Annotated in this window: 39 protein-coding genes (1 of these 39 cut by a window edge); 20 read left to right on the plus strand and 19 right to left on the minus strand. The window is 67.7% G+C overall.

The annotated features are described in order from the left end of the window. A protein-coding gene (locus tag F3J15_RS13275) for a nitrate/sulfonate/bicarbonate ABC transporter ATP-binding protein (protein ID WP_011352844.1) crosses the window boundary here: on the minus strand, positions 1-800 show its 5' portion. Its footprint begins 538 nt before the window's first position; 800 of the gene's 1,338 nt are visible here — the first part of the coding sequence; the start codon lies at positions 798-800; its stop codon lies off the left edge, out of view. A 22-nt stretch (positions 801-822) separates the two neighbouring features. Then, positions 823-2,580 (minus strand): ABC transporter permease subunit, encoded by a 1,758-nt coding sequence (locus F3J15_RS13280; protein ID WP_166891571.1) that lies wholly within the window; start codon positions 2,578-2,580, stop codon positions 823-825. Positions 2,581-3,090: 510 nt separating this feature from the next. Here F3J15_RS13280 and F3J15_RS13285 point away from each other — a divergent pair. Next, positions 3,091-3,357 (plus strand): hypothetical protein, encoded by a 267-nt coding sequence (locus F3J15_RS13285; protein ID WP_011545926.1) that lies wholly within the window; start codon positions 3,091-3,093, stop codon positions 3,355-3,357. A 42-nt stretch (positions 3,358-3,399) separates the two neighbouring features. On the opposite strand, the gene F3J15_RS13290 is transcribed toward F3J15_RS13285, so the two are convergent. Further along, positions 3,400-4,716: an ATP-binding protein gene (locus F3J15_RS13290; protein ID WP_166891573.1), complete on the minus strand. Its 1,317-nt coding sequence runs from the start codon at positions 4,714-4,716 to the stop codon at positions 3,400-3,402. Further along, the gene (locus F3J15_RS13295; protein WP_009693256.1) at positions 4,700-5,425 is read right to left on the minus strand and encodes a response regulator; all 726 of its coding nucleotides are present in this window, start codon (positions 5,423-5,425) and stop codon (positions 4,700-4,702) included. The genes F3J15_RS13290 and F3J15_RS13295 overlap by 17 nt, the downstream gene beginning before the upstream one ends. Before the next feature lie 224 nt (positions 5,426-5,649). Between F3J15_RS13295 and F3J15_RS13300 the strand changes: the two genes are divergently transcribed. After that, the gene (locus tag F3J15_RS13300) at positions 5,650-6,201 is read left to right on the plus strand and encodes a periplasmic heavy metal sensor (protein WP_069248580.1); all 552 of its coding nucleotides are present in this window, start codon (positions 5,650-5,652) and stop codon (positions 6,199-6,201) included. A gap of 70 nt (positions 6,202-6,271) precedes the next feature. Here F3J15_RS13300 and F3J15_RS13305 read toward each other — a convergent pair whose 3' ends face one another. Then, positions 6,272-6,967, minus strand: coding sequence for a pirin family protein (locus tag F3J15_RS13305; RefSeq protein ID WP_166891576.1), 696 nt, complete (start codon positions 6,965-6,967; stop codon positions 6,272-6,274). A 368-nt stretch (positions 6,968-7,335) separates the two neighbouring features. Between F3J15_RS13305 and F3J15_RS13310 the strand changes: the two genes are divergently transcribed. The 4 genes from F3J15_RS13310 to F3J15_RS13325 all read left to right on the plus strand — a co-directional run bounded on the left by F3J15_RS13310 (position 7,336) and on the right by F3J15_RS13325 (position 10,548). Next, the gene (locus F3J15_RS13310; RefSeq protein WP_144020652.1) at positions 7,336-8,118 is read left to right on the plus strand and encodes an ABC transporter substrate-binding protein; all 783 of its coding nucleotides are present in this window, start codon (positions 7,336-7,338) and stop codon (positions 8,116-8,118) included. A gap of 232 nt (positions 8,119-8,350) precedes the next feature. Next, positions 8,351-9,040 carry a histidine ABC transporter permease HisQ gene (hisQ, locus tag F3J15_RS13315; protein WP_021158491.1) on the plus strand — a complete coding sequence of 230 codons (690 nt, stop codon included), beginning with the start codon at positions 8,351-8,353 and terminating at the stop codon, positions 9,038-9,040. Further along, a complete protein-coding gene (locus F3J15_RS13320; protein WP_059233487.1) occupies positions 9,037-9,750 on the plus strand; it encodes an ABC transporter permease in 714 nt (237 codons plus the stop codon). The genes hisQ and F3J15_RS13320 overlap by 4 nt, the downstream gene beginning before the upstream one ends. 18 nt (positions 9,751-9,768) lie before the next feature. After that, positions 9,769-10,548, plus strand: a complete 780-nt coding sequence (locus tag F3J15_RS13325) for an ABC transporter ATP-binding protein (RefSeq protein ID WP_089446196.1) — start codon at positions 9,769-9,771, stop codon at positions 10,546-10,548. Positions 10,549-10,602: 54 nt separating this feature from the next. On the opposite strand, the gene F3J15_RS13330 is transcribed toward F3J15_RS13325, so the two are convergent. Continuing rightward, positions 10,603-11,100, minus strand: coding sequence for a GNAT family N-acetyltransferase (locus F3J15_RS13330; protein WP_011352855.1), 498 nt, complete (start codon positions 11,098-11,100; stop codon positions 10,603-10,605). 88 nt (positions 11,101-11,188) lie between these two features. Between F3J15_RS13330 and F3J15_RS13335 the strand changes: the two genes are divergently transcribed. Together F3J15_RS13335 and F3J15_RS13340 are read left to right on the plus strand one after the other, a co-directional pair. Next, the gene (locus F3J15_RS13335; RefSeq protein WP_231937721.1) at positions 11,189-12,160 is read left to right on the plus strand and encodes a LysR family transcriptional regulator; all 972 of its coding nucleotides are present in this window, start codon (positions 11,189-11,191) and stop codon (positions 12,158-12,160) included. A 562-nt stretch (positions 12,161-12,722) separates the two neighbouring features. After that, positions 12,723-13,802, plus strand: a complete 1,080-nt coding sequence (locus F3J15_RS13340) for a porin (protein ID WP_069249348.1) — start codon at positions 12,723-12,725, stop codon at positions 13,800-13,802. A gap of 177 nt (positions 13,803-13,979) precedes the next feature. Here F3J15_RS13340 and F3J15_RS13345 read toward each other — a convergent pair whose 3' ends face one another. Then, positions 13,980-14,318: a P-II family nitrogen regulator gene (locus tag F3J15_RS13345; protein ID WP_006398637.1), complete on the minus strand. Its 339-nt coding sequence runs from the start codon at positions 14,316-14,318 to the stop codon at positions 13,980-13,982. 83 nt (positions 14,319-14,401) lie between these two features. Further along, the gene (locus F3J15_RS13350) at positions 14,402-16,108 is read right to left on the minus strand and encodes an NAD+ synthase (RefSeq protein WP_166891579.1); all 1,707 of its coding nucleotides are present in this window, start codon (positions 16,106-16,108) and stop codon (positions 14,402-14,404) included. A 110-nt stretch (positions 16,109-16,218) separates the two neighbouring features. Here F3J15_RS13350 and F3J15_RS13355 point away from each other — a divergent pair, with 110 nt between their 5' ends. From F3J15_RS13355 to F3J15_RS13365, 3 genes are all read left to right on the plus strand, one after another. After that, positions 16,219-17,397, plus strand: a complete 1,179-nt coding sequence (locus F3J15_RS13355) for a GNAT family N-acetyltransferase (RefSeq protein ID WP_166891582.1) — start codon at positions 16,219-16,221, stop codon at positions 17,395-17,397. A 302-nt stretch (positions 17,398-17,699) separates the two neighbouring features. Further along, positions 17,700-18,734: an AraC family transcriptional regulator gene (locus F3J15_RS13360; RefSeq protein WP_089446200.1), complete on the plus strand. Its 1,035-nt coding sequence runs from the start codon at positions 17,700-17,702 to the stop codon at positions 18,732-18,734. A gap of 49 nt (positions 18,735-18,783) precedes the next feature. Next, positions 18,784-19,593, plus strand: coding sequence for a GIY-YIG nuclease family protein (locus F3J15_RS13365; protein ID WP_166891585.1), 810 nt, complete (start codon positions 18,784-18,786; stop codon positions 19,591-19,593). 54 nt (positions 19,594-19,647) lie between these two features. On the opposite strand, the gene ppa is transcribed toward F3J15_RS13365, so the two are convergent. Next, a complete protein-coding gene (ppa, locus tag F3J15_RS13370) occupies positions 19,648-20,175 on the minus strand; it encodes an inorganic diphosphatase (protein ID WP_034178734.1) in 528 nt (175 codons plus the stop codon). 274 nt (positions 20,176-20,449) lie between these two features. Here ppa and F3J15_RS13375 point away from each other — a divergent pair, with 274 nt between their 5' ends. The 3 genes from F3J15_RS13375 to F3J15_RS13385 all read left to right on the plus strand — a co-directional run bounded on the left by F3J15_RS13375 (position 20,450) and on the right by F3J15_RS13385 (position 24,209). Next, entirely contained in the window at positions 20,450-21,889 is a 1,440-nt protein-coding gene (locus F3J15_RS13375; RefSeq protein ID WP_069248587.1) for an aldehyde dehydrogenase family protein, read from the plus strand. A gap of 92 nt (positions 21,890-21,981) precedes the next feature. Continuing rightward, entirely contained in the window at positions 21,982-22,740 is a 759-nt protein-coding gene (locus tag F3J15_RS13380) for an SDR family oxidoreductase (RefSeq protein WP_069248588.1), read from the plus strand. A 164-nt stretch (positions 22,741-22,904) separates the two neighbouring features. Beyond that, positions 22,905-24,209 (plus strand): MFS transporter, encoded by a 1,305-nt coding sequence (locus tag F3J15_RS13385; RefSeq protein ID WP_166891588.1) that lies wholly within the window; start codon positions 22,905-22,907, stop codon positions 24,207-24,209. A gap of 289 nt (positions 24,210-24,498) precedes the next feature. On the opposite strand, the gene F3J15_RS13390 is transcribed toward F3J15_RS13385, so the two are convergent. Genes F3J15_RS13390 through hemC form a run of 3 tightly spaced genes read right to left on the minus strand, consistent with a single transcriptional unit; the run spans position 24,499 to position 28,663 of the window. Beyond that, positions 24,499-25,686, minus strand: a complete 1,188-nt coding sequence (locus F3J15_RS13390) for a heme biosynthesis protein HemY (RefSeq protein ID WP_069248591.1) — start codon at positions 25,684-25,686, stop codon at positions 24,499-24,501. Between the two features lie 2 nt (positions 25,687-25,688). Next, a complete protein-coding gene (gene hemDX / locus F3J15_RS13395; protein ID WP_166891591.1) occupies positions 25,689-27,659 on the minus strand; it encodes a fused uroporphyrinogen-III synthase HemD/membrane protein HemX in 1,971 nt (656 codons plus the stop codon). Further along, positions 27,659-28,663 carry a hydroxymethylbilane synthase gene (gene hemC, locus F3J15_RS13400; protein ID WP_069248593.1) on the minus strand — a complete coding sequence of 335 codons (1,005 nt, stop codon included), beginning with the start codon at positions 28,661-28,663 and terminating at the stop codon, positions 27,659-27,661. The genes hemDX and hemC overlap by 1 nt, the downstream gene beginning before the upstream one ends. Positions 28,664-28,870: 207 nt before the next feature. Between hemC and ppc the strand changes: the two genes are divergently transcribed. Continuing rightward, the gene (gene ppc, locus F3J15_RS13405) at positions 28,871-31,897 is read left to right on the plus strand and encodes a phosphoenolpyruvate carboxylase (RefSeq protein ID WP_166891594.1); all 3,027 of its coding nucleotides are present in this window, start codon (positions 28,871-28,873) and stop codon (positions 31,895-31,897) included. Positions 31,898-32,015: 118 nt separating this feature from the next. Here ppc and F3J15_RS13410 read toward each other — a convergent pair whose 3' ends face one another. Beyond that, positions 32,016-32,768, minus strand: a complete 753-nt coding sequence (locus tag F3J15_RS13410) for a class I SAM-dependent methyltransferase (protein WP_166891597.1) — start codon at positions 32,766-32,768, stop codon at positions 32,016-32,018. 215 nt (positions 32,769-32,983) lie between these two features. Between F3J15_RS13410 and F3J15_RS13415 the strand changes: the two genes are divergently transcribed. From F3J15_RS13415 to F3J15_RS13425, 3 genes are all read left to right on the plus strand, one after another. After that, positions 32,984-33,793 (plus strand): helix-turn-helix transcriptional regulator, encoded by an 810-nt coding sequence (locus F3J15_RS13415; RefSeq protein ID WP_089446206.1) that lies wholly within the window; start codon positions 32,984-32,986, stop codon positions 33,791-33,793. A 139-nt stretch (positions 33,794-33,932) separates the two neighbouring features. Next, a complete protein-coding gene (gene argH / locus F3J15_RS13420; RefSeq protein ID WP_089431567.1) occupies positions 33,933-35,342 on the plus strand; it encodes an argininosuccinate lyase in 1,410 nt (469 codons plus the stop codon). A gap of 94 nt (positions 35,343-35,436) precedes the next feature. Further along, a complete protein-coding gene (locus F3J15_RS13425) occupies positions 35,437-36,120 on the plus strand; it encodes an HAD family phosphatase (RefSeq protein WP_166891600.1) in 684 nt (227 codons plus the stop codon). Between the two features lie 88 nt (positions 36,121-36,208). Here F3J15_RS13425 and F3J15_RS13430 read toward each other — a convergent pair whose 3' ends face one another. The 5 genes from F3J15_RS13430 to apbC all read right to left on the minus strand — a co-directional run bounded on the left by F3J15_RS13430 (position 36,209) and on the right by apbC (position 41,840). Beyond that, a complete protein-coding gene (locus F3J15_RS13430; protein WP_089484413.1) occupies positions 36,209-37,036 on the minus strand; it encodes a lysozyme inhibitor LprI family protein in 828 nt (275 codons plus the stop codon). After that, positions 37,036-39,315: an arginine/lysine/ornithine decarboxylase gene (locus F3J15_RS13435; protein WP_089484414.1), complete on the minus strand. Its 2,280-nt coding sequence runs from the start codon at positions 39,313-39,315 to the stop codon at positions 37,036-37,038. The genes F3J15_RS13430 and F3J15_RS13435 overlap by 1 nt, the downstream gene beginning before the upstream one ends. Before the next feature lie 81 nt (positions 39,316-39,396). Beyond that, on the minus strand, positions 39,397-39,966 hold the full coding sequence (gene dcd / locus F3J15_RS13440) for a dCTP deaminase (RefSeq protein ID WP_006398615.1): 570 nt from the start codon (positions 39,964-39,966) through the stop codon (positions 39,397-39,399). A gap of 112 nt (positions 39,967-40,078) precedes the next feature. After that, entirely contained in the window at positions 40,079-40,615 is a 537-nt protein-coding gene (sodC, locus tag F3J15_RS13445; protein ID WP_069248600.1) for a superoxide dismutase [Cu-Zn], read from the minus strand. 133 nt (positions 40,616-40,748) lie between these two features. Continuing rightward, on the minus strand, positions 40,749-41,840 hold the full coding sequence (gene apbC, locus F3J15_RS13450) for an iron-sulfur cluster carrier protein ApbC (RefSeq protein ID WP_089446210.1): 1,092 nt from the start codon (positions 41,838-41,840) through the stop codon (positions 40,749-40,751). A gap of 348 nt (positions 41,841-42,188) precedes the next feature. Here apbC and F3J15_RS13455 point away from each other — a divergent pair, with 348 nt between their 5' ends. Both F3J15_RS13455 and metG read left to right on the plus strand, forming a co-directional pair. After that, positions 42,189-42,833, plus strand: coding sequence for an OmpA family protein (locus tag F3J15_RS13455; protein ID WP_043189806.1), 645 nt, complete (start codon positions 42,189-42,191; stop codon positions 42,831-42,833). Positions 42,834-43,209: 376 nt separating this feature from the next. Beyond that, positions 43,210-45,372, plus strand: a complete 2,163-nt coding sequence (gene metG / locus F3J15_RS13460; protein WP_166891603.1) for a methionine--tRNA ligase — start codon at positions 43,210-43,212, stop codon at positions 45,370-45,372. A gap of 57 nt (positions 45,373-45,429) precedes the next feature. Here the strand turns inward: metG and F3J15_RS13465 are convergent. Continuing rightward, positions 45,430-49,310, minus strand: a 3,881-nt coding sequence (locus F3J15_RS13465) for a translocation/assembly module TamB domain-containing protein (protein ID WP_240161516.1), incomplete at its 5' end; no start/stop codon positions are given.

The raw sequence follows: 49,310 nt of genomic DNA on the forward strand, positions 1-49,310 counted from the left end.
TTCGCGTAGATGTCGTCGACGAGCTTGCGGAACGCCGGGTCGAGCCGGTTGCGCGGATGCTTGAACGGCACCTTGATCTCGGCGATCACGCGGCCCGGGTTCGACGACAGCACGAGGATCCGGTCGCACATGAACACCGCTTCCTCGATGTTGTGCGTGACGATCAGCACCGACTTGATCGGCATCCGGCCCTGCGTCCACAGATCGAGCAGGTCGGTACGCAGCGTCTCGGCCGTCAGCACGTCGAGCGCGGAGAACGGTTCATCCATCAGCAGGATCGTCGGGTCGACGACGAGCGCGCGCGCAAAGCCCACGCGCTGGCGCATGCCGCCCGACAGCTCGCGCGGATACGCGTTCTCGAAGCCGTCGAGACCGATCAGGTCGATCGCGGCCAGCGCCCGCTCGCGCCGCTCACGTGCGCCGACGCCGAGCGCCTCGAGGCCGGCTTCCACGTTCTGCAGCACGGTGAGCCACGGGAACAGCGCGAAGGTCTGGAACACCATCGCGACGCCTTCGGCCGGCCCGCGCAGCGGCTGGCCGAGATAGGTCACTTCACCGCCGGTCGGCTCGATCAGCCCGGCGATGATGCGCAGCAGCGTCGACTTGCCCGAGCCGGAACGGCCGAGCAGCCCGACGATCTCGCCTTCGCGCAGCGACAGGTTCGCATCGTCGAGCACGAGCAGTTCGCCTTGCGTCTTGTTGAAGCCGCGACAGACGTGATCGACGCGCAGGATTTCCTCGCCGAGGCGCGGCGGCTGGTTCGTCTGGACGGGGGCGTTTACAGCATTCGGATTGTGCATCGCGTTTCGCTCTCAATCGGTCTCAGTCGAGCCGCAGCTTCGCTTCGGCGAAGGCATACAGCGGACGCCACAGCAGGCGGTTGAACAGGGTAACGAACAGGGACATCACGGCGATGCCCAGGATAATCTTCGGAAAATCGCCGGCGGCGGTGGTCTGCGCGATATAGGCACCGAGGCCGTGCGCCTCGATCTTGGTATTGCCCCACTGGACGGCTTCCGACACGATGCTCGCGTTCCACGCGCCGCCCGATGCGGTGATCGCACCGGTCACGTAGTACGGGAAGATGCCGGGCAGGATCGCCTGCCGCCACCACTGCCAGCCACGGATGCGGAAGTTCGTCGCCGCTTCGCGATAGTCGTTCGGATAGGACGTTGCGCCGGCGATCACGTTGAACAGGATATACCACTGCGTGCCGAGCACGATCAGCGGCGACAGCCAGATATCGGCGTTCAGGTGGAAGCGCGCGATCACGATCACGAACACCGGGAACAGCAGGTTCGCCGGGAACGCCGCGAGAAACTGCGCGAGCGGCTGCAGCTTTTCGGCGAGCTTCGGGCGCAGCCCGACCCACACGCCGATCGGCACCCAGATCACTGACGCGATGGAGATCAGCACGACCACCCGCAGCAGCGTGATGAGCCCCAGCACCAGCACGTGGCCGACCTCGGCCATCGTCACGCCGGTCGACACGAAGCTGATGACGCGCCACACGATATAGGCCGTGCCGAGCAGCACGAGGGTCGCCCACGCGATGTCGACCGTGCGTGACGCCTTCTTCTCGACTTTCGGCAGCGAGAAGCGCATCGCACCCGACAGCGGCAGCCGCAGCGGAATCCGCGCGGCCCTCGCGAAGAACCAGCCGGCCGGCACGAGCAGTTGATGAATCAGGCGCGTGCGACGCACGAGGTCGAGCAGCCACGATTGCGGCGCATCGCCCGACGCGGTGTTCTCCATCCGGAACTTGTCGGCCCACGCGATCAGCGGGCGGAACAGCAGTTGGTCGTACGCGACGATCACGACCGTCATCGTGAGGATCACCCAGCCGATCGCACCGAGGTTCTTGTCCGAGATCGCCTGCGCGAGATACGCGCCGACGCCCGGCAGCGTGATGGTCTGGTTGCCGACGGTGATCGCCTCCGACGCGACGACGAAGAACCAGCCGCCCGACATCGACATCATCATGTTCCAGATCAGGCCCGGCATCGAGAACGGCACTTCGAGCTTCCAGAAGCGCTGCCACGACGTCAGGTGGAAACCCCGCGACACTTCGTCCAGGTCGCGCGGCACCGTACGCAGCGACTGGTAGAAGCTGAACGTCATGTTCCACGCCTGGCTCGTGAAGATCGCGAAGATCGCCGCGAGCTCGGCGCCGAGCACGCGGCTCGGGAACAGCGCGAGGAAGAACGTGACCGTAAACGAGATGAAGCCGAGCACCGGCACCGACTGCAGGATGTCGAGGATCGGGATCAGCACCATGCCGGCACGCCGGCTTTTCGCGGCGAGCGTGCCGTAGATCAGCGTGAACGCAAGCGACGCGACCATCGCGGCGAGCATCCGCAGCGTGGTGCGCAACGCGTATTCGGGCAGGTTCGACGGGTCGAGCGAGATCTTCTGCGTCTGCAGGGTACCGATCGGCGCCATCGTTTCGTGGAAACCGACGATCGCCATCGCGAGCAGGCAGATGATCAGCGGAAACGCGATGAAATCCCACCGGTTCGGCAGGACGCGCCACGCGGACGCGTTGGCGGTCCGGTTCGGATTGAAGAATCCGACGTCCATCAGGCGCCCTCCCCGGTAAGGCCGAACGAAGCCGGCAGTCGATGTTGATTCATGGCAAAGCGCACGGGTGCGGTAATTCGATTGACTGACGATCGCGCGCGAGCGCGGTGCGCCGTGCGTGCACGCGCTGCCGCGCCCCGGACGAGTCGGCCGCGACGGCACGACACTACACCAACCTGTATTTCAGGTACAACCGTCCGGGAACGGCGCAGGCGGCGCACGGATCATGCCTGGCGCGTGGGCGGATGGCGGGTGCGCGGGTCGAGCAGCCCCGGCCGCAGTCTTTCGGCCGGCATGCAGGCCCGAATTATGCCGTGATCCGGCTCGCCCGGGAACCCGCCAGCCGCACGTACGCGACAAACCATGTCGCGCGTCACCAGCCGGATACGACTAAGCGGGTATGATCAGGGCTGGCCCTCGGGATCTGTTACGGACGGTCCGATGGCAACGCATGCGCGTGCCCGATGTCAACAGGCCCCGGGGATCGATCGACGAGCGGGAGGAAAGGGAATGGCAGGAAACTTGGTGATCGTCTGCCGCGATCAGGATGCCGACGCGTTCTACGAACTGATGCAGGAGTACGGGTCGTTCCAGACGCGGCTGTCGTCGACGGCGTGGTACCTGAACATGAACGTCGTGCCTGAATCGCTGCAGGAGGAAATCCTGGAGCGCCTCGGCCGGTACACGACCGTCTACATCTTCGAGGCCACCACCGTGACCTACAACACCATCGACAGCAACGCGGCCGAGACGCTCGGCACGCTGTTCGGCGAATGACGGCACGCGGCGCCAGCCCGGACGGGCCGGCGCCGCAGCCGCTCATGCGGCTTGTGCGTGGGGTTCGTCCTTCGGCACGACCTCGAACGGGAACGTCATCGCGACGCGCAGGCCGCCTTCGGGGCGGTTGCCGATGTCGCACGCCCCGCCCAGCCTGAGTACGAGCCGCTCGACGATCGCGAGCCCGAGCCCGCTGTGGCCGTTGCCACCTCGCGCGGGGTCGAGCCGCACGAACGGCCGCGTGGCCGCCGCGAGGTCTCGCGGTGCGATCCCGCCGCCGCTGTCGCTGACCGACAGCACGTAGCCGGTCGGCGTGCGCGCCGTCTCGATGAGCACGGGCGGCGCACCGTACGCATGCGCGTTGTCCAGCAGGTTCGACAGGATCCGGTCGAGCGTCGCCGTCGGCAGCCGGAAGCCCGGATCGGCGTCGAGCCGGGTCTGGACCGTCGGCGCGTTCGGCGCGACCGCGCGATAGCTGCGCGCGATCCGCTCGCACGCCTGATCGACCGGCACCGGCTCGCTGCGATCGGACCCGCCGTGCGCAAACACCAGGAATTGATCGACGATGTGCGACATCGAATCGACGTCGCGCACGACGCCGTCACGCAGCCGGGCGTCGTCCATCATTTCCGCCCGCAGCCGCATCCGCGCAAGCGGCGTGCGCAGGTCGTGCGCCACGCCCGCGAGCATCACCGCGCGGTCGCTCTCGGCCTGCGACACCTGTTCCACCATCTGGTTGAAGCCATGCGTGAGCTGGCGCAGCTCGCGCGGGCCGCGCTCACGCAGCGGCGGCACCGGCTGGCCGCGACCGAAGCGCGCGACCGCGCGAGCGAGCGAGCGCAGCGGCTGCTGCAGCTGCCAGGCCGCGAACAGCGCGGCGATCACGCCGGCCGAGAAGATCGTGCCGAGCCACAGCAGCATCCGGTCGAGCGAGCGCGGCGGCCGCAGCGGCTGCACGGGCACCACGATCCAGTTGCGGTCGGTCGGCTCCCTCACCCACAGCACGGGCGGATGGCCGGGCGTGCCGATCTCGACCTGCGTGCCGGGCGGCATGCGGTCGCTCACGTCGTCGCGGAACCGCTTCAGCGGCGGCGGCAGCCCTGCATCGCCGCCCTTCGGCACGTCGGCGCTGTCCGGCGACACGAGCCGCACGCGCGACGGCAGCGGCTGGTCGGGCGTGCGCGCGACGTGCTGGCGCACCGCGTCGACGAGGAACGCGGCCTCCTCGACCGCATAACGCGTCTGCATCTGGTTGCGCTCGAGCCGCATCGCGAAGAACCACGCGAAGTGCGACAGGAGCAGGACGCCGACGACGAGCAGCGCCAGCCGCCCGAACAGTGAATCAATGGGTTTGCGCATGGGCCTCGCCGTCGGGCACGAACACGTAGCCGCGCCCGCGAACCGTCTGGATGAAGCGCGGCGTCGACGGATCCGTTTCGAGGATGCGGCGCAGGCGCCACACCTGGACGTCGATGCCGCGGTCGGTGCCGTCGTACTCGGGCCCGTGCAGCAGCTCGAGCAGCCGCTCGCGCGTGAGCGTGCGCAGCGCATGGTTCACGAAGATCTTCAGCAGCGCGAATTCACTGCTCGACAGCGTGGCCGGCTTGCCGTCGACCGACAGCGTGCGCGCCTGGAAGTCGAGCACGAAGCGGCCGAACGCGAACGGCTCGCGCTGTTCGGGCGCCGCGGCCGACGGCGTCGCGCGGCGGCGGCGCAGTACGGCCTGCACGCGCGCGAGCAGCTCGCGCGGGTTGAACGGCTTGCCGAGGTAGTCGTCCGCGCCGAGCTCGAGCCCGACGATGCGGTCGACGTCGTCCGCACGCGCGGTCAGCATGATCACGGGGATGTCGTCGCCGGCCGCGCGCAACTGGCGCAGCGCGGTCAGGCCGTCGACGCCCGGCATCATCAGGTCCAGCACGATCAGGTCGGGCCGCTCGCGCTCGAGGCGCTTCTCGAGCGTCGCCGCGTCGTGCAGCACGGACACTTCCATCCCCTGGCGCACGAGGTAGTCGCGCAGCAGGTCTCGGAGTTCTTGGTCGTCGTCGACGATAAGGATCTGGGTAGTCATGGTTCGAAGTTTACCGCGCGAGGGCGGAGTCGAAGAACGAAACAAAGGGACGAAAGGGTTACTGCGGGTTACCGCGCAAGGGAACTGTAATGCGCGGTAACCCGGCCACCGCCCCACGTAACACCGGTCGCGGCCTGCATCGCTAACCTGCGTCTTACCGGATGCGGTACCCGGTTTTCCCGGTACCCCATCGCCGGACCCTTTGGATACAAGGAGTTTCTGAAATGTATAAGAAGACTTCCCGCGTGGCCATCGCGGCCGCCACCGTGCTCGCTCTCGCATTCGGCACCGCGCATGCCGCGCAGCCCGACGACATGCCGCCTCCGGGCGGCCCCGGCGCCCACCAGATGCATGGCGGGCACGAAGGCGGCCCGTTCGGCGCGATCATGAAACTGCACGACCAGCTGAAGCTCAACGCGTCGCAGGAACAGCAATGGCAGGCGGCCGTCAACACGATGAAGCAGAACCGTGACGCGATGCGCAAGAGCCACGAGCAGATGCGCGACCAGTTCAAGGCGCAGCAGAACCAGCCGATCCTCGACCTGAGCGCAATGCACTCGGCACGCCAGCAGGCCGAGGCGCAGAACGCGCAACTGCGCGAGCAGACGTCCGCCGCGTGGCTCACGTTCTACAACGGGCTGAACGACCAGCAGAAGACGATGGTCAGCACGGCGCTCAAGCAGCAGTTCGCGAAGATGGAACAGCGCCACGAGAAGATGAAGGAGCGCTGGGAGCAGCATCGCGCGGCCAAGGCCGCGTCGGCGCCGGCGCAGTAAGCCGGCGGGCCGCTCCGTGCAGCGGCATCGAAGGGGACGCGGGCACCGGCCCGCGTCCCCTTTTTGCATGTCAGGCGACGTCGAACAGCAGCACCTCGGCCGCCTGGCCGCGCGCGAACGCCACCGCGTCCACGCCGCCGATCCGCACGCCGTCGCCTGCGGCCAGCGCACAGCCGTTCACCTCGAGGTCGCCGCGTACCACGTGCACGTACGCGCGACGCCCGGCCGGCACGTCGAACGCCGCCGCCTCGTCGCCGTCGATCAGCCCCGCGAAGATGCGGGCGTCCGCACCGATCGGCAGCGCACCGTCGCCACCGTCCGGCGCCGCCACTATCCGCAGCCGGCCGCGTTTCTCGTCATCGGCAAAGCGCGTCTGCACGTAGCCGGGCCGGCCGCCGGCCCCGGCCGGTGCGAGCCAGATCCGCAGCAGGCGCAGCGGCTCGTCACGCGACGCGTTGGTTTCGCTCAGCATGACGCCGGTGCCGGCGCTCACGCGCTGCACGCCGCCCGCGCGGACGATCGCCCCGTTGCCGAGGCTGTCGCGATGCGCGAGCGCGCCGTCGAGCACGTAGGTGACGATTTCCGCGTCGCGGTACGGCCGCATCCCGTAGCCGCGGGTCGGCGCGATGCATTCCTCATTCAGTTCGCGCAACGCGCCGAACGCCGGCGGTCCGCTCCGGCCCGACGCCCGAGGAAAGCTGTGAAGGAATTCGTGCCAGCCATGGCTGCGCTGGTCGCGATCGGCGGCGCGGCGGATCTGGAACATGGGACGGACACTCCGTGAGATGCGTGGTTCTGCCATGCATCACTGTATGAGTGTGCCAATCGCGCCACAATCCGCCGCCTGCGCACCGGATCGTTGCACCGGCGGATGCAATCGACGCAATGGTCATTGCGAATGCGACGATTATCGCAACAGCGGGATCAATGCGTCGAAGAATCGATCGGTCGGCCCGGATTGCCGGTTTCCGGGTATCGCGTTCGGGTAAAATACCGGCCTTTTGGCGTTCGCCGTTCCGGCGGCCGCCATTGCCAGAGCGCCGTTCGGCGATTTTTGGCCGTCTAGAATACGCCGCGGCGCCCGGTCCGACCGGCCGCGAGCGCTCCCGGAAAGTCAGCAACAGAAGGATGGAAATGAAGAAGGCCGCCCTGTGCGCCGCCCTCGCCCTCATGGCGGGCAGCGCCTTCGCGAAGGAGTGGAAGACCGTGCGGATCGGCGTCGACGCCAGCTACCCGCCGTTCGAGTCGACCGCGCCGAGCGGCGAGATCGTCGGTTTCGACGTCGATCTCACCAAGGAAATCTGCAAGCGAATCAACGTGAAATGCGTGTGGGTAGCGCAGGATCTCGACGGGATCATCCCGGCGCTGAAGGCGAAGAAGTACGACGTCATCGTGTCGTCGCTGACCGTCACGGACAAGCGCCGCGAACAGATCGACTTCTCCGACAAGGTATATGACGCGCCGGCGCGGATGATCGCGAAGACCGGCTCGCCGCTGCTGCCGACGATCGTGTCGCTGAAGGGCAAGCGCGTGGGCGTCGAGCAGGGCTCGACGCAGGAAACCTACGCGAAGGCGTACTGGGAACCGCAGGGCGTGACGATCATTCCTTACCAGAACCAGGACCAGGTCTATGCCGATCTCGGCTCGGGCCGTCTCGACGCGACGCTGCAGGACGAGCTGCAGGCCGACTACGGCTTCCTGCGCACGCCGCGCGGCAAGGGTTTCGCGTTTGCCGGGCCGGAAGTGAAGGATCCGAAGACGATCGGCGACGGCACCGCGATCGGCCTGCGCAAGGAAGATACGGACCTGAAGCTCAAGATCAACAAGGCGCTGGCCGACATGCACAAGGACGGCACGTACGACCGGCTGTCGCACAAGTATTTCGCGTTCAGCGTCTATTCGGCTTCGGCCCGCTGAGCAACGAAAAGAAGAGACGACGGATGCGGGGGCGGCCTCGTATCCGGGCAGTACAGGCAGTCAACCACGCGCCGCCCGCCCCCTTGCCCGTCGTTCGCGCGACGGGCGGGCCCGGCACCGATGCCGGGGCGGACGGTCATGATACGCACGGGGCGTTCCGCGCAGCTTGGGCGGAACGCGTCTTTCGCGGCGCACCGCGTGCGCCCTAAGGGACCACACCAGGGACCACTCAATGTTTCTACAAGGTTACGGCCCGCTGATCCTCGCTGGCACCTGGCAAACCGTCAAACTGGCGGTGCTTTCGCTTGCGCTGTCGTTCCTGCTGGGCCTGCTCGGCGCGGGCGCGAAACTGTCGCGCAACCGCTTCACGAACGGCGTCGGCACCGTCTACACGACGCTGATCCGCGGCGTGCCCGACCTCGTGCTGATGCTGCTGCTGTTCTACAGCCTGCAGATCTGGCTGAACATGGCGACCGACGCGCTCGGCTGGGACCAGATCGACATCGACCCGTTCCTCGCCGGCGTGCTCGTGCTCGGCTTCATCTACGGCGCGTACTTCACCGAGACGTTCCGCGGCGCGTTCCTGTCGGTCCCGCGCGGCCAGCTCGAGGCCGGCAGCGCGTACGGGATGACGAACTGGCAGGTGTTCACGCGGATCATGTTCCCGCAGATGATGCGCTTCGCGCTGCCGGGCATCGGCAACAACTGGCAGGTGCTCGTGAAGTCGACCGCGCTCGTGTCGATCATCGGCCTCGCCGACGTCGTGAAGGCGTCGCAGGATGCCGGCAAGGGCACGCTGCGGTTCTTCTTCTTCACGCTGATCGCGGGTGCCGTCTACCTCGCGATCACGACGATCTCGAACTTCGTGCTGATGTGGCTCGAAAAGCGCTACTCGACCGGCGTCCGCAAGGCTGACCTATGATCGAACTCATCCAAGAATACTGGCGCAACTATCTCTACACCGACGGCTATCGCATCACCGGTGTCGCGATCACGCTGTGGCTGCTGGTCGTGTCGATCGGCCTCGGCTTCTGCCTGTCGATACCGCTCGCGGTCGCACGCGTATCGAAGAAGAAGTGGCTGTCGAGCGCCGTGTGGCTCTACACGTACGTGTTCCGCGGCACGCCGCTCTACGTGCAGCTGCTGCTCTGCTACACGGGCCTCTACAGCCTGCAGGCCGTGCGCGGCACGCCGATGCTCGACGCGTTCTTTCGCGACGGGATGCACTGCACGCTGCTCGCGTTCACGCTGAACACCTGCGCGTACACCACCGAGATCTTCGCGGGCGCGATCAAGGCGACGTCGTACGGCGAGATCGAAGCCGCGCGGGCGTACGGGATGTCGACGTTCACGATGTATCGCCGCGTGATCCTGCCGTCGGCGCTGCGCCGCGCGCTGCCGCTGTACAGCAACGAAGTGATCCTGATGCTGCACGCGACCACCGTCGCCTTCACCGCGACCGTGCCGGACATCCTGAAGATCGCCCGTGACGTCAACTCGGCGACCTACATGTCGTTCCACGCGTTCGGCATCGCCGCCCTGCTCTATCTCGTGATCTCGTTCACGCTCGTCTGGCTGTTCCGCCAGGCCGAGCGCCGCTGGCTCGCGTATCTGCGCCCGCAAGGCAAGTAAGTTTTCGCAGGACTATTGATGAATTCCCAGACTCAGAAGCTTTTCGTCGACGATCTGCACAAGCGGTACGGCGACAACGAGGTGCTCAAGGGCGTGTCGCTGAAGGCGAACTCGGGCGACGTGATCAGCGTGATCGGCTCGTCCGGCTCCGGCAAGAGCACGATGCTCCGCTGCATCAACTTCCTCGAGCAGCCGAACGCGGGCCGCATCTTCGTCGACGGCGAGGAAGTGCGCACCGCGCTCGACAAGACGGGCGCGCTGCGCGCGGCCGATTCGAAGCAGCTGCAGCGCGTGCGCACCAAGCTGTCGATGGTGTTCCAGCACTTCAACCTCTGGTCGCACATGAACGTGATCGAGAACGTGATGGAAGCGCCGGTGAACGTGCTCGGCATCCCGAAGAAGGAGGCCGAGGAGCGCGCACGCGAGTATCTCGAGAAAGTCGGCCTCGCGCCGCGCGTCGAGAAGCAGTATCCGTCGCACCTGTCGGGCGGCCAGCAGCAGCGCGTGGCGATTGCACGCGCGCTGGCGATGCATCCGGACGTGATGCTGTTCGACGAGCCGACGTCGGCGCTCGACCCGGAGCTGGTGGGCGAAGTGCTGAAGGTGATGCAGAAGCTCGCCGAGGAAGGCCGCACGATGATCGTCGTCACGCACGAGATGGGCTTTGCGCGCAACGTGTCGAACCACGTGATGTTCCTGCACCAGGGCCGCGTCGAGGAGGAAGGTGTGCCGTCCGAGGTGTTCGCCCACCCGAAGAGCGAACGCCTGCGCGGGTTCCTGTCCGGCAGCCTCAAGTAACGCACGCTGGTCGAGCGGGCGCCCGCGGTTCGCCGCGCGGCGCCCGTTTTGCGTTTACGCGGCGCTCACCGGCGCGCTGTCGGCGAACGCACGCAGTTCGTCGCCCGCGAGCCGGTAGCGCACCCATTCGCTCTGCGGCGCCGCGCCAACGCTCTCGTAGAAGCGGATTGCCGGCTCGTTCCAGTCGAGCACGCTCCACTCGAAACGCCCGCAGCCCGACTCGACCGCGATCCGCGCGAGCGCCTTCAAGAGCCGCAGCCCGGCGCCCGCGCCGCGAAAACGCGGCGACACGTACAGATCCTCGAGATACAGCCCCTGCCGGGCAAGCCACGTCGAATACGAGAAGAAATACACGGCGAAGCCGGCCGGCTCGCCGTCGACCTCGCACATCAGCGCGCGCGCCGGCGATCCCTCGCCGAACAGGCTGCGCTCGAGCGACGCGGGCGTCGCGATCACTTCGTGTTCCGCCTTCTCGTAGATGGCCAGCTCGGTAATGAAACGCAGGATCTGCGGCACGTCGGCGACGGTGGCGGAACGGATGTCGATTTGCACGGGTTGAGCCCTCCTCCGGCCCGGGTGTGAAACGGGGAATGGCGCCGCGCAGCCGCGCTGGCACCCATCAGAGCGTCATGCTACGTTCATGCAGCCCCTGCAGGAAGTGCAGTTTCTTCATCCGGACCTGAACATGATGCATCCCGATCTGCGCCGCCTCGACCTGAACCTGCTCCTCGTGTTCGATGCGCTGTACCGCCACCGGTCCGTCGCCGCGGCCGCGCACGAGCTCGCGTTGAGCCCGTCCGCGTTGAGCCACGCGCTCGCGCGGCTGCGCGACGCGATCGGCGACGCGCTGTTCGTGCGCCTCGGCAACGAGATGCAGCCGACCGTGCGCGCCGACGACATCGCCACGTGGGCCGGCGACGCGCTCGACACGATGTCGAAGGGGCTCGCCCGCGCACGCCGCTTCGATCCCGCACAAAGCGACCGCACGTTCGTGTTCGCGGCGACCGACTACACGGCATTCGCCGTGCTGCCGGCGTTTCTCGCCCGCATCCAGCATGTCGCGCCGCAATTACGGATCCGCGTCGTGCATTCCGACCGGAAGATCTCCGTCGACGAACTCGCGGCCGGCCGCATCGATTTCGCGCTCGGCTACCACGAGGAATCGGCGGCCGACGCGCCGGGCATCGAGGACTTCGACTGGTTCTCCGACGACTACGTCGTGATCGCGAGCGCCACGCATCCGGAGATTCGCCGGCGCCTGACGCTCGACCAGTACTTGGCGGCACGCCACGTGGTCGTCACGCCGTGGAACGAGTCGCGCGGTGTCGTCGACCATGTGCTCGACCGGCTCGGCCTCGCGCGGCAGGTCGCCGTGCAGTTGCCGACCGTGTTGGCCGCGCCGTTCGTGATCGCGGAATCCGCGCTGCTGATGACCGTGCCGAACCGCGCCGCGCAGGCGTTGCGGCACGCGGCGCCGATCCGCCTCTTTCCGGCGCCGTTCGAGATCCCGCGCTACACCGTGAAGGTCTACTCGCACGCGAAGCATGCGCGCACCGATGCGCATCGCTGGATTCGCGCGCAGTTGCTCGACGCAAGGCCCGCCGCTGCCTGACCGACACAGGTCGGTACATCGCGCCGTGCGTTGCCGGACAAGCGTTTCAGGCACCCGCCGGCCCTATCCGGCAGCCGCCCATTCATTACGAAATACTTACCAATTTCTCGTATCCGACGCCTACGCCCGCGCCCTCGCAGCGTCAATAGTGGCAATCCTTGACCCCTGTTTGCAAAATTCGTGTCTCCCTTGCAGGACAAGGGTTTTCCGTTAATTGCAAACCCTTGGCACCCCTGTTGCCCACCGTGTTGCATGGCAATTTGGCGACACGTGTTAGTCAAACAACGATTTCCATCGCCACAAAATTGTATTTTTGCTAAATTAGTAACCAAAGTAGCAAAACGAAGTTCGTGAAATGTAGTTTAGCTTCACGACACTACAAGGAGACCCCGCAGGCCGACCCGGCTGCGCGGGACCGCTCAACGGTTTTCCGTCCGCTTGCCCGCGTGCTGCGCTTACCGGCCCTGCACGAGGTCTCCCTGGTTATCCCGCTTTTGCCCGGCGCTCGCGCTCCGGGCATCTCGTGCAGTCTGGGTTGACTTTTTGACAGGGTATGGAGGAGATGATGAAGAAAGCTTTGGTCGCGGCCGCGCTGATGGCTGCTGGGGTGGTGACGGCGCACGCGCAGAGCAGCGTCACGCTGTATGGCCGCCTGGATGCAGGCATCGAATACCTGAACGGCCTGCAAAACGGCCACCAAGTGCGCGCGGAAAGCGGCGACTGGGGCACGAGCCTGTGGGGCTTGAAGGGTAGCGAGGACATCGGCGGCGGCAACAAGGTCCTGTTCCACCTCGAAGGCGCGTTCAACACGATGACGGGCGGCTTCAGCGGCTCGATCTGGGATCGTTTCGCGACCGTCGGTATCTCGAACGACCAATACGGTACGCTGCTGTTGGGTCGCGAGCTCGCGATCGCCAACGGCGTATGGGACTTCGACCCGTTCGGCCAGTCGGCCTGGTCGACGGCATCGCTGGTGCGCGGCCGCAACTGGAACAAGACCAGCAACAACGTGTCGTACCAGTCGCCGTCGCTCTACGGCCTCGACTTCTACGGCCAGTTCTCGTTCTCGAACTCGACCAGCTTCAACGGCAACACGACGGCCGGCCAACCGGGCCGTGCAATGGGCGGTCAGGTCACCTACACGAACTCGCTGTTCCAGTTGCGCGGCATCTACGACGAAACGCGCGACAGCAACGGTCGCTTCTCGGACGTGTTCAACTACTCGCGTGAATACTTCGCGGGCGTGAACGTGTTCCTCGGCCAGTTCAAGGTTCAGGCGGCCTACCAGGCATCGCGCGCCGACGGCAGCGGCGGTCCGGCAGTGAACGCCGGCGTGACCGGTACCCAACAAGTGTGGGGCGGCGTGACGTGGCAGGCAACGCCGGCAGCGGCGCTGATCGCGGCCGTGTATCACGTGAACGCGAACCACGGCGGCGGCAACGCGAACATCTACACGATCGGCGGTTCGTACAACATCTCGAAGCGCACGCTGTTCGACCTGCAGGCCGCGACGGTGCGCAACAGCTCGTCGGCCAACTTCGGTCTGAACGCGAACGGTGCAGGCACCGCCGTGTCGACCGGCAACCCGCATCCGGGCGGCAGCCAGACCGGCGTCTACGCCGGCATCCAGCACCTGTTCTGATCAGGCGCCGTCAAAGAACGATTCGACAACACTTTCCACGCTGCTGCGAGAGGCGCGTATCGGTGCGGTACCCAACCGGGTATCCGCACCGTTTTTTCTTGGGCGGCGAGTTCTTGCGACCCGTGGCCCGATCGGCCGAAGCGGCTGGGAAGTGATCGAATGGCGCGGACGCGGCGCTCAGACGGCCGCTTCGTTCTCTTCGCCGGTGCGGATACGGATCACGCGCTCGACGTCCGATACGAAGATCTTGCCGTCGCCGATCTTGCCGGTGCGCGCCGCGCCGATCACCGCATCGATCACCTGGTCGACCTGCGCTTCCGCAACGACCACCTCGATCTTCATCTTCGGCAGGAAGTCGACGACGTATTCGGCGCCGCGATACAGCTCGGTATGGCCCTTCTGGCGGCCGAAGCCCTTCACTTCCGTCACGGTCAGGCCCGTGAGACCCACTTCGGCGAGCGCTTCGCGGACTTCGTCCAGCTTGAACGGCTTGATGATGGCAGTGATGCGTTTCATGGTGGTTGTCCCCCAATGCTCGTTTGGATGAAAAATCGCGACCCCGATTGTAAGCCTGCGGGCCGCATGCGGCCCAGCACCGCTCAATCGAGACGTTCGGTGAAACGTGACGTGATCGGATAGCGCCAGTCGCGCCCGAACGCGCGATGCGTGACGCGAATGCCGATCGGCGCCTGGCGGCGCTTGTATTCGTTGATCTTGATGAGCCGCGTCACGCGTTCGACGTCGGCCTGCGCATAACCGGCCGCGACGATCTCGGCGAGCGGCCGGTCCTCTTCCATGTACATCCGCATGATCGCGTCGAGCACGTCGTACGGCGGCAGGCTGTCCTGGTCGGTCTGGTTCTCGCGCAGTTCGGCCGACGGCGCGCGGGTGAGGATCCGCTCGGGGATCACGTCGCGCAGCGGGTAGTCGGCCGTTTCGTTGCGATAGCGGCACAGCCGGTACACGAGCGTCTTCGCGATGTCCTTGATCACCGCGAACCCGCCGGCCATGTCGCCGTACAGCGTGCAGTAGCCGACCGCCATCTCGCTCTTGTTGCCCGTCGTCAGCACGATCGAGCCGAACTTGTTCGACAGCGCCATCAGCAGCGTGCCGCGAATGCGCGCCTGGATGTTCTCCTCCGTCGCGTCTTCCGCACGGCCCGCGAACTCGCCCGCGAGCGATGCGCGGAACGCATCGAACATCGGCGCGATCGCGATCTCGTCGTAGCGCACGCCGACGCGCCGCGCCATCTCCGCCGCGTCGGTGGTCGAGATGTCGGCCGTGAAGCGCGACGGCATCATCACCGCGCGCACGCGCTCCGGCCCGAGCGCATCGCATGCGACGGCCAGCACCAGCGCCGAATCGACGCCGCCCGACAGCCCGATCAGCACGCCCGGAAACCCGTTCTTGCCGATGTAGTCGCGCACGCCCGTCACGAGCGCGCGGTACACCTGCGCGTCCGTCGACAGCTCGGGCGCGATCGGGCCCGGCAGCGGCCGCGCGCCGTCGAATTCGACGATTGCGTGCCCTTCGTCGAACTGCGGCATCTTCGCGACGAGCGCGCCCTGCGCATCGAGCACGAACGAGCCGCCGTCGAACACGAGCTCGTCCTGGCCGCCGACGAGGTTCACGTACACCATCGGCAACCCGGTTTCGCGAATCCGTGCGCGCAGGATGTCGAAGCGCACCGCTTCCTTGTTCATGTGGTACGGCGAGCCGTTCGGGATCAGCAGCACCTGCGCGCCGGCCGCCTTGGCAATCTGCGCGGCCGATGCGTGCCACGCATCCTCGCAGATGATCACGCCGTATTTCACGCCGTTCAGCTCGAACACGAGCGGCTCGGCGTCCGTCGCGAAATAGCGCTTCTCGTCGAACACCTCGGCGTTGGGCAAATCCTGCTTGCGATAGGTGCCGAGGATCTCGCCGCCGACGATCAGCGATACCGCGTTGTAGGTATCGGTGGGCGGCACGCCGCGCTCGATCGGGCGGTTTGCATTACCATCGACGGCTGGCGCGTGCGCGCCTTCGCCCATGCTTCGTAGCGGATGGCCGACCAGCACCGCGAGCCCGTCGAATGCTTTCAACGCGTCGGCGAGCGCGTCGAGTGCCGAGGTCGCCGCCGCGTAGAACGCGGGCCGCAGCAGCAGGTCTTCCGGTGGATAGCCGGACAGCGCGAGTTCCGGCGCGACCATCAGCTGCGCACCATCGTTGTGCGCGGCGCGTGCGGCCGCGACGATCCGTGCGACGTTGCCGGCGAAGTCGCCGACGGTGACGTTGATCTGGGCGAGAGCGAGTCGGGTCTTCATGGCGGGATCGGCGCAGCCCGGCGGCGCGCCCTGAACGGCTGACGAAATCGTCCCGGTGCGGGCCACGCAGGCCCGCGCATCCGGCGACACAGAACGGTACGGATTCACGCTTGAAACACGAACGCATCGATTATCGCACGGGCATCCTGTCGTCCCCCGCGGAGGTGCCGGCCGAAGAATGGAACGCGCTGCTCGCCCGCGACGCGCAGCCGACGCCCTTCCTGCGCCACGAATTCCTCGACGCGTTGCACGTCGCGCGCTGCGCAGTCGACGATACCGGCTGGTCGCCGCACTTCGTCACGCTGACCGACGAGCGCACCGGCCGCCTCGCGGCCGCCGCGCCCGTCTACGCGAAGCAGCATTCGTACGGCGAATACGTGTTCGACTGGGCCTGGGCCGACGCGTACCAGCGCAACGACCTGCCCTACTACCCGAAGCTGCTGTGCGCGGTGCCGTTCACGCCCGTGCAGGGCACGCGCCTGCTCGCGGCCGACGACGACGCGCGCCGCCGGCTCGCGGCCACGCTGCTCGCGTTCGCCGAGCAGAGCGACGTGTCGTCGCTGCACGTGCTGTTCCCGACCGGCGACGAAGCGGCGCTCCTCGAATCGATGGGGATGATGCTGCGCGAAGGCGTGCAGTTCCACTGGATCAACGACCGCTACCGCCACTTCGACGATTTCCTCGGCACGCTCGAGCAGAAGAAGCGCAAGAACATCCGTGCCGAGCGGCGTAAGGTGCACGACGCGGGCGTGACGTTCCGGCGGCTCACCGGCGACCAGATCACCGACGCCGACTGGCGCTTCTTCTCGCGCTGCTACCGGCAGACCTATCGCGAACACTATTCGAGCCCGTACCTGAATCTCGACTTCTTCCGCACGATCGGCGCGACGATGCCCGAGAACCTGCTGCTCGTGATCGCGGAAGCCGGCGGGCAGCCGATCGCGAGTGCGCTCGCCGTCTACCGGCGCGGCGAAAACGGTGGCGGCACGCTGTATGGCCGCTATTGGGGCGCGCTCGAACACGTGCCCTGCCTGCATTTCGAAACGGCCTACTACCAGTTGCTCGAATTCTGCATCGAGGCCGGGCTCGATACGTTCGAAGGCGGCGCACAGGGCGAACACAAGCTCGCGCGCGGCTTCCTGCCGACCGTCACGCACTCCGCGCACTGGCTCGCGCACCCGGCGTTCTCGGACGCGGTCGCACGCTTTCTCGAACGCGAGACCGAGCATATCCATGCGTACGTCGACGAACTGCGCGAACACGATCCGTTCCGGCGCAGCGGCAAGTAACGTCATCAAACGCACCGGCATGCGACGAAGTCACGGCCGGCTTCGCCGCATGCCACACGGCTCCTTCGGCTCCGTGCGCGGCGAGCGTCACCGTCGTCGGCAGCGCCTCGATCGCCCACGCGACGCAATCGTCGAACGCCGGAACGGCGAAGTTTTCATTGATCCGCCTGAATCGATCTGTTGTACTTGTCACCACACTCCAGCGTCCCAGTTTAAAAAATCGACCGGTCACCATGCTTGACCGGCAGGAGCAGTACCTGACCTCTCGCAGCGGGGGCAACCCGAAGGTCATGGAGAGAGACATGGAGTTACGACAGAAATCGGTATCCGTCCGGGTCTACCGACAGGCGCTCGACGACATGCGCCGCAACGGCTTCGACGTCGCGCCGCTGTATGCGACGCTCGGCATCGGCGCGGCCGATCTCGCCGACGACGCGCGGCGCATCCCCGGCGATCGGCACGTCGCCGCGATGCGGCTGATGAGCGATTGGCCGTTGTCCTGGCATCGGCCGCCGCCGCAGGTCGTGCCGTGGCTCGCACCGTTCCCCGAGCTCGCGGGCATCACCTGCAACGCCGCGACGCTGCGCGACGCGCTGCACGGCTACCTGCGCTACCGCGAACTGATCGGCAACGTCGACTGGCTTTTCGCGCATGAAACGGGCGACGCGATCGCACTCGAGTACGTGAACGAGGGTGACGGCCGGCCCGCCAGCAGCGCGTTCGCGAATTTCGCGATCCTCGTCGCGCTCGCGCGCCTGTACGATCCGCACGTGCGGATCGACGAAGCCGCGTTCGCGGGCCGCGCGTTCGCGCCGACGGCCGCGTTGCGCGACCTCCTCGGCGCGGCGGTGTCGTTCGATGCCGCATGCAACCGCGTCGTGCTGCGCTCAGCGCGCTTCGACACACCGTTCGAGCGCTACAACGCGCCGCTCGCGGACATCCAGCGCCATGCGGCCGACGCCGCGCGCGAGCGCGTGCGTGCCCGCTCGACGTTCGGCTCGTCGGTCGAGCAATGCGTGCGCGACTGGCTGCGCACGTCCGACGACGCCGACGTGCCGGCCGACACATTGATGGAGCACGTCTGCGCGCGCTTCGCGATGTCGCGCTGGACACTGCGCCGGCGGCTGCATCGCGAAGCGGTCGGGTTTCACGCGCTCGTCGCGCAGGCGCGGCTCGGTGAAGCGCGCGACCTGCTGCTGAATACGCAACTGCCGATCGGCGAGATCGGCGCGCGGGTCGGCTTCCGTTCGACGAGCGCGTTCACGCGCTTCTTCACGCGCGAACTCGGCGCGGCGCCGAGCCGCTTCCGCGACGGGCACGGCGATCGGTGGCGTTGACGGGCACTTTTTCTGAGACACTGGCGGCTTCGCATCCCGCCGGCCTGCCATGTCCTGGTTTCTGTATCTGATCGAATGCGCCGACGACAGCGTCTATACGGGCATCACGACCGACGTTGCCGCCCGCTTCGACGAGCACGCATCCGGCAAGGGCGCGCGCTATACGCGCTCGCGCAAGCCGCGCGCGGTGCTCGCGTCGTTTCCGCTGCCCGACCGGTCGAGCGCGTCCCGCGCCGAATACTGGGTGAAACGGCTCACGGCGGTGCAGAAGCGGGAACTGGCGGCCGGGCTGCGGACACTGGAGTCGGTACTGCCGGCCGTGGTGGCCGTCGATACGAGCGGTGACGCGGCCGGGTCGAAGGCCGGTGCGCGCGGGCGGAAGAAGGCGAAGAACGTCGATAGTGCGGAGAAGACGGTCGAGACGGGCAAAAGCCCGAAGAAGGCCGGGAAAGCCGAAAAGGTCGACAAGCCTGCAAAAGCCGCCAAGCCTCCCAAGGCGACAAAATCCGCACCGGTCGCGAAACGCAAGAAGCCCGACAGCGATGCGATCGCAAGAAAGACCTCATCGCGCGACACCCCGGTAAAAAAGGACAAACCGGCCGCGCCTTTTTCGTCGAAAGGAAAAGCGCAGGCAGCCAGCGGCAAACCCGTTACGAACGGACGCGAAAACACCGCGCCCGCACCGGCCCGCCGCCGCCCGTCTGCTACCCAAGCCGCCGAAGCGCCCGAGGCTCCCGTTGCCCCTCGCCGCGCGAAGCGCACGAAGGACGCGCCGTCCACCGCCACGTCGCCTGCGGCCGTGCCCGTCTCCGCGCACAAACGCCCCCAGCGCACAAAACAAAACCGCGCGGCCTCCTGAGGAGACACACGCGGTTTGCGTTTCGCACGAACCGGCCGTCGGCCGGTACGCCGCTTACTTCTTGTAGTTCGCTGCGCCGTCGGTGATTTCCTTGTGCGCGGCTTCGATGCCCGCCCAGCCTTCGACCTTCACCCACTTGCCCTTCTCGAGCGCCTTGTATTGCTCGAAGAAGTGCTTGATCTGGTCCTTCAGGTACTCGGGCACGTCGTCGATCGACTTCAGGTTTGCCGTCATCGGGCAGATCTTGTCGTGCGGCACGGCGACCAGCTTCGCGTCGACGCCCGACTCGTCGGTCATCTGCAGCATGCCGAGCACGCGCGAGCGCACGATCGAGCCTGCCAGCAGCGGGAACGGCGTGATCACGAGCACGTCGACCGGATCGCCGTCGCCCGACAGCGTCTGCGGGATGTAGCCGTAGTTCACCGGATAGCGCATGCCCGTGCCGATGAAGCGGTCGACGACGAGAAGGCCCAGTTCCTTGTCCGCCTCGTACTTCACCGGATCGCTTTGCGCGGGAATCTCGATGATCACGTTGAAATCTTGCGGCAGGTCCTTGCCGGCCGGAACATGATTGAAGCTCATGAGCACTCTCTGTAGGTCGATGGGAATTCGGGACAGGGCGCCGCGGCTGATGCATCGCCGCAGGCGTCCCGCAAGGGAATGCGCCATTATAGCCAATCGACCGGTGGCGTCCGGATGACGATCGGCCGATAATCGTTCCGGATGCCCGGCCGTCGAACCACCGGCGGCGTTACATGGAATCGGCGTCGGCGGTTGAAGCGCTGTCGCCGGCCGACCGCGAAACATGGGGCCTGGGTGAGCGCTGAAGCGCTAACTCGGGTCGACAGGAGCTGGCATGGAAGAGGCGAAGCACTTCATCGCGGGCGAATGGACGTTGCCCGCGCAACTGGAAACCATCGCGGTCGTCGATCCGTCCGACGGCCAGCCATTCGCGTCGATCGCCCGCGGCACGGCGCCCGACATCGAGCGCGCGGTCGCCGCGGCCCGCGACGCATTCGCGGGCCCGTGGGGCGCCGCCAGCGCCGCCGAGCGCGGCCGCGTGCTGATGCGGCTGTCGGCGCGTGTCGCCGCCTCGATCGAGGAACTCGCCGCGATCGAAGCGCGCGACACCGGCAAGCCGCTGAAACAGGCACGCGCCGACGCAGCCGCGCTCGCGCGCTACTTCGAGTTCTATGCAGGCGCCGCCGACAAGCTGCACGGCGAAACCCTCCCCTATCAAGCCGGCTACACGGTGCTGACGGTGCGCGAGCCGCACGGTGTCACGGGCCACATCGTGCCGTGGAACTACCCGATGCAGATCTTCGGGCGCAGCGTCGGCGCCGCGCTCGCGGCCGGCAATGCCTGTGTCGTCAAGCCGGCCGAGGATGCGTGCCTGTCGTTGCTGCGCGTCGCCGAGCTGGCCGTCGAGGCCGGGCTGCCGGCCGGTGCGCTCAACATCGTCACCGGCTACGGCCATGAAGCCGGCGCCGCACTCGCGCGCCATCCCGGCATCGACCACATCTCGTTCACGGGTTCGCCGGCCACCGGCAAGCTGGTCACGCAGATGGCGGCCGAGAACCACGTACCCGTCACGCTCGAACTCGGCGGCAAGTCGCCGCAGATCGTGTTCGCCGACGCCGATCTCGAAGCGGCGCTGCCCGTGCTCGTGTCCGCGATCGTGCAGAACGGCGGGCAGACCTGCTCGGCCGGCAGCCGCGTGCTGATCGAGCGCGCGGTGTACGAGCCGCTCGTCGAGCGCCTCGCCACCGCGTTCAACGGGCTGCGCGTCGGCCCGAGCCGCGCCGACCTCGACTGCGGCCCGCTGATCAACGCAAAGCAGCAGCAGCGCGTGTGGGATTTCCTGTCCGATGCACAGCACGACGGCATTCCGATGGCCGCGCACGGGCAGGTCGTCGCCGACGCGCCCGAAAGCGGCTTCTACCAGGCGCCCGCGCTGTTGCGCGACGTGCCGCCGTCGCACCGGCTCGCGCAGGAGGAAGTGTTCGGCCCCGTGCTCGCCGCGATGCGTTTCGTCGACGAGGACGAAGCCGTCGCGCTGGCGAACGGCACGCCGTACGGCCTCGTCGCGGGCATCTGGACGCGCGACGGCGCGCGCCAGATGCGTCTCGCACGGCGCCTGCGGGCGGGCCAGGTGTTCATCAACAACTACGGCGCGGGCGGCGGCGTCGAGCTGCCGTTCGGCGGCGTCGGCCACTCGGGGCATGGCCGCGAGAAAGGCTTCGAGGCACTGTACGGCTTCACCGCACTGAAAACGATCGCGATCCGGCACGGCTGACCGCGCCGCAAGCAGCACTTGGCACGCGGCCGGCAGCGCCCGGCCGCGTGCCGAAGCACGACGACACTCATATCCAGCACAGGAGACACACCATGCGGTTGAGCGGCAAGACGGCAATCGTCACGGGCGGCGGCTCGGGATTCGGCGAAGGCATCGCGAAGACCTATGCGCGCGAAGGCGCGAACGTCGTCGTCAACGACCTGAACGGCGCGGCAGCCGAGCGCGTCGCGAGCGAAATCGCGCTCGCGGGCGGCAAGGCCATCGCGGTGGCCGGCGACGTGTCGAGGCAGGACGACTGGCACGCGCTGCTGCAAGCCGCGCTCGACGATTTCCATGCGGTGCAGATCGTCGTGAACAACGCAGGCACCACGCACCGCAACAAGCCGGTGCTCGATGTAACGGAGGCCGAATTCGACCGCGTGTACGCGGTCAACATGAAAAGCCTGTTCTGGTGCGTGCAGACCTTCGTGCCGTACTTCCGCGAACAGGGCGGCGGCGTGTTCGTGAACGTCGCGTCGACGGCCGGCGTGCGGCCGCGCCCGGGCCTCGTCTGGTACAACAGCACGAAGGGCGCGATGATCACCGCAAGCAAGTCGCTCGCTGCCGAGCTCGGCGCCGACCGCATCCGCGTGAACTGCATCAACCCCGTGCTCGGCGAAACCGCGTTGATGACCGAATTCATGGGCTGCGAGGACACCCCCGAGAACCGCAGCCGGTTCCTCGCGACGATCCCGCTCGGCCGCTTCTCGACGCCGCAGGACATCGCGAACGCGGCGCTTTACCTTGCCTCCGACGAAGCTGAATTCATCACGGGTGTTTGTCTCGAAGTCGACGGCGGACGCTGCATCTAGCCGCTCCTGTCGCGCCGGAATACACCCATCGGCCGACATCCAAGCATTGCTTCGCACGAAACCGGGCCTGGCATCGATACGCCGGCCCCGGCCAACTACAAGGACAGCGGTGCATGGGATCCAAGTAACCGCTAAAGCGCTAACTTTGATCGACAGGAGACAACATGGCAACATCGACGCAGTCGCTGCCGGGCTCGTCCGGCGCATTCGAGGAAGCAACCTATCGCAAGGTGTCGTGGCGGCTCGTGCCGCTCCTGCTGCTGTGCTACGTGGTCGCGTATCTCGACCGCGTGAACGTCGGGTTCGCGAAGCTGCAGATGGCGACCGACCTGAACCTCAGCGACACCGTCTACGGGCTCGGCGCCGGGATCTTCTTCTTCGGCTATTTCCTCTTCGAAGTGCCGAGCAACATCATCCTGCACAGGGTCGGCGCACGCGTGTGGATCGCGCGGATCATGGCGACGTGGGGCGTGATCTCGATCCTGACGATGTTCGTCACGACGCCCGCGATGTTCTACGTGATGCGCTTCCTGCTCGGCGTCGCCGAGGCGGGCTTCTTCCCCGGCGTGATCCTCTACCTCACCTACTGGTATCCCGCGCACCGGCGCGGCCGGATGACGACGTTCTTCATGACGGCCGTCGCGCTGTCCGGCGTGATCGGCGGGCCGCTCTCGGGCTTCATCCTGAAGGCGTTCGACGGCATCAGCGGATGGCACGGCTGGCAATGGCTGTTCCTGCTCGAGGGTATCCCGTCGGTGCTGGTCGGCGTGGTCGTGTTCCTCAAGCTGGACGAGCGGATCGAGAAGGCCAACTGGCTGACCGACGAAGAAAAGGCGCTGCTCACGCGCAACGTCGATGCTGAAGAAGCCACCAAGGAAGACCCGCCGCTCGGCGCCGTGATGTCGAGCCCGCGCGTGTGGCTGATGGCGCTGATCTACTTCTCATTCGTGATGGGGCTCTACGGCGTCGGCTTCTGGCTGCCGACCATCATCAAGGCCACCGGCGTGACCGACACGTTCATGATCGGCCTGCTGTCGGCCATTCCGTATGCGGCCGCCGTGGTCGCGATGATCCTGATCGCACGCAGCGCGGACCGGCACCGCGAGCGCCGCTGGCACGTCGCGATTCCGGCCGCGATCGGCGCGCTCGGGCTCGTGCTGTCGGTGATCTGGGCGCACCAGACCGCGCTCGCGATGCTTGGCCTCACGCTCGCGACGATCGGCATCCTGACGACGCTGCCGCTGTTCTGGAGCCTGCCGACCGCGTTCCTCGGCGGCACCGCGGCCGCGGCCGGCATCGCGATGATCAACTCGATCGGCAACCTCGCCGGCTTCCTGAGCCCGTACATGATGGGCTGGCTCAAGCAGGCAACGGGCGCCAACGATTCGGGCATGTACATGCTCGCCGGGTTCCTCGTACTCGGCGGGCTGCTTGCGCTGTCGGTGCCGAAGCGGCTGGTCGACAAGTAACGTCGGGCGCATGACGCCCGCCGGCCGATAACCGATCGACACCCGAAACGCCCCGCTGGCCGGAACCGCTCCGGCCGGCGGGGCGTTTCTGCTTCCGCACACTCCCGGCCCGAGAGATGCGGGTTCGGTATCCCGCCAACGATGACTCACCGCTCCAAAACTCGGCGCATGACGTGCCGCCCAGGTCCACCCTGGACGAAAAAAAGCCCCGAAGGCCTTCCGGCACATTCGGGGCTTTTTTACGCGGGTTGCGCGGGTCGCCTGCAACAGGCAGCCCGAGTAACCGGCATCAAACCACCGTAATCGCCAGCGCGCTTTCGCGGTAGTGCTTCGCCGCCTTGTCGGTTTCGCCGAGATGCTCGAACAGGCGCGCGAGCGCGCGATGCGCACGCACCTTCAGCGCCTCGTTGTCGGCCAGCTTCAGTGCCGATTCGAGGAACGACTGCGCCTTGCCCCACAGCTGCTGCTGCTGGCACAGGCGACCGAGCGCGAACAGCAGGTCGGCATCCTCCGGGTGATCCTTCTTCCACCCTTCCGCCTTCTGGATCAGCGGCAGCGCATCGGCGCCGGCCGTATCCGGGTAACGGCGCAGCAGGCGCGCATCCCAGTTGTGCGCCAGCGCGTCCTCGACGATGCGGCGCGCTTCGTTGCGGCGCTCGAGCGGGACGAGCAGATCGGCGGCGAGATCGGCGAGACGCGGCGACTGGCGCTCGACCGGCGACAGCGACTGCCACACCTCGAGCAGCGCGTCCGGGTCGTGCCGGCGTTCGCGCAGCAGGTTTTCCGCGGCCTGCTGGCGCAGCCGCACGGCCGCAGCTGGATGCAGCGCCTCGCGCTTCTCGAGCGCCTTCGCAAGCTTCAGCACCTCGGCCCAGTTCTTCAACTGCTGCTGCGCGCGCAGCGCGACCTGCTGTGCATGGATGCGCTTGCCGCCCGCCTGCAGGTCGGCCAGCGCGGCCAGCGCGCCGTCGGCATCACGCGCATCCGCGCGCATGTCGGCCGCGGCGAGCAGCCGCGCGTCCTGCCATTCCGGCGCGTCGACCTTCGACAGCCAGTCGTCGCGGCGCGTGTACTCGTGCATCCGGTGCGCGGCAGTGGCCGCGACGAGACTCGCGGCGCCCAGGTTCGCATCGACCGACAGTGCTTCACGCGCGGCCTTCTCCGCGCGCGAGAAGCGGCCCGCGTACAGGTTCGCGATCGCGTCGCGCAGCGATGCCTGTGCCTTCTCGTTGCGCGAACGCGCCCGATACGCGGCGACCCGCTGCGGCATGCGCCAGATGTTGCGCACGATGCGCAGCAGCGCATACACGACGATGAACAGCACGACGATGGCGATCACGAACAGGTTCAGCGACACGTCGATCCGGTACGGCGGATAGACGAGCAGCACCTGCCCCGCATCGAAGCGGCCGACGGTGGCAAGCGCAGCGGCGATCGCGAACAGGACCGCGAGCCAGACGATTCCTCGAAGCGTCATCGTTACCCCCGGCTCTTGAACTGCTGAACGGCGTTCAGGCTCGTGTTCAGGTTCGGCACCGCAACCGTCAGCGATGCGCCGTCAACCTGCTTGAGCAGATCCTCGACGGTCTGCGTGTCCTTCGATGCCTGGTCGAAATACTTCCCGAGCGACGCCTGTGCGGCGTGCAGGTCGGCCTTCATCGCGCTGTCGTTGCGCGCGAGCAGCGACAGGCGGGCGGTCAACAGGCGCAGCTTCACGTTCTCGCGCACGAAGTAGCCTTGGTCGGGCGACGCGAGCATCGCGTCCGCGTTGTCGATGCGGCGCACCTGCACGAGCCCCTTCAACTGCTGGCCGAGGCCGGCCGAGAAGTCGTGCCACCACACCTTCCAGCGCGGCTCGCCGGCCACGGCCGACGACGCGGCGTCGGCCGGCGCGGCCTTCGGCGCCTCGTGCGGGACGATCGCCTCGCCGGACAGCGGCAGCGCGTCGATCTTCGCGATCGCATCGTCGAGCTTGATCGCCAGGCCCGTGAGGTCGGCGGCCGGTGCGGCCTTCAGCTTCTCGATGTCCAGCGCGAGCGCCTTGCGGACCGTGACGGCCTGCGCGCTCTGCGACGTTGCGAGGCGCGCGTCGGCGTTCTGCAGCGCGATCAGCGCGAGTTGCGTATTGCCGGTCAGCTGAAGCTGCTGGCTCGCGCTCGACAGCATCTGGTCGATTTCCTCGAGCATCCACGCATCGCGGTTGCGCGACAGATCCTGGTATTGCTGCTGCAGCGCCTGCTGTGCGCTCTGCGCGTCGGCGAGCTTGCCGTCGAGCTGCGCAAGCTGCGTGTCGACCTGGTGCGTGCTCGCGAGCGCCTGCTCGGTCTTCATGCGCGTCTCGGCCGTCTGCGCGTCGAGCGCCTTCTGGCGCGTGACGAACGTGCCGTCGAGCCGGTCGATCTTGCGGTTCAGCGCGTAGCCGCCGACGCCCGCCGCGCAGCCGAGCACGACGACGACGAACCACAGCACCGCGCTGCCGCCGCGGCGCGCGGGCGGTTCGGCGCCCATGTAGGCAGGACGGGACGGCGGTGCGGATGCAGCGGCCGGCTGGGAAGCGACGCTTTTGGAATCGTTGGTATCTGTCATGCGTTTAGTCACCGGTGCGGCTGTCGCCGGTTGGACGGCCTCGTCGGCCATCGTTCGAAACGCGCGGACGATGCGCTCATCGCCCGCGCCGGTCAGCGTAATCCTATCAAAACCCAATGAACGCGCGGTCTGCTCGATCCGCGGATGCGGCGTCACGAGCGGCGCGTGCTTCAGCGCGTCGATCTCGGCATCGTTCAGATGCGCCCGCGCGAGTTCGTGCAGGTTGCGCACGCCTTCCGAGCTCGTGACGAGCCACGCATGCGGTTCGCCGTGGAGCAGCGCATGCACGCGCTCCCACGCGCCGACGCGCGGCTCGGGCACGACGCGCCGGTACGCGGCGACGAGCGTGACGTCCGCACCGGCCTCGCGCAATCGTTCGGCGAGCCATTCGCGCCCGCCGTCGCCACGCACGATCAGCACGCGCTTGCCCGCCAGCGCCTGCGCGCCGCCGAACGCGGCCTCGATGCTCGCGAACAGGCTTTCCGAATCGTAATGGGGTACGCCACCGTCGGCCGGCGCCTGCGGCGCGATCACGCGATGCGCGGGCGCCGCGATGCCATGACGCTCGAGCGCCGCGACGCTGCCGGGCCCGACCACGCCGACCGGCAGCGCGTTCGGCCAGATCGCGCCGTACTGCGCGAGCGCGCGGTCGATCGCGTTCGGCGATACGAAAATCACCAGCGCGTAGTCGGCGAGCGCCGCGAATGCCGCGTCGAGCGGCGCCGGATCGTCGACCGGCGCAATGTCGATCAACGGAAATTCGAGCACGTCGCAGCCGGCCGCGGCCAGTTGCGACGCAAGCGCGCCGGACTGGCCGTCCGGGCGCGTCAGGACAGCGGTGAACGCGCGCGCGCCGCCCGCCATCAGGCGTCGCCCTTGCCGGCCGCCTGCGAGCCCGCGAGCAGCGCCCGGACGATGTCGAGCGCGCCTTGCGCCTCGAGTTCGTCGGATACCGCGCGGCCGAGCGCGAGCGCATCGGCGACGGTCATCACGGCCCCGCACTCCTCGGCCGTCAGCACGCGCTTGCCGTCGGTCGTCGACACGCGGCCCGTCAGGTACAGTTCGCCCGCGCGCCACACCGCGTGCGCGGCGAGCGGCACCTCGCAGCTGCCGCCGAGCGCGCGCGACACCATCCGCTCGGCCTCGACCGCGAGCGCGGTCTGCGGGTCGTGCAGCGGCGCGAGCCATGCGGCGACGTCGTGGCGATGCGATGCGATCTCGATGCCGAGCGCGCCCTGGCCCGCGGCGGGCGGGCTCGCTTCGACGTCGATCAGCGTGCGAATGCGCGCTTCCAGGCCGAGGCGTTTCAGGCCGGCGGCCGCGAGGATGATCGCCGCGTAGTCGCCGCGATCGAGTTTCGACAGGCGCGTGTCGAGGTTGCCGCGCAGCGGCAGCACGTCCAGGTGCGGGTAGCGCGAGCGCAGCATCGCTTCGCGGCGCAGGCTCGACGTGCCGACCACGGCGCCGGCCGGCAGCGCGTCGAGCGACGCGTAGTCGTTCGACACGAATGCGTCGCGCGGGTCCTCGCGCTCCATGATCGCGGCGAGCGAGAACCCGTCGGGCAGCGCCATCGGCACGTCCTTCAGCGAATGCACGGCGAGATCGGCGCGGCCGTCGGCGAGCGCAGCCTCCAGTTCCTTCACGAACAGGCCCTTGCCGCCGACCTTCGACAGCGTGCGATCGAGAATCTGGTCGCCGCGCGTCGTCATCCCGAGGATTTTCACGTCACAAGCTGGATATAATTTGCGCAGCGCATCACGCACATGTTCGGCTTGCCACATCGCCAGGCGGCTTTCGCGCGAAGCAATCGTCAACGTCGCGGGCGGCTGTGCCTGTTGCGGCCCGGCCGCGGGGGTCTCGGAATTCATTGCTGGAACATCGAAGGACGGGATTGAAGATCGAACAATGGTAGCACGCACGCCCCTGCCCGCCCGGGCCCGGAGCCTGCGCCCGGCCTGCCGCCGAGCGGGTCGCGGCGCCGATGTGCGGATGTGCCGCACGTAGCTGGTTGCTTGACCGCAGTTTCGCAGTTTCCGCAGTTCCTTTTGACTCGAGCTTTCCCAAGGAAACCCATCGTGAAGTCTTCCGGATCGGCGCGTACGGCGCGCCGCAATGCTGCCCTGTCCTCCTCCGACGCCTCGACGGACACCGTCGCCACCACCGCGAACGGCCGTGCGAAAACGGCAACGAAACCGAAAGACCCGATACGTCAGACAAAACGCGCGACGAAAGCCGCCGGCCCGGCTGCCCGCACCGCGGCCCGCACGGCCGGTGCGCCGAAGTCCGGCACGCGCACGCGCGAGGACAAGGACGGCCCGCTGTTCGAAGACATCCGCTTCCTCGGCCGCCTGCTCGGCGACGTCGTGCGCGAGCAGGAAGGCGACACCGTGTTCGACGTCGTCGAGACGATTCGCCAGACGGCCGTCAAGTTCCGCCGCGAGGACGACAGCGAAGCCGCGCAGACGCTCGAGAAGAAGCTGCGCAAGCTGACGCCGGAACAGACGGTGAGCGTCGTGCGTGCGTTCAGCTATTTCTCGCACCTCGCGAACATCGCGGAAGACCGCCACCACAACCGCCGCCGCCGCATCCACGCGCTGGCCGGCTCCGCGTCGCAGCCCGGCACGGTCGCGTACGCGCTCGAACAACTGAAGACGACCGGCAACGCGTCGAAGCGCCTGCTGCAACGCTTCTTCGACGATGCGCTGATCGTGCCGGTGCTGACCGCGCACCCGACCGAAGTGCAGCGCAAGAGCATCCTCGACGCCCAGCACGACATCGCGCGCCTGCTCGCCGAGCGCGACCAGGAACTGACGAGCCGTGAGCGCCAGCACAACGAATCGATGCTGCGCGCGCGCGTCACCGCGCTGTGGCAGACCCGCATGCTGCGCGACTCGCGCCTGACGGTCGGCGACGAGATCGAGAACGCGCTGTCGTACTACCGCGCGACGTTCCTCGACGAACTGCCCGCGCTGTACGGCGACATCGAGGCCGCACTCGCCGAGCACGGCCTGTCCGCGCGCGTACCCGCGTTCTTCCAGATGGGCAGCTGGATCGGCGGCGACCGCGACGGCAACCCGAACGTGACCGCGCCGACGCTCGAGGAAGCGATCAACCGCCAGGCCGCGGTGATCCTCGAGCACTATCTGGAACAGGTGCACAAGCTCGGCGCCGAGCTGTCGGTGTCGAACCTGCTCGTCGGTGCGAACGACGCCGTGAAGGCGCTCGCGGCAGCTTCGCCCGACCAGTCGCCGCACCGCGTCGACGAACCGTATCGCCGCGCACTGATCGGCATCTACACGCGCCTCGCCGCAAGCGCGCGCGTGCGGCTCGGCGAAGGCACGGTGCCCGTGCGCAGCGCAGGCCGTGGCGCGCCGCCCGTGCGTGCGGTCCCGTACGCGGATTCCGAAGCGTTCGTCGCCGACCTGAAGGTGCTGACCGCGTCGCTCGACGAACACCACGGCACGTCGCTCGCCGCGCCGCGCCTCGCGCCGCTCGTGCGCGCGGCCGAAGTGTTCGGCTTCCATCTCGCGAGCATCGACCTGCGCCAGAGCTCCGACATCCACGAAGCCGTGGTCGCCGAACTGTTCGCCCGCGCGGGCGTCGAGGCCGACTACGCGGCGCTCGCCGAGGAAGACAAGCTGCGCGTGCTGCTCGCCGCCCTGGCCGACCCGCGTCCGCTGCGCTCGCCGTACTTCGAATACTCGGCGCTCGCGCAGAGCGAGCTCGGCGTGTTCGAGAAGGCGCGCGAAGTCCGCGCGCAATTCGGCGCACGTGCGGTACGCAACTACATCATTTCGCATACGGAAACCGTCAGCGACCTCGTCGAGGTGCTGCTGCTTCAGAAAGAGACGGGCCTGCTCGAAGGCGCGCTCGGCGTCCCGGGCGGCGATGCGAAGAACAGCCTGATGGTGATCCCGCTGTTCGAGACGATTCCCGACCTGCGCGACGCCGCGCGCATCATGCGCGAGTACTTCGCACTGCCGGGCATCGACGCGCTGATCGCGCACCAGGGCGCCGAGCAGGAAGTGATGCTCGGCTACTCGGACAGCAACAAGGACGGCGGCTTCCTGACGTCGAACTGGGAGCTGTATCGTGCGGAGCTCGCGCTCGTCGACCTGTTCCGTGACCGCAAGATCACGCTGCGCCTGTTCCACGGCCGCGGCGGCACGGTCGGCCGCGGCGGCGGCCCGACCTACCAGGCGATCCTGTCGCAGCCGCCCGGTACCGTGAACGGCCAGATCCGCCTGACCGAACAGGGCGAGGTGATCGCGAGCAAGTTCGCGAACCCGGAGATCGGCCGCCGGAACCTCGAGACGGTCGTCGCCGCGACGCTCGAAGCCACGCTCCTGCCGCAGAACAACGCGCCCGCACAGTTGCCGGCGTTCGAGGCCGCGATGCAGACGCTGTCCGATTCGGCGATGGCCGCGTACCGCGCGCTCGTCTATGAAACCCCGGGCTTCACCGACTACTTCTTCTCGTCGACGCCGATCACCGAGATCGCCGAGCTGAACATCGGCAGCCGCCCGGCTTCGCGCAAGCTGCAGGATCCGAAGCAGCGCAAGATCGAGGACCTGCGTGCGATTCCGTGGGGCTTCTCGTGGGGCCAGTGCCGGCTGCTGCTGACGGGCTGGTACGGCTTCGGCAGCGCGGTGAGTGCGTACCTCGACGGCGCGCAGGACGACGCCGAGCGCACGAAGCGCGTCGCGCTGCTGAAGAAGATGAACAAGACCTGGCCGTTCTTCTCGAACCTGCTGTCGAACATGGACATGGTCCTCGCGAAGACCGACCTCGCGGTGGCGTCGCGCTACGCGCAGCTCGTTTCCGACCGCAAGCTGCGCAAGCACGTGTTCGAGCGGATCGTCGCGGAATGGGAGCGCACGTCGCAGGCGCTGGCGGAAATCACCGGTCACGAAGGCCGCCTCGCGACCAACCCGCTGCTCGCGCGCTCGATCAAGAACCGCTTCCCGTATCTCGATCCGCTGAACCACCTGCAGGTCGAGCTGATCAAGCGCCACCGTGCGGGCGACACGAACGCGCGGCTGCGCCGCGGGATTCACCTGACGATCAACGGGATCGCGGCCGGCCTGCGCAACACGGGCTGATCCGCGTGCGGCGCGGTGCGATTCCGCGCCGACTGACGTCTTGAAAGCCGCGATACGCGATGGTGCGTATCGCGGCTTTTTTCATGCGCGGGCACAAGCGCAGCGACACACCTCGCGCTCAGTGCGCGTCGATCAGCAACGCGTCGTGTTCGAACGAACCGTCGGGCTGCACCGCGTAGTAGCCGCGCACCTCGTCCGGTGCATGCGCCCACAGCGCGCGAATGCCGGCGACGCTGTCGGCCGGCGTGCGAATGCGCGCGACCCACGTATCGAAATCGATCGGCAACCGCCAGCGGCTGTGCACGTGCGCGTCGAAGCCGGCTTCGCGGAACATCGCGAGCCATTCGTCCGCCCGGTAGTCGCGCACGTGCGACGCGTCGCGCAGCACTTCCGCGGCCTGCAGGTACGTGTCGAGAAGCGGATGGTCGTTGCCGGCGATATCGATCATCAGCACGCGGCCGCCCGGTTTCAGCACGCGGCGCACTTCGGCGAGCGCCGCACGCATGTCGTGCCAGTGGTGCGCGCTCATCCGGCTCACGACCCAGTCGAACGTCGCCGTGTCGAACGGCAGTTGCTCGGCCGGACCCTGCTGCGTACGGATGTTCGCGAGCCCGCGTTCGCGCGCGGCGGCGTCGACGGTCGCGAGCATCTGCGCGGCGAGATCGTAGGCGACCACGTCGCGCACGTGCGGCGCGACGGCGAAGCTCGCGTGGCCGGCGCCACAGCCGAGATCGAGCACCCCGGCGCCGGGCGTCGCGCGCACCGCGTCGGCGAGCGTCTGCAGATCGGCGCCCGTCGCGTGGACCGTGCTCGTCAGATAGGCGGCAGCCGTCGTGCCGAATGCGTCGGCGACCTGGTCGTGGTGTTTCATCGTTCGCTCCTTTGTACTGTTGCCGGTGCGCCAGACGCCTCAGCACCTGCTCCGGCCCCATGCAACGCGTTTTGTGGGACGCCCGCTGCCCTGCCAGCGCGCGAGCCGCTACAATAGGCCGGCGCTTGTACCAGTACAAGTTAAGCAGTTATTCTGGTATTCGATACACCTGTCTGACCGATGCCGCGCCTCCGTTTCCATTTCGCCGTTTCCGCATGAACCACCCGTCCTCCGTCTCCGTCCCGCCGCTCGACGCCACGCCCGCCCGCGCACTCGGCGAATTCATCCGCGCCCACCGCGAGCGGCTGTCGCCGCAGGCCGTCGGCCTGCCGCCCGGCCCGCGCCGCCGCACGCCGGGGCTGCGGCGCGAGGAAGTCGCGCAACTGTGCGGCGTCAGCCCGACCTGGTACACGTGGATCGAACAGGGCCGCCCGGTATCGGCGTCGGCCGACGCGCTCGCGCGGATCGCCGTCGCGCTGCAACTGTCGAAGGCCGAGCGCGCATACCTGTTCGAACTGGCCGCGCAGCGCGACCCGGCCGAGCCCGACGTCGCGGGCGGCGACCTGCCGCCGACGCTCGCCGCGACCGTCACGGCAATCGCGACGCCCGCGTACGTGCTCGACCGGCAATGGAACGCCCTCGCATGGAACGCGCCGGCCGCCGCGCTCTTTTCCGGCTGGCTCGACGGCGAGCACGACCGCAACCTGCTGCGCTTCACGTTCATGTCGCCGGCCGCACGCACGCTGATCGTCGACTGGGAAACCCGCGCGCGGCGGCTCGCGGCCGAATTCCGCGCCGATTCGATCCGTCACCTGACCGACGCGCCCACGCGCGCGCTGATCGACGCGTTGACCGCCGGCAGCGACGCTTTCGCGCAGTACTGGGCATCGCAGGACGTGTTCGAACGCGAAGGCGGCCTGCGCGAATTCGACCATCCGGCCGACGGCCGCCTCGTGTACCAGCAGATCACGCTGAAGCCCGCGCACCGCGAGGACCTGAAGCTGGTCGTGCTGGTGCGCGACTGAACGGGCCGGCCTGCGCCAGCCACGGTCGGCAGGCCGCCGCGAACGGCTGCGCGCCGCGGCGGGCAGTCCCGCGAATGTTAGAATCGCGGGATTCCCTCGGCGGCGCACGCCGCCCAAACATCCCCTTCGAAGAATCGCCATGACGTCCCAACTGCACAAAAAGGGCGAGGCCTGGTCGGCCCGCTTCTCGGAACCGATGTCCGAGCTGGTCAAGCGCTACACGTCGTCGGTATTTTTCGACAAGCGCCTCGCGCTCGTCGACATCGCCGGCTCGCTCGCGCACGCGAACATGCTCGCCGCGCAGAAGATCATCAGCGCCGACGACCTGGCCGCGATCGAACGCGGGATGACGCAGATCAAGGGTGAAATCGAGCGCGGCGAATTCGAATGGCAGCTCGACCTGGAAGACGTCCACCTGAACATCGAGGCGCGCCTGACCGCGCTGATCGGCGACGCCGGCAAGCGCCTGCACACGGGCCGCTCGCGTAACGACCAGGTCGCGACCGACATCCGCCTGTGGCTGCGCGGCGAGATCGACCGCATCGGCGGCCTGCTGAACGACCTGCGCGGCGCGCTGCTCGACCTCGCGGAACAGAACGCCGACACGATCATGCCGGGCTTCACGCACCTGCAGGTTGCCCAGCCCGTCACGTTCGGCCACCACCTGCTCGCGTACGTCGAGATGTTCTCGCGCGATGCAGAACGCATGCGCGACTGCCGCACCCGCGTGAACCGCCTGCCGCTCGGCGCGGCCGCGCTCGCCGGCACGAGCTACCCGATCGATCGTCACGCGGTGGCGAAGACGCTCGGCTTCGACGGTATCTGCGCGAACTCGCTCGACGCGGTGTCGGATCGCGACTTCGCGATCGAATTCACGGCCGCCTCCGCGCTCGTGATGACGCACGTGTCGCGCTTCTCCGAGGAACTCGTGCTGTGGATGAGCCCGCGCGTCGGCTTCATCGACATCGCCGACCGCTTCTGCACCGGCAGCTCGATCATGCCGCAGAAGAAGAACCCCGACGTGCCGGAACTCGCGCGCGGCAAGACGGGCCGCGTGAACGGCCACCTGATGGCGCTGCTGACGCTGATGAAGGGCCAGCCGCTCGCGTACAACAAGGACAACCAGGAAGACAAGGAACCGCTGTTCGACACGGTCGACACCGTCGCCGACACGCTGCGGATCTTCGCCGAGATGGTTGCCGGCATCACCGTGAAGCCGGACGCGATGCGCGCGGCCGCGCTGCAGGGCTTCTCGACCGCCACCGACCTCGCCGACTACCTCGTGAAGCGCGGCCTGCCGTTCCGCGATGCGCACGAAGCCGTCGCGCACGCCGTGAAGATCTGCGACGACCGCGGCATCGACCTGGCCGACCTGACGCTCGACGAGATGAAGCAGGAACTGCCGAACGTCGCGCACCTGATCGGCGAAGACGTGTTCGGCTACCTGACGCTCGAGGGTTCGGTCGCCAGCCGCAACCATCCGGGCGGCACCGCGCCCGACCAGGTGCGTGCGGCGGTCAAGGCCGCGCGCGCCGCGCTCGGCCAGTAAGCCTGCTGCTCCGGACGGACGCCTTCGGCGTCCGTTTTTCATTCGGGCGGCCGTCGCGCCGCCCATCGCCTGCCCTGCTTCCCGAATGCCGCCGATGACCTTTTCCGCCGCGCTCTTCGACATGGACGGCCTGCTCGTCGATTCCGAGCGGACCATCATGAACACGTGGATCGACGTGTCGAATGCGCACGGCGTCACGCTGACCACCACCGACTACCTGCAGATCGTCGGCCGTTCGTTCGCCGAAGGCCAGGTCATCCTGGCGCGGCTGATCGGCAACCCCGATACGTTCGACGCGGTGCGCATCCGCGTGCGCGAGCAGCTCGCGGCGCCCGAACCGCATCCGAAGTTTCCGCTGAAGCCCGGCGCGTTCGCGCTGCTCGACGCACTCGCGCAGGCCGGCATTCCGTGCGCGGTCGCGTCGTCGTCCGCGTGCGAGGTCATCCGCGCGCGGCTCGACGCGGTCGGCGTGCTGCCGTTCTTCCGCGCGATCGCGGGCGGCGACGAAGTCACGCGCGGCAAGCCCGACCCGGCCGTCTACCGGCTCGCGGCCGAGCGGCTCGGCGTGCCGGCCCACGCCTGCGTCGCGTTCGAGGACAGCGACTTCGGCGCGCAATCGGCCGCCGGTGCGGGCGCATCGGTCGTCACCGTGCCCGACCTGAAGGCGCCGACGCCCGAAATCGTCGCGCTGAGCCTGCACGTGCTCGCGTCGCTCGACGATGCGGTCGCGCTCGTGCCGTCGTGGTTCGGCCTGCAGGGCACATCGGCGTCCGCATAGGCGCCACGGGCAGGCCGCCACATGCAAAACGGGCACCCCAAGGTGCCCGTTTTGCCGTATCGCCGAACAAACGGCATCGCAATTGCGCTTACTTGTTGCCGGCCGTCTCCGACAGCCGCTTCATCGTCGCGATGCGCGCGCCGATCAGGTCGACGCGGCCGTCCTCGCCGACGAGCGGCGCCGTCGCATCGCGGAACCCGACCCACGCGCGCTGCGCGCGGACGAGCGTCGCGGCCGAATGCGCGGGCATCTTGCGGCGCAGCTTCTGGTAATAGCGGTTCAGGTCGAACAGCGCATGCTCGCACGCGGCGTCCTGTTCGCACGGCCGCACGCGGCGCACGGCCGGGTCGCGCGGCGCGTTCGCCGGCCTCGCGTTCGGTTTGACCGCGCTCGGCGCATCACTCGCGCCGCCCTGCGCACCGCTCGTGGCCGCGACCGGCACGGCGGCGGGCGGCGGCGCATAGCGATCGGCCGCACCGCGCAGCGCCAGCGCGCGATCGCGCACCGGCTGCAGTTGCAGGTCGGCACTCGACATCGCGTACGACGTCCCGCGCGTGGTGTCGTACACGGCCTTCAGCAGATTCACTTCGTCCTTGCGCCACGTGAGCCAATGGCGCTGGCTGTCCTGCCAGCCGCGCCTCGCGTCGGCCGGCGCATCCTTCAACAGGCGCTGGTACGCGCCATCCATCACGGCCTGCCACTGCTGCTGCGCCTCGCCCATGCACTGGATCTGGCCGGCCGGCGAAGACCGGTCGCGCCGCGCGAGACACTGCCGCATCGCGACGTCGATCGGGTCGGCCGCCGCGACTTCCGCGTGCGCGACCCCGACTCCCGCCAGCCCTGCCGACCCTGCCGCCCAGACGACGAGCGCGGCCAGCGCCGCACGCATCGCCTGGATTCGTCCATGCGTCGCCATCAGTCGCGCACGCAGTCGACGAAGTACTCGACGCGGCCGTTCACCTCTTCCGCGACGAGGCCGTGGATGTCGGTGTGGAAGCCCGGGAAGCGTTCGTTGAAGTCGCGCGCGAACCGCAGGTAGTTCACGATCGTCTTGTTGAAGCGCTCGCCCGGGATCAGCAGCGGAATGCCCGGCGGGTACGGCGTGAGCAGGATGCTGGTCACGCGGCCTTCGAGCTCGTCGAGCGGCACGCGGTCGATCTTGCGGTGCGCGAGCTTCGCGAACGCGTCCGACGGCTTCATCGCCGGTTCCATGTCCGACAGGTACATCTCGGTCGTCAGGCGGGCGATGTCGTTCGCGCGGTACACGTCGTGGATCTGCGTGCACAGGTCGCGCAGGCCGACGCGCTCGTAGCGCGGATGCTGCGCGACGAATTCCGGCAGCACGCGCCACAGCGGCTGGTTGTTGTCGTAGTCGTCCTTGAACTGCTGCAGTTCGGTCACCATCGAGTTCCAGCGGCCCTTCGTGATGCCGATCGTGAACATGATGAAGAACGAGTACAGGCCGGTCTTCTCGACGATGATCCCGTGCTCGGCCAGGTACTTCGTGACGATCGCGGCCGGAATGCCGGTCTCGCCGAACTCGCCGTCGACGTCGAGCCCCGGCGTGATGATCGTCGCCTTGATCGGGTCGAGCATGTTGAAGCCTTCCGCCAGCGGGCCGAAGCCGTGCCAGTGGTCGTTCGGCTTCAGCATCCAGTCCTCCCGCGAACCGATGCCTTCCTCTGACAGGTTGTCCGGGCCCCACACGCTGAAGAACCAGTCGTCGCCGTATTCGGCGTCGACCTTGCGCATCGCGCGGCGGAAGTCGATCGCCTCGGCGATCGATTCCTCGACGAGCGCGGTGCCGCCCGGCGGCTCCATCATCGCGGCCGCGACGTCGCACGACGCAATGATCGCGTACTGCGGGCTCGTCGACGTGTGCATCAGGTACGCCTCGTTGAAGCGGTGCTTGTCGAACGTGCGGTTCTCCGAATCCTGCACGACGATCTGCGACGCCTGCGAGATGCCCGCGAGCAGCTTGTGCGTCGAGTGCGTCGCGAACACGAGCGCGCCGGTGCGCGGACGGCCGTCGCCGATCGCGTGCATGTCGCGGTAGAAATCGTGGAACGTCGCGTGCGGCAGCCATGCTTCGTCGAAGTGCAGCGTGTCGAGCAGGTCGCCGAGCAGGTCCTTGATCATCTCGACGTTGTAGACCACGCCGTCGTACGTGCTCTGCGTGATCGTCAGGATGCGCGGCTTCATGTCCGGGTTCTCGCGCAGCGCCTCGCGCGCGAACGGGTTCGCCTCGATCTTCTTGCGGATGTTCTCCGGCTTGAATTCGTCGCGCGGGATCGGCCCGATGATGCCGAAATGGTTGCGCGTCGGCGTGAGGAACACCGGAATCGCGCCCGTCATCGTGATCGCATGCAGGATCGACTTGTGGCAGTTGCGGTCGACCAGCACGATGTCGCCAGGGGCGACCGTCGCGTGCCAGACGATCTTGTTCGACGTCGACGTGCCGTTGGTCACGAAGAACAGGTGGTCCGCGCTGAAGATGCGTGCCGCGTTGCGCTCGGACGCCGCGACCGGGCCCGTGTGGTCGAGCAGCTGGCCGAGTTCGTCCACTGCGTTGCAGACGTCCGCGCGCAGCATGTTCTCGCCGAAGAACTGGTGGAACATCTGGCCGAGCGGGTTCTTCAGGAACGCGACGCCGCCCGAGTGGCCCGGGCAGTGCCACGAGTACGAGCCTTCGTCCGCGTACTTGACGAGTTCCTTGAAGAACGGCGGCGCGAGCGAGTCGAGATAGACCTTCGCCTCGCGGATGATGTGGCGCGCGACGAACTCCGGCGTGTCCTCGAACATGTGGATGAAGCCGTGCAGCTCGCGCAGGATGTCGTTCGGCAGGTGGCGCGACGTGCGCGTCTCGCCGTACAGGAAGATCGGGATGTCCGCGTTGCGGCGGCGCACTTCGGTGACGAACGCGCGCAGCTCGATGATCGCGGTCGCGAGCTCGGGCAGCTCGCCGTCCGAACCGGTTTCGCCGAGCATGAGTTCGTCGTCGTCGATCGACAGGATGAAGCACGACGCGCGGCTCGACTGCTGCGCGAACGACGTCAGATCGCCGTAGCTCGTGAGACCGAGGACTTCGACGCCCTCCTTCTCGATCGCTTCGGCCAACGCCCGGATGCCGGAGCCCGAGATGTTCTCGGAGCGGAAATCTTCGTCGATGATGACGACGGGGAAACGAAACTTCATGGGCGATTCTCCAAAAAGAACGACCGCGGCGCGTCACGCGCAGCGGTCACCCGGAAACTGGTGAGACGTTATGCAACCAGATCAGGTTTTCGGCAGCGTGACACCACGCTGCCCCTGATACTTGCCGCCGCGATCCGCGTACGACACGTCGCACACTTCGTCGCTCTCGAAGAAGAGCACCTGGGCGACGCCTTCGTTCGCGTAGATCTTCGCGGGCAGCGGCGTGGTGTTCGAGAATTCCAGCGTGACGTAGCCTTCCCACTCGGGTTCGAACGGCGTCACGTTGACGATGATCCCGCAGCGCGCATAGGTCGACTTGCCGAGGCAGACGGTGAGCACGGTGCGCGGAATGCGGAAATATTCGACGGTGCGGGCCAGCGCGAACGAGTTCGGCGGGATGATGCACACGTCGCCCTTGAAATCGACAAACGAACCCTCGTCGAAGTTCTTCGGATCGACGATCGTCGAGTTGATGTTCGTGAAGATCTTGAATTCGTCCGCGCAGCGGATGTCGTAGCCGTAGCTCGACGTGCCGTAGCTGACGATCCGGCGGCCGTCCTCGGACGCGCGGACCTGATCGGGCACGAACGGCTCGATCATCTTGTGCTCTTCGGCCATGCGCCGAATCCATTTGTCGGACTTGATACTCATATCGGGGCGCCAGGAAACGCTGCGTGACAGTCAGGGAGGGCCGCTCGCGCGAGGCAGCGGCCGGGAAAGGCGCACATTTTACGCGATCATCGGCCCGCGCACGCGGCGGCCGTCAACGGATCACGCCGCAGGCGAGCGCGGGCCCCGCGCCATGCTGCGGAAACGCGGGATCGCTCGGGTCGCGGTGCACCAGCGCCGCGCGGTTCATCGCCGAGCGCACGCCATCGAGGGCCAGATCGGGGGCGACGATGAAGCCGGCCGCGACGCCGTTCGCGTCCGCGTGGATGTTGCCGAGATCGCCGGCGACGCGGGCGCCCGCGCGCAGCCGGTCGGCCGCCGGCGCGAACACCTGGCCGGCGCTCGAGCCGTCGCCCGCGTTGCAGTCGCCGCGATCGTGTACCTGTAAAGCGTGATCGCTGTTCGGCGGCAGCCCGGCCAGGTTATAGGTCACCTGCACGCCGTCCGGACGCTCGACGAACGTCACCGCGCCGCGCGCCTGCGAGCCGACCGTCGGCTGCAGCTGTGCGTCGGCCCGTTTTTCGTGCGACGAGGAAAAGGAGGTGCAGCCGGCCAGCAGGCCCAGCGCGGCGGCGGCCAGCAGCGCGCACCGCACGCGGCCGGCGTACACGCCGTGATGTCGTTGTTTCATTCGATCCTCATGCCGGCTGGCGGCCGTTTGACACGACGGCCGCGCCGGGCGGGTAAAGGGACCCGGGAAAAGTCGCCATGATACCGCGCCTCGCGGCGCCGTAAACAGCGTGAGCCCCCGCCCCGCAAGGGTTTTACGTATTTTGAACAACGATCGACGGGAACTTCGACGTCATGTCGCGCGATCGCTCGGCAATCGCCAGCGCGACGCCGCGCGCGATTTCACGATAGCGACGCGCCAGCGCGCCTTCGGAATCGGCCACGACCGTCGGCGTGCCGCTGTCGGCGCGCTCGCGGATCGCGATGTCGAGCGGCAGGCTGCCGAGCACGTTCACGCCGTACTCCTTCGCCATCCGCTCGGCCCCGCCGGCGCCGAAGATGTGCTCCTCGTGCCCGCAGTTCGAGCAGATGTGGATGCTCATGTTCTCGACGATGCCGAGGATCGGAATCCCGACCTTCTCGAACATCTTCAGGCCCTTCTTCGCGTCGAGCAGCGCGATGTCCTGCGGCGTCGTGACGATCACCGCGCCCGTGACGGGCACGCGCTGCGCGAGCGTGAGCTGGATGTCGCCCGTGCCGGGCGGCATGTCGACGATCAGGTAGTCGAGCTCGCGCCAGTTGGTCTGGCGCAGCAGCTGCTCGAGCGCGGAAGTCGCCATCGGGCCGCGCCACACCATCGGGTTGTCTTCCTCGATCAGGAAGCCGATCGAGTTCGCCTGCAGCCCGTGGCCGACCAGCGGGTTCATCGACTGGTTGTCGGGCGACTCGGGACGCTGGCCGTGGATGCCGAGCATCGTCGGCAGCGACGGGCCGTAGATGTCGGCGTCGAGGATGCCGACCGACGCGCCTTCGGCCGCGAGCGCGAGCGCGAGGTTGACGGCCGTCGTACTCTTGCCGACACCGCCCTTGCCCGACGCAACCGCGACGATGTTCTTCACATTCGGCAGCAGTTTCACGCCACGCTGCACCGTGTGCGCGACGATCTCCTGCGAGACCGCGACGCGCGCGTCGCGCACGCCGGCCACGGCCTGCAGCGCCGCGGTGATGCGGGCGCGCACGTCGCCGTGCTGGCTGCGCGCGGGATAACCGAGCACCACGTCGAGCGCCACGACGTCGCCGTCGATCGCGACGTTGCGCACGCCCTTGTTCGCCGCATACGGACGGCCGGTATTGGGGTCGACGACAGCCGCCAAAGCGGCGTCGACTTGTGCCCGGTCAATGCTCATCGAAACTCCGTGAAAACGTTTTTCTCGCGCGCAAACGTCAAAAAATATCAAATTACGGCGCGAAATTCGGGAAAAGTGAAAGAATCTGTTGCACGCCATTGCGCGAACGCGCGACCCGGCGCACTCTTCGCCTGCGGCATGCTATGGGGCCAAATCGGCCACTTACCGCCTATATTGTAGAGGCTGACGCGTCGCACTGTCCGAACAGCCACGCTGACGGGCAGGGCATGCAGCCACCTCGGCGGCTGCCGCGAGCACAGGCCTGCCCTCCTTTTTCGGGCGGCCCGCGCAGGGAGCCGTAACTGTTGTCGTCGTTGTCGACTCGTTCAACCAAGAGAGGAATTCAAGATGAACATGAAAATCGCGACTCGCTTGTCCGTCTTCGCATTGGCCGGCGCACTGCTGGCAGGCTGCGCCACGCAGCAAGGCAACAACGCGGCCGTCGGTACCGGCACGGGTGCGGCGCTGGGCGCAGGCATCGGCGCGCTGGCAGGCGGCGGCAAGGGCGCGGCGATCGGCGCAGGCGTCGGCGCACTGGTCGGCGGCGTGACGGGTTACAACTGGCAGGCGATCAAGAACAAGCTCGCACCGTCGGCAGCGCAAACGGGTACGCAAGTGACCGAGCAGCCGGACGGCTCGCTGAAGCTGAACGTGCCGAGCTCGGTGACGTTCGCGACGAACCAGTACGCGATCACGCCGGCCTTCACGCCGCTGCTGAACGACCTGGCGACGACGCTGAACCAGAACCCGCAAGTGACGGCATCGATCGTCGGCTACACGGACAGCACGGGCTCGGCCCAGCTGAACCAGACGCTGTCGCAGAACCGCGCGCAAAGCGTCGTGAACGCACTCGCCCAGCGCGGCGTGAACGGCGGCCGCCTGTCGGCGCAAGGCATGGGCGCATCGAACCCGATCGCGGACAACGCGACCGAAGCCGGCCGCGCACAGAACCGCCGCGTCGAAATCTACCTGCGCGCAGCGCAGGCGCAGTAAGCGCACGACGAGGGGAAGGCGCGGGCTCGTCGCCCGCGCAGCCCCGCCGGACAAGGCTGCCGTCGGGGCCGGTAACGAATCGAAAAAATTTTCGAACTTCTGTCGCAGGCCGTGGTCAGTATTTACGGTACGCGGCTGGTATTGCCGGCCCGTCACCATTCTCCTCTTGTCGTTGTTGCTCCGGGGCCGTATCCGCCCCGGTTTTTTTTGCCCGCAGAAATCGTGCTGCATCGCAGCACACTACTGTCGGGCACGCCGCTTGCGCGGCCGCGCCCGTTTCGGCGCCCGGTCAAGGGCGCCTGCCCGCGTCGCTGACGCGCGCCCCTGCTAGAATCGCAGTTTCCCGTCGTTTTTCCGCTGTTCCTCTACAGACCCTATGTCCGCATCCGACCTCACTTCCGTGCAGGCTGCGGCGCCGCAAGGTGGCCGCCAGATCCTCGTTACGTCCGCACTGCCCTATGCCAACGGGCAGATCCACATCGGCCACCTGGTCGAGTACATCCAGACCGACATCTGGGTGCGGACGCTGCGAATGCATGGCCACGAGGTCTACTACATCGGTGCCGACGACACGCACGGCACGCCGATCATGCTGCGCGCGGAGAAGGAAGGCCTGACCCCGAAGCAGCTGATCGATCGCGTGTGGACCGAACACAAGCGCGACTTCGACAGCTTCGGCGTGTCGTTCGACAACTTCTACTCGACCGATTCGGACGAGAACCGCGTGCTGAGCGAGAAGATCTACGTCGCGCTGCAGGACGCCGGCTTCATCGCCGAGCGCGAGATCGAGCAGGCGTACGATCCCGTCAAGGAAATGTTCCTGCCGGATCGCTTCATCAAGGGCGAGTGCCCGAAGTGCCACGCGAAGGACCAGTACGGCGACAACTGCGAAGTGTGCGGCTCGACCTACCTGCCGACCGAACTGCTGAACCCGTATTCGGTCGTGTCGGGCGCGACGCCGGTGCGCAAGACGTCGAAGCACTACTTCTTCCGCCTGTCCGATCCGCGCTGCGAAACGTTCCTGCGCGAATGGGTGAGCGGCCTCGCGCAGCCCGAAGCGACCAACAAGATGCGCGAATGGCTCGGCGACGCCGGCGAGGCCAAGCTCGCCGACTGGGACATCTCGCGTGATGCGCCGTACTTCGGCTTCGAGATCCCGGGCGCGCCCGGCAAGTATTTCTACGTGTGGCTCGACGCGCCGGTCGGCTACTACGCGAGCTTCAAGAACCTGTGCGACCGCAACGGCATCGACTTCGATGCATGGGTCCGCCCGGGCTCGACCACCGAGCAGTACCACTTCATCGGCAAGGACATCCTGTACTTCCACACGCTGTTCTGGCCCGCGATGCTCGAGTTCTCGGGCCACCGCACGCCGACCAACGTGTTCGCGCACGGGTTCCTGACGGTCGACGGCGCGAAGATGTCGAAGTCGCGCGGCACGTTCATCACCGCGCAGAGCTACATCGACACGGGCCTGAACCCCGAATGGCTGCGCTACTACTTCGCCGCGAAGCTGAACGCGACGATGGAAGACATCGACCTGAACCTCGACGACTTCCAGGCACGCGTGAACAGCGACCTCGTCGGCAAGTACGTGAACATCGCGAGCCGCGCGGCAGGCTTCCTGATCAAGCGCTTCGACGGCCGTGTGCAGGACAGCGCGATGAATCACCCGCTCGTCGCGAAGCTGCGCGAGGCGATCCCGCAGATCGCCGCGCACTACGAAGCACGCGAGTACGGCCGCGCGCTGCGCCACACGATGGAGCTCGCGGACGAAGTGAACGCGTACGTCGACGGCGCGAAGCCGTGGGATCTCGCAAAGGATCCGGCCAACGCCGTCGCGCTGCACGAAACCTGCAGCGTGAGCCTCGAGTCGTTCCGCCTGCTGTCGCTTGCGCTGAAGCCGGTGATGCCGCGCGTGGCCGTTGCCGTCGAATCGTTCTTCGGGATCGCGCCGCTCGCATGGGCCGATGCCGCGAAGCCGCTGTCGTCGGCGCAGCCGATCAAGGCGTACCAGCACCTGATGACGCGCGTCGACCCGAAGCAGATCGAAGCGCTGCTCGCCGCGAACCGCGACTCGCTGCAGGCCGAAGCCACCGGCGCGGCTGTCGCGAGCGCGAACGCGAACGCCGCGAAGGATGCGAAGAACAACGCGAAGGCGAACGCGAAGCAGGCTGTCGTGAACGGCGCGGACGACGCACCGATCTCGATCGACGATTTCGCGAAGATCGACCTGCGCATCGCGAAGATCGTCGCGTGCCAGGCCGTCGAAGGCTCGGACAAGCTGCTGCAGCTCACGCTCGACGTCGGCGAGGAAAAGACCCGCAACGTGTTCTCGGGCATCAAGTCCGCGTATCAGCCCGAGCAGCTCGTCGGCAAGCTGACCGTGATGGTCGCGAACCTCGCGCCGCGCAAGATGAAGTTCGGCCTGTCGGAAGGGATGGTGCTTGCCGCATCGGCCACCGACGAGAAAGCCGAGCCGGGCCTCTACATCCTCGAGCCGCACAGCGGCGCGAAGCCCGGCATGCGCGTGAAGTAAGCCGAACGCGCTGCCGCTTGCGCGAAAGGAAGCCCCGCACATCGTGCGGGGCTTTTTTCATGGCTGCTCGGCGCGCCGCCCGCGCCCGCCGTCACTGCTGAACCAGCGATCAAAACGCCGCGTGTAGTTCAGGTCGACGCCCTGGAACGTGCCGCCGTACGCGGATACCGACCAGAAGCGCGTCAGGTTGATCGTCGCCTTGAACGCGTTGGCCGCCGATTGCAGGCCCTGCTCGAAGCCGAGCACGAAGCGCTCGTTGATCGCCTTCGACACCAGCACGACCTGCGGATCGGTCAGGCCGACTTCACTCCGGCCGACCGAAACCTCGTCGAGACCGAAGGTCTGCGCGACGCGCTTGCCGGTCACGCTGCCGAGCAGCCCGAGCGCCGCCGTCATCGCACCCTGCTGCCCGACGTTGTTGCCCTGGTCGGTGCCGTGGCCGAACAGCAGCCACGACAGCTTTTCGTTTTCCGTGACGTTCGGCTCCGACACGAGCTTGACCGTCAGCGACTGGATCGTGCCCGTGACCTGCACGCCGGCCTCGACCTCCTGGTTGCGCCGCATCGCGAGGATGTTGACGCCCGGGTTCGACACGGGGCCGTTGAACGTGAAGAAGCCGTTCTCGACCGCGAGCTTGCGGCCGAACGACGTGTACGTCGATCCCTCGGTCACGCGCACGTTGCCGACCGCGCGCAGCGGCACGCCCGGCGCGCTCATCACGGTGATCGTGCCGCGCAACCCGAGATCCGCGCCGTGCCCCTTGAAGCGGAAGTTGTTGCCGAGGCCGATGTCGATGTTCGCGCGCGGCGCGAGCGACGGCGCCGGCTTGTCCTCGACCGGCTTCGGCTTCGCGACCGCGGAACCGGTCGGCGTCTCGCCGCGCACCGTGCCGCCCGGCTGCATGATCACCACGTCGTCCGACAGGTGCGGCGCAGACTCCTCGGGCAGGTCGAACAATGCGCGGTCGACGACGAACTTGCCGTCGATCGACAGCGCGCCGCGCGGCCCGTCGTTTGCGACCGTCGCCTTGCCCGACAGCGACAGCTTGCGATCCGGCGCCGCGAACAGTTCGAGCTTGTCCGCGACGATGCTCGCGGTCAGGTCGGGCGCTTCGCCGTCGAGGCGCACGCGGCCGAGTGCGCGCAGCGTACCGTCGCCGCCGTGGAACTCGACCTGCTGGAATTCGACGAGGTTTTCCGACAGCTTCACGCGCACGATGCCGTCCTTCAGCTGCACGCCCTGGTCGATGAGCGTCGCGGACAAATCGTCACCCGTCAGCATCCCCGACAGGCTCGGCTTCACCGGCGTGCCCGCGACCGTCAGCTTCAACGCCGCGCGGCCGCCGAGCAGATAGCTCGGCCCGAACAGGTTGCCGGTCGTCTTCAGCGCGGGGATGTCGGCGTCGATGCGGCCCGACAGCGGGCCGTCGTTGACCACGCCGAACATGCCGTCGCGCAGCGCGAACGGCACGATGACGTTCGCGTCGAGCGTACCGACCCGGTTCGCCTTCGCGAGCGCCGTCACGTTGAGCCGGTTGCCGGGCATGAAGCTCGCGCGCGCGGACAGGTCGGTCAGCCCCAGCGATGCGATGCCGCGCCCGCTCTCGATCGTCACGTCGCCGCCGCGGCGCTTCACCTGCACGTAGCCTGTCGCGTTCGCGCCGAGCGAGAAATCCCAGTCGGCATCGAGCACGACGTCGGTGCGCACCGGCGGCCGCTGGCCCGTCAGCTCCTGGCGGACCTCGAGGAAACGCGCGACCGACGCACCGGTCACCGAGCCCGCCGAGCGCATCTGGCCGTGATCGAACACGAACGATTTCAGGTCGATCGCCGCACCTTCGAGCGTGAGTCGCGTCGCGCCGAGCGTCACGCGGCCGGCGCCGGCCGACACGGTCAGCGGCGACTGCAGCGCGATGGTCGGCGTGCCGCGGTTTGCAAGACGCGTGACGGTGCCGTCCCAGCGCATCCCGTCGCGATTCTCGACCACGCCGCCATTCGCCGCGAGCGTCACGTCGATCACGCGGCCGCCGGCCGCCCCGAGTGCCGACGCGTCGAGCGTGTGCTTCGCGCGCGTGCCGTTGAGGTTCGCGCGCAGCGATTTCAGCTTCAGCGAGCCGAGCGCGATGTCGGACGCGTCGGCCGTGAACACGAGCGCGCCGTGCGCGCCATCGCGGATGTCCGCGCGGCCCTGCGCGGCACCGATCCGGTTCGAGCCGACGACGACGTGCTCGGCCTTGTAGGTCGCCGTCACGTTCGGGTGCGCGAAGCTGCCGGTCAGGTCGCCCTGCGCCTGCACGAGCCCTTCCACGCCGAAGCCGAGCCGGTCGAGCTGCGGCGCGTCGACGACGAAGCGCAGCCGGTCGCCGGGCGCGCCGAAGCTGCCGCGCAGGTCGACATGATTCCCCGCGATCGACAGGTTCGCGTTGCTCGGCAAGATGCGCGAGCCGGCGAGCTGCACGACGCCGGCGCCGGTCAGCGGCACGCCGTCGTACAGGCTGTCGCTGAGCTTGAAGGTCGCCTTCGTCGACACCTGCGGCGCGAATGCGCCCGACGCCGTCAGCGTGCCCGACACGCGCGTCTCGCCGCGCTTGGCCGGCGCCTTCGACGCCTTGGCGGGCGCCTTGCCGCCACCCGCCTTCGGCGCGCTCGCCGCGGCGAGCAGCAGCGGATCGAATGCCGTCAGCGTCGCCTTCGCGTCGTAGCTCGAATGCGCGTCGTGGCGGAACACGCCCGTCAGGTCGATCCGGCCCTTGCCCGCCGTCACCCGCGCGTCGGTCAGCACGGTCTGCTGCGGCGTCAACGCGACCTTCGCGCGTGCGCCGAGCGCGAGCTTCGGATCGTTCAGGTTGAAATCGACGGTCGTCACGTCGCCCGCGAGCGTCACGCCGAGCGGGCCGGCGAGGCGCATCGGACGCAGCTCGGCGACGAACGCATTCAGGTCGAGGTTCGCGACCTTCAGGTCGAAGCGGCCCTTGCCGCCCGTCAGCGTGCCGTTGCCCGTCACACTGCCGTCGCGGATCAGCTTCAGCGCGAGATCGTCGATCCGCTGCGCATGCGCATCGAGATGTACGTTCGCGTGCGCGTCGATCACCGGCAGCAGGTGGTCGCCGAGCGTGCCGGGCTTCGCGTTGACGATCGACACCGGGCCCGTCACCGCAAAACCCTTCGCGGGTTCGGCCCCGGCCGGCGCCGTCACCGGCGCGAGTTCCGCGCGCACCGCGAGATCGGCGGCCGGTGCGCCGGGCGAGAGCGCCTGCGGGTTCACGTGATCGAACGCGAGCGATGCGCGCGTGAGCGGCACTGCGCCGAACGGCGCGGCCTCGACATGCGCGCGCCCGTTCAGCTTCATCCCGCTTGCGTCGACATCGGCGACGAGCGCTTCGAGCGAGCCCGACACGCGCGCACGCGCGTCGACCGGCTCGTCGGACAGCTTGCCTGCGTACGTGGCGTCACCCGTCAGCGCGAACGGCTTCACGCCGTCGAGCTTCGCGCGTGCGGTCAGCGCGCCGTACGGCGTATCGACGCCGTCGAGCACGAGTTCATGGTGACGGCCGTCGCTGCGGCCGTTCAGCGCGATATGGTCGAGCTGCGTCGTCGAGCCGCCGTCGTGGATCGCGAGGTGATCGACGCGCAGGTCGTCGATCCGCAACTGCAGCGGCAGGCTCAGGTCCTGCGGCGTCGTGCTCGGCGTCGACGGCCCCGGCGCGATCCGCACGTCGATCGTGCCGGCGCGAAGATACGCGATGGACAGCCGCCACGGCGCGCGGGTCAGGGCCCAGCGGCCGTCGAGCCGGTCGATGCGGATTTCGGTGCCGGTGCCGTCGGGGCTCGTCCACGCGAACCCGCGCAACCGCACGCCAGTCGCGAGCGCGCCGCCGTCGAGCGTGCCCGCGAGCCGCGCGCCGAGTACGCGACCGGCCACCTGCCACGCGAGCCGCG

It is taken from the genome of Burkholderia sp. Ap-955 (assembly GCF_011753045.1).
Classification (GTDB): Bacteria; Pseudomonadota; Gammaproteobacteria; order Burkholderiales; family Burkholderiaceae; genus Burkholderia; species Burkholderia lata_D.

Excerpts from the sequence above, each read along its gene's own strand:
- F3J15_RS13280 (WP_166891571.1), bottom strand. The coding sequence starts at position 2,580 with ATGGACGTCGGATTCTTCAATCCGAACCGGACCGCCAACGCGTCCGCG.
- F3J15_RS13285 (WP_011545926.1), top strand. The coding sequence starts at position 3,091 with ATGGCAGGAAACTTGGTGATCGTCTGCCGCGATCAGGATGCCGACGCG.
- F3J15_RS13290 (WP_166891573.1), bottom strand. The coding sequence starts at position 4,716 with ATGCGCAAACCCATTGATTCACTGTTCGGGCGGCTGGCGCTGCTCGTC.
- F3J15_RS13295 (WP_009693256.1), bottom strand. The coding sequence starts at position 5,425 with ATGACTACCCAGATCCTTATCGTCGACGACGACCAAGAACTCCGAGAC.
- F3J15_RS13300 (WP_069248580.1), top strand. The coding sequence starts at position 5,650 with ATGTATAAGAAGACTTCCCGCGTGGCCATCGCGGCCGCCACCGTGCTC.
- F3J15_RS13305 (WP_166891576.1), bottom strand. The coding sequence starts at position 6,967 with ATGTTCCAGATCCGCCGCGCCGCCGATCGCGACCAGCGCAGCCATGGC.
- F3J15_RS13310 (WP_144020652.1), top strand. The coding sequence starts at position 7,336 with ATGAAGAAGGCCGCCCTGTGCGCCGCCCTCGCCCTCATGGCGGGCAGC.
- hisQ (WP_021158491.1), top strand. The coding sequence starts at position 8,351 with ATGTTTCTACAAGGTTACGGCCCGCTGATCCTCGCTGGCACCTGGCAA.
- F3J15_RS13320 (WP_059233487.1), top strand. The coding sequence starts at position 9,037 with ATGATCGAACTCATCCAAGAATACTGGCGCAACTATCTCTACACCGAC.
- F3J15_RS13325 (WP_089446196.1), top strand. The coding sequence starts at position 9,769 with ATGAATTCCCAGACTCAGAAGCTTTTCGTCGACGATCTGCACAAGCGG.
- F3J15_RS13335 (WP_231937721.1), top strand. The coding sequence starts at position 11,189 with ATGCAGCCCCTGCAGGAAGTGCAGTTTCTTCATCCGGACCTGAACATG.
- F3J15_RS13340 (WP_069249348.1), top strand. The coding sequence starts at position 12,723 with ATGATGAAGAAAGCTTTGGTCGCGGCCGCGCTGATGGCTGCTGGGGTG.
- F3J15_RS13345 (WP_006398637.1), bottom strand. The coding sequence starts at position 14,318 with ATGAAACGCATCACTGCCATCATCAAGCCGTTCAAGCTGGACGAAGTC.
- F3J15_RS13350 (WP_166891579.1), bottom strand. The coding sequence starts at position 16,108 with ATGAAGACCCGACTCGCTCTCGCCCAGATCAACGTCACCGTCGGCGAC.
- F3J15_RS13360 (WP_089446200.1), top strand. The coding sequence starts at position 17,700 with ATGGAGTTACGACAGAAATCGGTATCCGTCCGGGTCTACCGACAGGCG.
- F3J15_RS13365 (WP_166891585.1), top strand. The coding sequence starts at position 18,784 with ATGTCCTGGTTTCTGTATCTGATCGAATGCGCCGACGACAGCGTCTAT.
- ppa (WP_034178734.1), bottom strand. The coding sequence starts at position 20,175 with ATGAGCTTCAATCATGTTCCGGCCGGCAAGGACCTGCCGCAAGATTTC.
- F3J15_RS13375 (WP_069248587.1), top strand. The coding sequence starts at position 20,450 with ATGGAAGAGGCGAAGCACTTCATCGCGGGCGAATGGACGTTGCCCGCG.
- F3J15_RS13380 (WP_069248588.1), top strand. The coding sequence starts at position 21,982 with ATGCGGTTGAGCGGCAAGACGGCAATCGTCACGGGCGGCGGCTCGGGA.
- F3J15_RS13385 (WP_166891588.1), top strand. The coding sequence starts at position 22,905 with ATGGCAACATCGACGCAGTCGCTGCCGGGCTCGTCCGGCGCATTCGAG.
- F3J15_RS13390 (WP_069248591.1), bottom strand. The coding sequence starts at position 25,686 with ATGACGCTTCGAGGAATCGTCTGGCTCGCGGTCCTGTTCGCGATCGCC.
- hemDX (WP_166891591.1), bottom strand. The coding sequence starts at position 27,659 with ATGGCGGGCGGCGCGCGCGCGTTCACCGCTGTCCTGACGCGCCCGGAC.
- hemC (WP_069248593.1), bottom strand. The coding sequence starts at position 28,663 with ATGAATTCCGAGACCCCCGCGGCCGGGCCGCAACAGGCACAGCCGCCC.
- F3J15_RS13410 (WP_166891597.1), bottom strand. The coding sequence starts at position 32,768 with ATGAAACACCACGACCAGGTCGCCGACGCATTCGGCACGACGGCTGCC.
- F3J15_RS13415 (WP_089446206.1), top strand. The coding sequence starts at position 32,984 with ATGAACCACCCGTCCTCCGTCTCCGTCCCGCCGCTCGACGCCACGCCC.
- argH (WP_089431567.1), top strand. The coding sequence starts at position 33,933 with ATGACGTCCCAACTGCACAAAAAGGGCGAGGCCTGGTCGGCCCGCTTC.
- F3J15_RS13425 (WP_166891600.1), top strand. The coding sequence starts at position 35,437 with ATGACCTTTTCCGCCGCGCTCTTCGACATGGACGGCCTGCTCGTCGAT.
- F3J15_RS13430 (WP_089484413.1), bottom strand. The coding sequence starts at position 37,036 with ATGGCGACGCATGGACGAATCCAGGCGATGCGTGCGGCGCTGGCCGCG.
- F3J15_RS13435 (WP_089484414.1), bottom strand. The coding sequence starts at position 39,315 with ATGAAGTTTCGTTTCCCCGTCGTCATCATCGACGAAGATTTCCGCTCC.
- dcd (WP_006398615.1), bottom strand. The coding sequence starts at position 39,966 with ATGAGTATCAAGTCCGACAAATGGATTCGGCGCATGGCCGAAGAGCAC.
- sodC (WP_069248600.1), bottom strand. The coding sequence starts at position 40,615 with ATGAAACAACGACATCACGGCGTGTACGCCGGCCGCGTGCGGTGCGCG.
- apbC (WP_089446210.1), bottom strand. The coding sequence starts at position 41,840 with ATGAGCATTGACCGGGCACAAGTCGACGCCGCTTTGGCGGCTGTCGTC.
- F3J15_RS13455 (WP_043189806.1), top strand. The coding sequence starts at position 42,189 with ATGAACATGAAAATCGCGACTCGCTTGTCCGTCTTCGCATTGGCCGGC.
- metG (WP_166891603.1), top strand. The coding sequence starts at position 43,210 with ATGTCCGCATCCGACCTCACTTCCGTGCAGGCTGCGGCGCCGCAAGGT.